The following is a 57,671-nucleotide window of genomic DNA, read 5'->3' on the forward strand; positions in this document are numbered from 1 at the left end:
TTGGAAAAAACGGAAGTTTCCAGCCGAACAGGGGGTTAACCGCCATGTTTCTTAATCGTAAGTATCTCCCGGTTTTTGTCACCTTCGGCTTGCTGGCCGTAATGTTTGCCATAGGCTCTTTCCGGTATACGGGGTTCTTCTCCACACAGGTACTGCTTAATCTTCTCATTGATAACGCCTTTCTGATTATCACAGCGATTGGCATGACTTTTGTGATTGTATCGGGAGGAATCGACCTGTCGGTAGGTTCAGTAATTGCGCTGACGACCATCATTAGCGCAAGTCTGGTCGAGAAGCAAGGGTGGTCGCCTGCGATCGTTATACCTATGGTGCTTGTCATGGGTGCGTTGTTTGGCACAGTCATGGGGGCGATCATCCACTACTTCAAAATCCAGCCTTTCATCGTGACATTGGCAGGCATGTTTTTGGCGCGGGGGCTGTGTTATGTCATCAGTCTCGACACCATTACCATTACGAATCCATTTTACACACAGGTTGCGCAGGCGAAGATTTCCCTGCCAGGGGGCAGCTTTGTCTCCATTAATGTGATTATTGCTCTGGTCATTGTACTACTCGCGATCTACCTGGCACATTACACCCGGTTTGGGCGCAACGTTTACGCCATCGGCGGAAGCGAGCAATCCGCGCTGCTCATGGGGCTGCCGGTTGCACGTACCAAAATTCTGGTGTACACGTTCAGCGGTTTGTGCTCCGCGCTTGCCGGTGTTGTCTTCACCTTCTATATGTTATCCGGTTATGGATTACACGCCATGGGTCTTGAACTCGATACCATCGCGGCTGTTGTGATCGGAGGCACCTTGTTAACAGGTGGCGTAGGGTATGTGGCGGGAACCTTTATTGGTGTATTGATCCAGGGAGCTATCCAAACTATAATTAGCTTCGAAGGCACGCTCAGCTCATGGTGGACCAAGATTGTGATTGGCCTGATGCTGTTTGTATTTATTTTGTTCCAACGACTTCTTAGCGGGCGGCGAGTATCCTCGAAATCACTGCATTAAGTTGATTCAACTAAATGATATTGAATACGGATACCGACACAATGATATAACAATATGCGCTCTGCATTGGTGAATGCTGAGCGTCACATGGAGATGGGGGATGCGTGAGTGAGAAGACATGTGAACGGGTTGTGTTTGTTCATTCTACTGCTGCTTGTCGGTTGCACAACCCCTGAGTCTGAATCTGTTCCTCCTCCCATCTCGTCTAACAACTTAGAAACTCTTCCCTCCGTTGAGGAATGGATGGAATCAGCGGTAGCAAGGGATACCTCTACGAAACCGATTGTCTTGGGTTTTTCACAACTGGGCAGAGAGAGTGCCTGGCGTCTGGCAAACTCCACGTCTATTCGCAATGCTGCGGCTGAATCGGGAATCTCCCTTGTCATAAAAAATGCAGAACAGTCTCAGACGAAACAGTTCGAGGCTGTTCGGTCGTTCATCAGGCAAAAGGTGGATGTCATTGCCATTGCACCTGTCGTGGAATCGGGCTGGGATGGTATTCTTCAGGAGGCCAGGGATGCAGGTATACCTGTTATCATCGTAGACCGGTCAGTTGATGTCAAAGACACTTCACTTTTTGTGACAACGATTGGTTCGGACTTTTATGAGGAAGGTGTGAAGGCCGGGAAGTACATTCAGGATCGGATGCGAAATCACCCGGGTTTGATCCGGATTGCCGAACTGCAAGGCACGAGTGGTTCTACGCCTTCCATCCAGCGTGGCGAGGGATTTAGAAGCATTTTCGAAACCAGAGCAGATATCATCTTCTCCCAAAGTGCTCCTGCCGATTTTACGGAGGACAATGGGAAACAAGTCATGAAAGAATTCCTTCAGGTCCCGGAAGACAAACGGCCGCAGGTTCTTTTTGCCCATAATGATGAAATGGCGTTTGGCGCCATACAAGCGATAGAAGAAGTTGGGCTGAAGCCGGGAGAGGACATTATCATTGTCTCAGTGGACGGCTCCCGCAAAGCACTTGAAATTCTGGCGAGTGGGAAAATCAACGCTGTGGTGGAATGTAACCCGCTGCTTGGTCCTCAGCTTATGCAGGCTACAAAAGAAATTATTGCAGGGCGTACACTCCCGAAGCGCATGGTGCCCCCGGAGGACATCTTTACACAGGAGAGTGCTAAACGGGAGATGTACAACAGGCGTTTCTAGAATTCGTGAAAAATTAGAACATTTTGGATAAAATTCAATTTACTTTAAATAAACTTATCGTTTATACTGAACTCACCTTGAACTAAAAGCTCTTCTTTATGAGAAAGGACGTAGCGGATTACATACTTTTGAAAGCGCTTTTTTTCAAGGGGTGAAATTTTGATAAAGAGAGGGAGTGTAGAAGGTATTATGCTGTGAATATAATATGAGGAGGTAATTTTATGTTCAAAGTTAAGCTGGCAAAGGCGGTAATATCTCTCGCACTTTTCGGTACCTTGTTTTCTATTCCGGCGGTGCCCGATGCTCGTGCTGCAGATGCAAGTTGTCCGAATGGTTATGTAGGTCTGACGTTTGATGATGGCCCATCTGGAAATACAACAAACATGCTTAACGCGTTGAAGCAGGCTGGCTTACGGGCAACGATGTTCAATGTTGGACAAAATGCACAAAATAATAAATCTCTGGTTACTGCACAGGTGGCAGCTGGTATGTGGATTGGCAATCATTCCTATACACATCCAAACATGACTACATTAAACAGCTCTCAGATGTCGTCAGAGATTACTCGGACACAACAGACGATCCAGTCCATTACCGGAAGTTCACCTAAACTGTTCAGACCTCCTTACGGTGCGACAAATGCGACCTTGAAATCCGTTGTGAGCCAAAACGGCCTGAAGGAAGTACTGTGGAATGTAGATTCCCAAGACTGGAATGGTGCCAGCGCAGCCCAGATTGTGGCAGCTGTGAACACGATGAAAAGTGGTGACGTCATTCTAATGCATGATCAGTACCAGACGACACTTCAGGCCATTCCGCAGATTGCACAAAATCTGAAGAATCGTGGCCTTTGCTCCGGCATGATCTCATCAACGACAGGTCGGGCAGTCGCACCCGATAGTAGCACTACGAATCCCCCGAGTAACGGAACCAAAGTGGAAGCTGAGAACATGACCAAAGGTGGACAATACACTGGCAATATCAGTTCTCCTTTCAATGGTGTGGTCCTTTATGCCAACAATGATTTGGTTAAATACACTCAGAATTTTGCAACGAGCACTCATAATTTCTCGCTTCGTGGAGCTTCAAACAATGCCAACATGGCTAGAGTTGATTTGAAGATTGGCGGACAGACGAAGGGAACCTTTTACTTTGGCGGAAGCGCCCCAGCGGTTTATACCCTGAATAATATCAGTCATGGGACGGGAAATCAGGTCATTGAGTTGGTTGTAACAGCCGATGACGGGACATGGGATATATACATCGATTACTTGGAAATACATTAACAAGCTCAAGGTTGATTGAAAAATAATGCACTATGATGAAATCCCGTTGGGTTGACCCAATGGGATTTCATTATGTTTTTTGCCATTTTGTAACACAAAAGTGGAAGGAAAACATTTATAATGGATGAAATTGTATATGAGAAGAATCTGGTTTCTATTGAAAAATTTCATTGAATGGGAGTGAAATCATCAAATGATCATCATGATTAATGGAGCGTTTGGTTCGGGAAAAACTTCTGCAGCAGAAGCACTTCAGCCCTTAATTGCAAACAGCATGATCTACGATCCTGAAGAAATAGGTTATATGCTCAGAAAACTTCTTCCGGAGAATTGTAGAGAGGAAAGGGAACGTACGGATGATTTTCAAGATATCGATCTATGGAAAATTCTAACCGTAAAGACGGCAAAAGAAGTAAAGCAGAAATACAACAAACACTTAATTGTCCCCATGACCATCTATAAAGAGGAAAACTTTAATTACATCTATAACGGGTTGAAAGAGATCGATCAGGATATTCATCATTTTTGCCTAACGGCTACAGAAGAGACAATTTATCATCGTTTGGCTAAACGCGGAGATGAATATGGAGGCTGGCAGTATCAACAAGCACCAAAGTGTGTTGAAGCTTTCAAGGATGAACAATTTCAAACTCGCATTGTTACAGATCATCTGGAGACCAGTGAAGTCATAGAACTCATATTGAAAAAGGTCCTATCCAAATAATTATCATTTGTTTTTAATAGGAGGGTTTTATGATGATTGTACATGTACTCTCAAGAACAGAATGGGAAGACGCGTTGATCAATGGGATTCTAAAATAAAGTCAGAAGTTATATGGGAAGATCTGTATAATGAAGACAGGGAATATTCTCATATTTACGGTGAGTTAAATCTAGACGCGGTATTTCATATATATGATGAAGAAATGAATTGAAGAGGATGGAACCTAATTGACGACTGTGACTTTTGAAGAGGTAACCGAACAGCACCTCCCTGAAATTAGAGAGATTTATAACTATTATGTAACGAATACAACGATTTCGTTTCATACGGAGGAATTAGATCTTGATCAGATTAAATCCTCTGTCATGAACAAAGATACGCGGTATAAAACTTATGTAATTCTTGAAAACAATCAAATGATGGGCTATGTTCTGATCACCCAATATAAGAGTAAACAGGCATATGACATTTGCGGTGAAGTCACCATATATTTAAAGCCCGATATTTTGGGAAAAGGCTTGGGGAAACAAGCACTACGTTTTATTGAGAAGATTGCAAAAGAACAAGGGTTCAATACCTTAATTGCAACGATTTGCATGGAGAATACCAGAAGTAAATCATTATTCGAGAGAAATGGTTATGAACAATGTGCTCTATTTAAAGAGATCGGATATAAATTCGATAGAAAACTGGATATTGGAAGTTTCCAAAAGATATTGTAAGGAGAATACGAAATGAGTAGAAACCTATATATTATATCTGGCCCCCCTGGAGTAGGGAAATCTACAACTTCAAGGCTGCTAGTTCAGACTTTAGATAAAAGTGCTTACATTTCTGGAGATGCGGTTAGTCACTTTCCGGTTAAAGGGCGAGGTAAACCCTGGCTTGATAAGGATACACACAACTTAACTTGGAAAAATATATCTAGTCTGGTGAAAAACTTATTGGATTATAAATACGATGTTGTTCTAGACTATGTGGCCTTTCCGGAAGACGTTGATGGATTAATGACAGAATTGGCAGATTATAATGTTCGCATAATTTATGTTGTACTCATGGTTGATCGTCAAACGATTATTCGTAGAGACCGTCTAAGAGCAGAAGAATATCAAATGAAAGAAAGAAGTATAATTCTGCTGGATGACTTTGAAAATCATCTGGATTTGAGAAGTGATAACAAGCTGTATACTAATCATTTTACAGAAGAACAACTACCTGAAATAGTAAGTGAAATTATAAATAATGAGAAATATCGAGTGAAATAACTGTACTGTTATTATGCTTCGAATCGAAAATGATAAGAGGGTGAGCAGATGAACAGAGGAATACGTTTTGAAATACCAAATGCCTATGGTCGCTTTCTTGGGGAGATTTTAAAACCAATGGAGGTATCTAATTTCGATTGGTTTATTGGGGAGGAGGAGTCCTATTTCGTTGTTGATGATACGTTAGGAAATGATCTTTTTCCGGATATGATTATGGGTATGAATGGAGAAGAATTACAGAAGATTATTGATAACAACGAGTATTATTTAATATTTGCGAATTTAAAAGCATTTTCAAAAGGCACACAAATAACAGATGTTATCACCTATGAAGATTATATGTTGAGTGACTGTCAGATGGTTCTTCTTGTGATCGATAGTACCTACGTCACGGTTTATTGTAAAGATTTAGAGAAAGTCGAGGAATTATATAATCATATAAATAGACAGGGATTTGAATCTCTCGCATATTTAACGGATGAGAATGATACGAGGACAATACTATCGGTCTGGTGATAAAGAAGCTTGGGATTAACTGTTAAGGTTTGATAGAGATCCCATGCTTTCGTTGTTATGCATGAGCATAGCGTTGAGTTTAGTGTTAGGGGTTAAACGCTAACGAACCTGACACGTCTTATTGAGGAATTTGAAACGCCCTCCGAAATCTAAGGAATCTGAGACACGTTATATCAGAAAAAATAGCCTTTTGTAGCGTTTTTATCAGATGATTTTGGGAAATAAGATGTCTCATGTTCCTTACAATTTTAAAAGAGGACGGGAAGGTCGAATAAGATGTCCTGTGTTCCTTAGAAAATCGCCTGAGTTTGAAGACACACTCTAGTCCGTTTCCCCATGATATTTGAATGTTTATGAATACGACGATTACATCTTATGAATGAAGAAGGAGTTGAGAGGAAGATGGAGACAGAACGACTTATATTTCGGAAATATACTAAAAATGATTTCGATTTACTTTTTGAAATGACACGTGAGCCGAATATGATGAAATTTATAAGACATGGCGGACCCTGGACGAAGGAAGAAACCATGCAAAGCCTTGAAAAGTTCATCAACTGGAATAAAGACGATAAGGGGTTGTTCCTCGCATTCAACAAAGAGGATAACAAGTTAATTGGAACCTCTGGACTGATTCCTCAAATCATTGAAGGCACTGATGAGCTTGAAGTTGGTTACTGGGTTGTAGAGCAATACTGGGGAATGGGTTACGGATATGAACAAGCAAAAGCGTGGAAAGAATATGGCATGGATCACTTGAAGCAGAAAAGATTAATATCGTTGATTCAACATGGCAATGTGGGTTCTATGAAAGTCGCGCAAAAGAATGGCATGAAACACGAGAAGGACGTAGACATCATAGGGAAAAAAGTAGCGGTGTACTCGATTGAGGTGAATTGAATATGACTCTATTTCCTGAACTAGAAACCAAAAGATTGCTGTTAAGAGAGATTAAACAGAGTGATACTCAAGACATACTTCATATTTTTTCTTCAGATGAAGTTACAAGGTTCTACGATGTAGAAAGTTTCACGAATACAAAACAAGCAGAAGAACTCATACAAAGATGGACTGAACGATTCGAAAATGGTCAGGTCATCCGCTGGGGAATTGCTTTGAAATCGGACAACAGAATTATTGGAACATGCGGGTTTCATGGTTGGATGAAACAACATCATAAAGCTGCGATGGGATATGAGTTAGCACCGGAGTTCTGGCGGCAGGGTTACATGACCGAGGTAGCTCAGAAAATCGTTGAATATGGATTCAAGAACCTTGAATTAAACAGAATTGAAGCATTTGTCGAGCCAGAGAACGCGGGATCAAGGAAGTTGCTTGAGAAAATTGGGTTCAGTGAAGAAGGCATATTGAAAGAACATTTTATTTGGAAAAATCGATTTGTAGATAATGTCATCTATGCATTTTTGAAGAAAGAATATGTATGAGAATACGAATTATTGGATCTTGCGGTAGTGGGAAATCAACATTAGCCAAGGAATTGTCGGATAAATACGGTATTCCTTCCTATGAATTAGACAATCTCATATGGGACAGAAGCGCCGACGATCTGAGATATCCTGAAAGTGTTAGGGATGAATCCATTCAATCTATTGTCTGTTCAGAGGCTTGGATCATAGAAGGAGTGCAGTGCAAAGATTGGACAATTAAGTCCATCCAGGAAGCGGATTTGATTTTTGTATTAGATCCAAATGTTTTCATTAGAGATTATCGGATTATAAAAAGGTTTGTCTTGTCCAGAATGGGCTTGCAACCGTGGAATTACAAGCAGTCATTCAAGAACTTATGCAAGATGATTGTGAAATGGAACCATCAATATAATATAGAAGAAGTTATATGTACAATTAACCAAAACAGTAAGACTGCAACAATCACGAAGAATAAAAAACAAGTTATTCAGTTGATTGAACATCATTGGGAAGTGGTTGTAAGTGAGAGCGAAAAGAACTTTAGAGGTAATCAAAGATTATCGAAAGAGGAGATACAGTGGTGAATATAAAAATACAACCAGTCACACGAGAAAATTGGGAAGAAGCACTGAAGATCTCTTTGTATGAACACCAAGCGTCATTAGTTCCATCCGTTGTTGAGGGGATCGCTTACGCCTATATAAAACCGTGGGATGAAGCATTTGATCCTTACGTACTTGAGATTGATGGGAAGGTATTTGGTTTCTTTTATCTAAGTTATACGCCAGATAGTACAGATAATTACTGGATTGGTGGTTTTCAAATCGATCAATCCTATCAAGGTAAAGGAATGGGAAAGAGCGCTTTAAGAGTCATTCTAGATTACATTACGAAACAGCATCCGGTATGCAAGGTTATTTCATTAACGGTTGAACGGGATAACGAAATAGCACAGAATTTGTATAAGAGCATGTCCTTCTTTAGTGAGAACAGAACCAATTCAGATGATGAAGTGATCTACAGGTTGGAAATAAAATGATAGACTCAGCATTTCAGAGGGCAATATATCTTTGTTAACCAAAAGCGAGGATTGGTTGCGGTATTCACAACGATTATATCCGATGATAGCTTGTTACCACTTCAATGGTTTGACAATTATATATTGAAAGAATAGTTGTTTATGGGAGAGATAACATGAGCCACTGGTTTGATCTAGATGAATTTGATCCAGAGTTAATCAAATTTGCAGTTATGATCGCGAAATACAATAATAAATTCATCATTGTAAAAAATAGGAAAAGAGGAGGTTGGGAGATTCCAGGAGGCAACAAAGAAATAGGGGAAACACTTTTACACACGGCAAGTCGAGAACTCTATGAAGAGACAGGGGCAGTACGCTTCGAATTGATACCATATGGTGTATATGAATGGAATGGGAGCTTTGGTATGGTTTCTTATGCTGAGGTTAATTTGCTAGAGAGCTTACCGGAGTCTGAAATCGATGAAATAAAGCTTGTGGATGTATTACCTGAAGGGATGAACTTCGGAGATATGTTTTATCGTTTCTCAGACAGATGGGATGGACTTGAGAACCATAAGCTTAAGAAATACACTATCGAAATAAATCATTTGAATGAGTTACCAGTAATTAAAATAAGCTAGTTTTAGATGGAGGAACTCTTTTTGAAGCTAAAGGAGATGAAAAGAACTAGTGAATAAGAATAAGGGACTCATCATGTCACTATTACTTTTATTGCTTTTAATTTTGTTATGGGATTCCTTTCGAACTTCAATTTTTGAAGCAGTTACTGTTCAAAAGATTAGTGAAAATGAAATGACTGTAATTAATTTTAATAATCTTGAAAGAACAATATCCGTTCCAATGGATATGTCAAAACTAATTGAAAAGAACAAGGAATACACTATTTTGTACGATAAAAGGGTCTTTGATAAATACAGACTTCGATCAATAAAGCCATAGGATCTTAGAAATAACATGGGGAAGGAGAGATGGCAACGATCATGATAACGTATAGAACGTTGACACTTGATGATGTGAACCAGCTGCAGGAAATAGATCGCTCGGAACATATTGATCTCATTTATGAAATGAGAGAGAACCGATTGGTTGAGCTTGAACAAAATCATGAATGCTCAAACTGGGATGAGATGCTTTTGAAGGAGATTCAAAATCGATATGTGTACGAATTAGAACAAGGTGGCATGGCATATGGCGCGTTTGCTGACGATCAATTAATCGGATTTGGTGTGCTAGCACATCAATATAGAGGAAAAGAACGAAATCAATTACAAGTTGACTTGATGTATGTCTCATGCGGGTACAGAAGACAAGGTATTGGAAAACGTATTCTAAACGAGTTAGGTGAAGAAGCTAAGAAACGTGGTGCACAGTATCTGTATATTTCCTCCACAGAGACGAAATCAGCGGTATCCTTTTATAAAAGTCAGGGCAGTCAGATTGCAAGCGAGATTGATCAAGAACTTTATGACAAAGAGCCGAAAGATATACATATGATAAAGGAGCTGGGCACATGACAACGGTTGGCATACTCGGAACCATTCATATGTATCGTAGGAGCCGATCACAATTACATCTTCCAAGAAGAGCTAAAGATAGAACCCGTTGAATTGTTGTATCCGTTACGATAAAGGAATCGCTGGTAGAAAAGACAAATGAAACTTATTATTTAAGGAGCATTACATGCGAAAAAAAATACGTAAAACACTCAAATACAGCATATTTAGTATTATTTTAATAGTTATAGTAGCTCTGATATTTCCCACATGGACACCCAAAATTAAAGGTGAAAACAGTATCAGCATGTTAGAGCAGGTCGAAATTAACGGTACAGGACATGAAGTCATGATCAGGGGAGTTGACCGAAGTAATCCTATCCTGATTTTTGTGCATGGCGGGCCGGGATGTTCGGAGATTCCGTACGTAAGGAAGTATCAGAAAGAGCTTGAGCAACACTTCACGGTGGTGCATTACGATCAACGTGGGAGTGGGAAGTCCTATCACTTTTTTGAGGATTACTCGAATCTGACAACAGATGTATTAGTAGATGATTTGTTAGCGTTAAGGGATTATGTATCTAAGGAGTTAGGTCAAGAGAAGGTTATATTAATTGGTCATTCATTTGGTACATACATCGGGATGAAAGCTGCGGCTAAAGCACCCACTCAGTTTCACGCTTATATAGGCATTGGACAGATGGCTAATACACTTCAGAGCGAACTGGAAAGTTTGGAGTACACGTACGAGCAAGCAAAACAAGCCGGCAATGAAGATGATGTTAAAAAACTGGAGCTAATTGGCAGCTCGATCGAGCAAGGAAAGGAACTTACGCCTAGAATTTTGTTGCAAAAGTACGGTGGTGCAGCCAGACTCATCAACGAGAATAGAGATTATATTTCAGGATTCCTTTTAAATCCCGAATATAATGGGCTGGATATGATTCGCTTTTATACAGGGATGTTCAGTTCACAAGACATCTTACTGAATGAAGCATTTGATCAAAATTTACCTGATATTGTTGATCATTTGGAAATTCCTACCTATTTTGTAACGGGTAAATATGATTATATGACCACTGCGAATGCAGCACGTGATTATTTTGACGTATTGGATGCACCGATCAAAGACTTCATTGTATTCAACGAGTCAGCGCATTACCCACAGTTTGAGGAGAAAGAAAAATTCGTGAAATGGTTAAATGAGCTATTTTAAGATGCATTGAGAGGAGCAAGATCATATTGTTAAGTGAAGTCATTGAGCTTGAAGAAGAGAGTGATGAAAGTTACCGGTGTTACACTCTGCAAAATACAGTGCAAATATTCAAACATTGCATACATGATGAGGATTTAAATGACGTTCGAATATATGTGTCCACTAATACATCGTTAGATTCAATTGTTCATAAAATAGAAGACTACATTAAGTGGTTTTCAACTTGTGAGACTGTCTTTCGAGATTATTATGAGAATGAACTTCAGGAAAAAGTACATCAGAATTGGTTTAATGAGATTGAAGTCTATCGCGCGGATATCACATTTAACAGTTTAACCGACTACGGCGCAACAATATCTTGCGGGGATAATCTCCTGCACGATCACATCATGATGATTGATTTTGATCGAGAACAAATTCAAGCAATACACTTAAACGGATAGTTGGATTATTTTGTAGTAAATCGTCAAAAAAGAGAAATAAAGATATCGCTTTATTTTCCATATATGTGTTATTATGTTGGTGCGAGACGGAATTTTCATTTGTTTGATCGACAGGAAAGGAGGCGCGAATTCTCGAATCATTCAATCTGTATCAATAGATTAACTGCACTGCTTGTTAAAAATAATAGAATAAGCGGAGGTATGGTTATGTTCAAAAAGTGGAAAAAATTCAGCATCAGCAGCTTGGCACTGGTATTAGTGGCTGCGGTAGCCTTTACTGGATGGAGCCCCAAAGCATCCGCAGCAGACGCTTCGCAAGTGGTGGCTGAGATGGGTGCAGGATGGAATCTCGGCAATCAGCTGGAAGCAGCGGTGAACGGTACACCGAGTGAGACAGCTTGGGGCAATCCTACGGTGACTCCGGCGCTGATCCAAAAAGTGAAAGCAGCGGGCTTCAAGTCTATTCGTATTCCCATCTCCTATTTGAATAACATTGGAAGCGCTCCCAATTATACGATTAATGCGGCATGGCTGAATCGAATTCAGCAAGTTGTGGACTATGCGTACAATGAAGGTATGTATGTGATCATCAATATTCATGGCGATGGGTACAATTCCGTTCAAGGTGGATGGCTGCTCGTAAATGGTGGCAATCAGACTGCCATTAAGGAAAAATATAAGAAGGTGTGGCAGCAGATTGCGACCAAGTTTAGCAACTACAATGATCGTCTTATTTTTGAATCCATGAACGAAGTGTTCGATGGCAACTATGGCAATCCGAACTCGGCTTATTACGCCAACCTGAATGCCTACAATCAGATCTTTGTGGATACGGTTCGTCAAACTGGAGGCAACAACAATGCCAGATGGTTGCTGATTCCAGGTTGGAATACCAATATTGACTACACTGTTGGTAATTATGGCTTTGCTCTTCCGACAGATAATTACAGATCCTCAGCAATTCCTAGTTCGCAAAAGAGAATCATGATCTCGGCACACTATTACTCTCCTTGGGATTTTGCAGGTGAGGAAAACGGTAATATCACACAGTGGGGTGCAACTTCTACGAACCCTGCCAAGAAGTCTACTTGGGGCCAAGAGGATTATCTTGAATCGCAGTTTAAGTCCATGTACGACAAATTTGTAACTCAGGGCTATCCTGTAGTGATTGGTGAGTTCGGTTCCATTGATAAAACGTCGTACGATTCAACCAACAATGTATACCGCGCTGCTTACGCCAAAGCGGTTACCGCAAAAGCCAAGAAATACAAAATGGTTCCAGTTTATTGGGATAACGGACACAACGGTCAACATGGTTTCGCATTGTTTAACCGCTCGAATAATACCGTGACTCAGCAAAATATCATTAATGCGATCATGCAAGGTATGCAATAATTTACTGTCTATCTGCATCCGTGCAAACGGCGTGTTCCTTTAAAAGGGACATGCCGTTTTTTTTGTGTTACCCGAGGTGAAGTCGTACAACATTTACCAATGCATTTTACATAAGCCACATACAGAATTCATTAAATCCCACAATAGCTTTTATATACTTAATTTGCTTGATATAGCGAACTAAAAGGACTAGGTGGTAGACAGAATGTTAAAAAAACGTGATTTGCAGGAATGCCATTCACTGTACAGCTTAATGATGGACCCCGCAGTTTCTCCTTACGTTCGTTATGCATGCCAATCGTATGAGGAATATCTATTCCTGACCAAACAATTGATGGCTGAAGAAGAACAAAAAACGGTGATTTCCCGAACGATTTTGAATGAAACAGGGCAGCCTATTGGAACTATTGATCTATATCATATCGAGCATCAAACCGGTTTTTTAGCCACATGGATTGGTTCACCGTTTTTTGGAAATGGGTATAGCCAAAGAGCCAAATCAGCCTTCTTTGTTGAATTATTTCTGGAACATGGGATTGAAACGGTATTTATGAAGATACGCAAGCAGAATATAAGATCCAGAAAAGCAGTACAAAAGCTGCCTTATGTGAAGTTAGCCAATGGTGTGTATCCAGATGTATATCAACGGATTAATATGAATGAACAGATGTATGATCTGTATTGTGTTGAACGGTCAGCCTTTTTCGAAAATAGTATGGATCTGCACCAAGTGGTAGCTACGTAACTTATTCAGAGAGCATCAACAGCGGCGTCAGTGATGAAGCCGCTATTTGATATGATGATATAGGAACAGACCGTGAATATAACATGCAGGAATATAGACTAGAGAATCGAAAGACATTAAGTAGATAACCTCATAAAAAGTGGACGGTTAATCAAGGAGGCATGAAATGAATAATATTAACAAGATTTTGGGTGTAGTCCTCATGCTTGGCAGTGTGTTTATCTCAACGATGGAGAGAATTTCAATCCGAGTCTCTGTCGCTATAGTAGAAGCAGGATACGCTTCAGGAGGGACCAACGTACCCCAGTTTGCTCAGATGAACGAGCATCCAACAGGTTTACTTGTATACTTCATGTTTTTTGTTGGATTCATACTATTGGTGGCGGGATTCCCGGGGAGTTATAAGAAAAATCGTAATCATGGGCATAGCAAGGAAGTTTAGCTTGAGGAGGGATGAAAGTGGCCCAACAGGAGGAAGTGTTATCGGGAGGTAATGTGAATCAGGTCGTCAGAATAGGTGAGACGGTTCGCCGGCATGCCAAACCAAATCCATATGTGGTTGAACTGCTTTTACATCTTGAAAAAGTTGGTTATGATCATGCCCCTCGATTTCTGGGAATAGATGAACAGGGGCGAGAAATACTTTCTTACCTCGAAGGCATCGTTCCAGGCAATGACTACCCTGATCTAGAAGAGTATATGTGGTCAGACGAATCTTTGATTGAAGTCGCAAAACTGTTGAGAAGTTACCATGATGCGACCGTTGGATTTACAACAACATCAGTTTCAACGAACAGATATCCAGGCATAACAGAAGATGAAGTTGTATGTCATAACGATTTTGCGCCGTATAATGTGGTGTACAAGGATGGCCGTCCCCAAGGCATTATTGATTTTGATATGGCGGGTCCGGGTCCGCGAATGTGGGATATCGCCTATGTCTTGTATACATCCGTTCCACTCGCAGATTTCTCACCAGAGATGGACGGAAAGAGTGTAATGCCATACGCCAGCCAGGCGCACGGAACTGCTCGAAAAGAACGGATTGCCTTATTCATGGCAACGTACGGGCTGAGTGTTCCAGCAGATTTGAAGGATTGGGTCATATCCCGTATCCGTTTCATGTGTAAAACACTGACTGATCGTGCGGCTGATGGAGATGTCGCTTTTATGAAGATGGTCGAAGAGGGGCACCTGGCCCACTATGAGAAAGAAGTCATTTTTCTTGAAAACCATTGGGATGAATGGGTTTGAAAGGTAATGCTAATGGACCGCGTGATAGCCTACGGGCTGGACAGCGGTTTTTTTGTTTCCATCTTCGAATCCCTATGAATTCCATTCTAAACATTTTCAACAATTGTGATCAACAATACAGCAATATAGTTCAGATTAGATCGAAATAACTGTGATACAATTCATTGTAAAGCGCTATCATTGTAAATTATTAAACTATATTGCTTTTTATATTCTGGGAAGGGAGATCTTACTGATGCTAACCATACACACCCCGACGAATATTGCTTTGCAGGAAAATGAAGTTTATGTGCGATCAGAAGCAGATAATTTTCAGGATGAATGGCCTGTTCATACGCATAATGGGTATGAGATACATTATTTTATTCAAGGAGATGCAACCTTTTTAATCGGTGACCGAATATATAAACCGCTGCCTGGAGATATGTTTATATTCAGAGGCGGTGTGCCCCACCGAATCAATCCTTCAAGAGAAATCGTGTACAAGCGAAGTTTTGTCAATTTCACGGAATTATTGCTTTTGGACATGCTTGCTGTCAGTCAGTTGGAGAATCTGATGTCCATATTCCGTCATCCCAATGGGTTATTGGTGCATTGGCCTCCGGAGGAGCGTGAGTATATCACAGCTATATTTAAGGGAATCAAGGAGGAGATGGGGGCAGGAAATACAGGGTACAAAACAATGGTCAAATTAAGTCTTACCCAATTGCTACTGCGGATTTACCGGAAAACAACCAGTGAGCAATCCGCCAATCCTATCTTATGTTCTTCCCAGAAGCAAACAAGCGTAAGCCGGGTTCTTCATTATTTAAACCAGAACTACACGGAGAATGTTTCATTGGATGAACTGTCCAAAACACTCCATTTGAATAAATACTACATTTGTCACTCTTTCAAAGAGACGACGGGATATACCATAAGCAATTATGTTATACGGAAAAGAGTTGCAGAGGCCAAAAAATTGTTGCTGTCTACGGATGCACCGATTTTGTCCATATCTGAGACGCTAGGTTTTAACACACCTGTATATTTTAGCAGGGCCTTTAAACAATATGTGGGTGTATCACCACAGTTATTCCGTAAAAGTGAATTGCTCAACGAAGCCAAAATTCATTAGAACCTTCCAAGGAGATGTTGATATGACAAGAAGAACAACGTTTAAGCTCATCACTAGCATGGTATTGGTCATGTTACTCATCGTATTGACTGCTTGCGGAAATTCAGGTACCAATGCTAATCCAAAACAAACAACCCTGGATTTCCTGTGGTTCTCTGACGGAAAAGAGGGAGAAGTCATCAAGGAAATCATTAAAGACTATGAGCAGACCAATACCAAGGTTAAAATCAACCTGATTGAAGTTGGCTTCAAGGATATCCAAACCAAATTAAAAACAATGATATCCGGTGGAAAGCCACCTGCCCTGAGCCGGGTCACGGATACCGGATCATTTGCTAATCAAGCGGTTGATCTGACACCTTACGTGGACAATGCGGACCAATTCGAGGATCAATTTATTGACTCACTTAAACCTTATTATGTTATTAATGACAAGCTGGTAGCGGCGCCTATGGATGTTACAGCGAATGGGCTTATTTATAACAAAACCTTATTTGATAAAGCGGGCGTCAAAGTACCGACCTCTCCTGACCAGGTATGGACGTGGGATGAATACACAGCTGCGTTAAAAGAGGTTATGGACAAAGGTGGAGCACGTTATGGCATGGTATGGGATGTCACTCCGCATAGATGGTCCACTCTTTTGTATCAGAATGGCGGAAGCATCTTAACAGAGGATGGCACTGCGGCAGCGATTAACAATGAAGCCGGAATCCGTAGCATGGAGCAGTTCAAGCAGCTTCATCAAGAAGGGATCATGCCCGAATCCGTGTGGCTCGGAGGGGAAAATCCGAACAACCTGTTCCGTTCCGGGACGGTGGCTACCCACTGGGCTGGCAACTGGATGATCAGCAATTACAAGGATATCACTGATTTTGAATGGGGAGTCACCTACATGCCAAAAGGAACACAACGTTCTTCAGTGCCAGGCGGGAAGTTTCTGATGGCATTCAAAGGCAGCGGATATGAGCAGGAGGCGGCAGAATTTATTGAATACTTAACGTCCAAAGAAGTGAATTCAAAATATAACCAGGAATCATTGTTTATGAGTCCACGGAAGGACAGCTCTGTATTAAATTATGAATTCGGCAAGGAGATGTTTGAAATTTTCGCGGATGAACTGAAGAACAGTTCGCCTCTTGCAGCTAATGACTGGTCCAGACAGACCATTATATCCAAAATATCAACGGACCTGAAAAATAATATTGTTGAGGTTTTATCCGATAAGGCAACTCCACAGGAGGCATTGGATCGAACAGCCGAACTGATTAACGAGGCTATTGGCAGTCAATAAACGTAAAGCGCTTTGGTTAATTCGTATACGGGGGCTTACCGATTCCTGTGAAGCCTCCCTTTCGAATAACGCATAAGGAAGGGGCAAACAGATGAGTGAAGGACAACGATTAAACAAAAATACGCTGGCAAAACAGAACAGGAAGCTCGTTATTGCTCCTTATCTGTTTATACTTCCTAACCTCCTGATCTTTGGAACTTTTATCGTATTTCCCTCTTTATTGGGCCTCTATTATTCCTTCCATGTCTATGATGGATTGAACCCAATGAAGTTCAACGGGCTGGATAATTATATCAAAATTATAGGGGATCGGGAATTTTGGTCGACCATCGGACGAACGGGGATTTATGCAGCGATTGTTGTTCCGCTAATATATGCAGCAGCGTTAGGTATTGCTTTGCTGCTTGCACGCGAGATTAGAATGCGCGGGTTCTTCAGGGCCGTATTTTACTGGCCGACCATGATTTCTTACATTATCGTAGGATTGACCTGGAAGTGGATTTTCGGAGATTCATTTGGCATTTTGAATCATCTGTTAACCGTGGTTGGTGTGGAACCTGTTGGTTTTTTAACCTCTTCCTTTTGGGCAAATACGGCTGTAATCATCGCGACAGTATGGTCACGTGCAGGCTTTTTCATGGTCATTTTTATCGCGGGTTTGCAGGCTATACCTACGGATTATTATGAGGCTGCCCGCTTGGACGGGGCAACTGGAATGAAGGTGTTCCGCTATATCACACTTCCGTTGTTGAAGCCCACAAGCTTGCTTGTTGTTATGCTGACTCTGATTGACGCGTTCAAAGCATTCCCACTTATGTTTGCGCTTACAGGTGGTGGTCCGGGCAAAGATACTACCTATATTGTTCAATATATTTATGAGATTGGCTTTAACAGACAGGAGCTCGGTCTGGCCAGTGCCATGTCGGTGATACTGTTTATCCTTATTGGTGGATTCTCGGCTCTGCAATTCCGTCTATCGAAAGGAGGGGCTACGTAATGGTCATGAAGCCTATGGTCAAAATCTTCATCTACAGTCTGTTAAGTGTTGCCGCAGTGGTGTGGCTCCTGCCTGTCCTGTGGGTCGTGATTTCTTCTCTAAAAACGAATAGCGATCTGTACAGCTTCCCTCCCAAGCTATGGCCGCAGCCAATCACCTTTGAGCATTTCAAGGAGGCATTCAGTAAAGGCAATTTTGGCTTGTATTTTATGAATAGTACGATCGTAACTGTAAGCTCAACGCTGCTACTGTTATTGATTAACTCCATGGCAGGTTTTGCACTCGCGAAATATCGCTTCCGCGGAAGCGCGATCATATTAATCGCTTTTGTCTCAACACTCATGATTCCGATTGAGGTAATTATGATCCCCATATTCAAGGTGCTGAGCGCACTGGGGCTGTATAATAGCCTACTCGCGATTATTATCCCGCCAGCAGCAACCCCGACAGGTGTGTTCCTTATGCGGCAGTATTTGTTGTCCGTACCGGACGAGCTGTTGGAAGCTGCCCGGATGGATGGAGCGGGCGAATGGAAAATTTACTGGAGCATTATTCTTCCGATAGCGAAGCCGATTCTTGCGGTGCTCGCAATCTTCTCCTTCATGTGGAGATGGGATGATTTTGTATGGCCGTTAATTGCAATTAGTGATCCATCGAAATATACGATTCAGCTTGCGCTCTCTAATTTTATTGGTGAGTACAACGTGGATTGGGGAAGTTTGCTTGCGATGTCCGTCATCACGATGATTCCGGTACTGATTGTTTTTATGGTTTTCCAGCGGTATTTTGTCAGCGGTATGATTACTTCAGGAATGAAAGGATGAGTTGAATGTCAGATACCACCCGGAGTGGGATGGATACCTTGAATTATAAACCGATGAAATTAGGTCACAATCAGGTCATTAATCATTGGATGATCAGCGGCATATATACGAAGCCTGTTGCCTTTGTTCCAACAACGATGGAGGGAGATATTAATGATTGGCTTATCGATGGTTTTGCCATTCATGAGAATCCATGCAGAAAGGAATTTGTAGAACATAGGAGAACGCAGCCTCTGAACCGATTTTTTGATCAATGGAGCGAGTTTCCTAGCCCGGGAGACGACTTCGTTGGAGAAGAGAACGGAATGCCTTGGGCACTGTATTCTCCTTGGAATAATCCACGGGTGGAGCAATCAGGATTTTGGTTTGTACCGACACATCTCCGCAGTTACGCGGCGACAAGACTCATTTCTCCGACTGCTCATACCGCTTCTTTGCGGATTAAGACCTATGGCAGTCTGACGTTGTGGGTGAATGGGGAAATGGTAACGGATTTTGCGCCACTCATGCGTAACAAGGAGCAGGAAATCGTAATTAAAGCTGAACTTGTAGCTGGAATCAATGAGATCTATGCCTGCTGGGAGGATCTGGCTGAGCGGGATACGATGTATGCTTTTGCGGTGGAATACCTGGGAGACGAGGAATTGGTGATTTCCCTGCCTATTGCTCCTCATTTGGCGGAGTCTGTAAAATCCGCAGAGGAAGCCCTCGAACAGGCTTATTTTCCTTCGGATCTCTTCAGAGGTGAGCAGATTAAGCTCAAGCTGCCACTTCCCTTGCCGGACATCGTTAGAGAGGTTGATATTCAGTATGGCAATTTTTTTGACGGTACCGAAAATAAGACGATACACATCGCCGAAAAGGAAACGGACCTGGTCCTGGGACATACAAATCAACTCGGTCATCATTACGTATATTTCACGCTGGCTATTTCAGTTTCAAATGTTGTACTAACCAAGAAGTTTGGCTGCCAATCCTATGATACGAGCTATGATGAGGCTGCTCAGCAAGCTGCGGATATTGAAGCTCGCAAATCCCTGGCTCTGCGATGTATTGCCGAGAAGGGCAGTCCCAATATTCATAAGGCCATCGCCATGCTCAAAACAGGAGGCAATCTGCAAGAAGCGGAGAACATTTTGCTTGAGGGTGTGGAAGGGATTGAGCAACGGAAGGATTGCAGTGACTTCTATCTGGTGGGGCTGTTCCGTCTTTGGAGAGATGAGCGAAATAGCGGTCTGTTCAGTGAATCGTTCTGGGATCGGGTGAAAGCAAGCATTCTGGGCTATCGGTATTGGATAGATGAACCTGGCGATGATGTAATGTGGTTCTTCAGTGAGAATCATGCCTTGTTGTTCCATACCAATGAACTGTTAGCCGGACAGCTGTTTGGGGATGAAATGTTCAGCAACAGTGGTGAATCCGGTGAAGTACACCGTCAAAAAGCAGAGCAGAGGCTTGCATTATGGTTTGAGCGCTTTTTGGATGAAGGATTGGCAGAATGGAATTCAAGTGCATACATTCCGATTGATGCGGTTGGGTTGTTGCATATCTATGAATTTGCCCATAATGAACAGCTCAGACAGCAAGCCAAAAAGGCAATGGACCTGTTATTCTATTATATTACCGTTCAGATGCATCAAGGCGTCTTGTCCACAACGTTTGGGCGCAGCTATGAGAAGGAACTGCTGGGTGGTTATGCAACGGGAACCACTTCAATGTGCTGGATCGCTTATGGCGTTGGCAATGTAAACAATTATTCAATAAGCAATGTTGCCTTGAGTTTATCGGATTACAGTCCTCCAGCAGCATATCAGGAGCATCTGTTGCTTGGGGAGAAGCAGCAGTTAGTGTTCGCCAATCAGCAGGGCAAGGGAGGTTACGCCAAGCTCTATCACTGTCGGACCAGGGAATACTCCTTATCCTCCATCATTCGCTTTCGTCCAGGCAAGCCAGGTTATCAGGAGCATGTCCAGCATTTATCTCTGTCACCTGAGGCGCTGATCTGGGTGAATCATCCGGCAGAAATATACAAGCATGGGGATGGTCGACCTTGTTTCTGGGCTGGGAATGGAATATTGCCCGATGTTGTTCAGCATGAGGGGATTGCTTTGATGATGTTTGATATTCCTGCGGATAACAACTCTGACTGGACACATGCCTATTTTCCTACTCACTCCTTCACGGAATGGGTAAGGCATGAGAACTGGCATTTTGCTCGTTTGGATAAGGGTTATGCAGCTATATATGCGGCCAACGGGACGAGTATGGAGAGCAGCGGGGTGACAAGAGAACGTGAGCTTATTTCACCTGGCTTGCGTAACGCCTGGATTATAAGAGCAGGAAGCGAACAGCAATTCGGGTCATTTGACGCTTTTATCAACCAAGTTCGTTCTGCAAACCCGCAATTCGATAATCAAGCTTTAACTCTCACTCTAACAGACCCGGTATATGGTCCAATTCAATGGGGAATGAACAAACCTTTTCTTATTAAAGAAGAGGAAATTATACACGAAGGTTATGGAGTGAAGGGACAACTGAAGTTACTGGACATGGAGCGCTGAATCGTGTGCAAGAAACCAAGGGAGTGATAACCAACATGCCGAATCAAATGTTGTTACAGGAGAGAATAAGCAAGGTATCCCAAGCGATGGAGTCTATGAAAAACACAAGCATCAATGAACAGTTTCCCATCGGACTAATCGACATACATCTATGGGAATGGCCGCAAGGTGTTGGTCTGTATGGCTTGCTTCAGCTCCATGAGGCAACGAAAGATCCTAAAGTGCTGGAATTTCTCGAATCATGGTACAATGCAAGGCTGATGGAAGGATTACCGGAAAAAAATGTGAACACCTGTGCTCCGCTCCTTACTTTGATCTCACTATGCGAGCTGACCGGAAACAAGGAGTACGAACAGGTCTGTGAGGAGTGGAGCAGTTGGATCATGGATGGACTGCTGCGAACCGGAGATGGTGCGTTTCAGCATATGATCACGGGAGACGCCAATGATGGTCAAATTCTGATTGATACCCTGTTTATGACGGTGCTATTTTTGGCCAAGGCAGGGGTATACTTCAAGAAACCCGACATGGTGGAAGAAGCCAAACGACAGTTCCTTGTGCATATCAAATATCTATATAACAAGAAAACCGGATTGTTCTATCATGGCTGGGATTTCAATGAAAATCATAACTATGGTGCTGTTCATTGGGGAAGAGGCAATGCATGGTATACGGCGGGAGTTATGGATTTCCTGAATATCATTCCGATCGAAGACGGGCTAAAGGCCTATCTGCTGGATACAGCAACCGCTCAAGTCAGAGCACTGAGCAAGCTTCAGGGTGAGGATGGCATGTGGCACACTGTGCTGGATGATCCAACCTCTTACAAAGAAACCTCGGCAACAGCAGCGATTGGATACGGCATTCTCAAGGGAATCCGGTATGGATACCTAGATGAATCCTATCGCCAGAATGGCTTGAGTGCGCTTGAAGCGGTGTTGAAACAAATTGATGATCACGGAGTTGTACAGCAGGTGTCCTATGGTACACCTGTGGGGCAGGATGCTCAGTTTTATAAAGATATACCGATCAGTCCGATGGGGTATGGACAAGCACTTACGTTGTTTATTCTGATTGAGGGCTTGCGGGTCCCAACCGCCGAATAGAATAAGGCGGACTTGTACGGTGGATAGGGGATACAGTTTCCTGTATCCTCCTTTTTGTTTTAGTAAGCTCGAATCTCAATTAATTCGGCATATCTACTGCCATTTGTGGCATCAATTATGATTCTCAGAGCCTGAGCTGACACAGGGACATCCAGGGAATGAATAACTTTTCTTTTGTGATTTTCTTGCACACTTGCGACTTGTGTCCATTTTCCAGCCGGAGTCAGTACTTCCACGCGATAATCACGCACCAACTCAGGCATCACACGGAATGTTGTGTGATGGTGATGTAAATTAACCAGATCCTCGTTCACATCATCATTAAACGTCAAGTGCAATTCAGCCAAGGTTTGTGGCTCTTCCCATGTCAGTTGTACCCATTCTGGATTGCCAGACTGCATCGGCTGCGACATCCACTGTTGCGGCCCACCGTAAGGGCGATGGTAACCGTTGATTGTGTTGTCCGCTGAATAGGCCGTGGTCTCAGAGAGGGTACGACAGCAGAAGGGCTGACGCGCCAACCCCTGCATGGACCATAATACGACAGGCTGATCCGTGGCATGATCTTCCAGATTTTTGGACACGTGGTTTTCTTCTGTTTTGAAGAAGATCAGCACCCCGCTGTGTGCTTCTGTCGAATGGTAGAGTGAGACGGCTTTATTGGAGCGGATGATTATAAAAGCATTCTGCGGTTCTTCCGGTCGCCATTCGAGCGGCAGCTTCACCCACTGCGCATTTCCTGTTGTAACGTTAACAGTCGCCGTAACTTGTAACGAATGCGGGACGTAGTTCTCCTTACGCCCCGTATCCCACAGCTCTACCGTCAGCGCGGTATCGCTGGATGCATCCAGCAGCAGCTCCAGACCGCTGAGCACTGGATGCACAGGCAGCAGCAGGGCAACATCCGTACCCAGGGGGTACGTCTCGCCAGGCTGCTCAAGGGCGATGCCCGTCAGCGTGCTGGAGGCTGTAGCCTTGGCACGCCGGGCAAGATCCAGCTCATCGTGGCTGCGCACCCCGATGATGGAAGCGTCCTGCCGCAGCAACGTCTGCTGCAGGACCGCCAGATGCCTCGCGTGCAGCTCGCGCGGCGACACCCCCATGGACGCGCAGAGCGCCGCGCCCGTACCCGCGGCTTCGCCGATGACCGCGCATGTTGCCATGACGCGCGTTGTGCCGAAGGCTACATGTGATGCACTGATGTCGCGCCCGGCCATGAGCATATTCCGCACATTTGCGGAATACAGCGAGCGGAACGGCACGTGATATACGCCATCGGCATGCATATGCTTCGAGCCGCTCGCTTCGGCGTACATGCCCTGCGGGGGATGCAGGTCAATGGACCAGCCGCCAAAGGCAACGGCATCCGGGAATTCCCGCTGGCTGATTATATCGTTCTGGGTGAGCACATAGTCACCCGTGAAGCGGCGGTACTCCCTTTTGCCAGGCAGAGAACCAATCCATTCCAGCGTCATATTGTCGGCTTCGAACTTGCCGGAATTCTTGATATAGTCCCAGATCCCGTAGATCACGGACCACAGTTCATCACGGATCAGCTCATTGTCATGAACGGTGTCATGTTCACCGCCCCATTCAATCCACCAGTAATGACAACCGGAATCTCCGCTGCGAATGACCCGGCGAATCGGAATGCTGGTCTGTGTAATATCCTTGGCAAAAGAAGGGGGGATATAACGGACAGGCGCACCAGCATCCTTGGTATAAAAGAGAAGTGTACTGCCCAGCGTGATCTGATCAGCCACCTCTGGTGCCCACTCTTCGCCATATTCGCTGCGGGCTTCCCGGCCGAGTGCAAACTTGGCTCCAGCCAGAAAGCCGACCAATCCATCGCCCGTACAGTCCAGATAGATCTGACTTTCGAATCGGATTTTGCGCTCAGAACCCATCATCCATCCGGTAACGGAGGTGATCATGCGTTCATCTCCATCCCCAGTGGCCTCGACTTCATGCACATCCGTATTTAAATACAAGGTGATATTCGATTCGGCTCGAACGGCTTCCAGAATGATCAAGTCCCAGAGATAAGGATTGCCCTCTGGATTACGATACTGATTCTCTACAAATAGTTCCCCCATAATACCCGTTTCCCGGGCATAACGGTTAATCCCGTGGGCGGTGGCACCGCACACCCAGACCCGAACCTCGCTGCTGGAATTGCCGCCAAGCACGGGGCGGTTCTGCACCAGCGCCACCTGCTGCCCAATGCGGGCAGCGGCTATCGCGGCGCATACACCAGCAAGTCCTCCGCCGATGACGGTGATGTCGTATTGTACATGCTCTTGTTTCATATCTGAGACCTCCTTAACTGAAGTTAGATCCACCTTGACTCCAACTACATATCTATAATTTCATCTTAGATTTATATATTCACTTTTTAAATGCACTATACTATCATCAAACATATACTTTATTTCACAGAAAGGGTGGTCAAGTCATGGAGCTGCTTAACCACATCTACTGGAAGCAAAAAGGGGAATTTGCTCTTACGGAAGATATCTATACGACTTGGGTGGCTTTTGCCGTCGAAGAGGGAATATTCCATTATGAGATTGGGGGTCAGATCGGAGAAGCGAGTTTTGGCGATCTGGTGCTGTGCCCCCCGGCGGTTCCTTTTCGGCGGACAGTCATTACCCCGCTGACATTTCACTATTTACAGTTTAGCAGTAGCCTGGAGGAGGAGGAGCTTCTGCCACCAGCCGGAAAATCGCTGATTAATGACACGAAGCGGTTAGCCTCGACGTACGCTTATTTACGCCAGGACAGTGAGGAGAATAAGGGGGAAGTTGCCCGTTGGAAGACACATTTTATGATGGATTTGTGGCAGTTGTATCAGGTGGAACGCAGACAGAATCGCTTAAAGGAGCGGAGATTTACCGAAGACGCACGAATGGCTGAAGCGGCAGCGCTGCTGGAGGAGCGGGCGGAAGAGGAGATCAGCCTTCAGGAATTGGCACAGCGACTGGCTTTGAGTCCGGTGCAGTTGACAAGGCGTTTCCGGGAAGCTTTTCAGGAGACGCCATCAGGCTATCTCAAACGGGTCCGTCTGAAAAAAGCGCAGAACCTCTTGGCTGACAGCAGCCTGACCCTTAACCAAATTGCCGAGCGATGCGGATATGAGAACGGTTTTTATCTGAGTAGAGTGTTCTCCAAAACGTTGGGCATAAGTCCATCTGAGTATCGCAGGAGACACAGGGTGTAGGCTGAAAGAAGTAAGCAGAAAGCTTTGAAGACTACTTTAAAGACAACTTTTGAAGCCAGCGGAGCACCAGGTATACACCTTCGTTACGGGTTGTAAGATTATGGAGGAGCTGGTATGAATGAGTGCAGAAGCAACGGATACTGCATTTCTAACCGAAATTAGAGGGGGAAGTACATTTCAGTTGTAGATTATACACAATTTATACTATAATTTACCATATGGAGTCCTTATCCGAACGTATGCCCCCCGTATCCGTTTGAATGAGGACTCTGATTTTATAACTAAAACCAAGGAGGTGGATATGGCCTTAGCCTTTGGAATAAGGAATTCATCCTAATATTCGATAAAGGAGAATGGAAGCGATGAGAAAAATGATATTTTTGAAAGCGCTTAAATTTGTTTTGATGATAACGTTGTTAGTTCCTTTGTATTGGGCGGCTCCATCTGTCCATGCGGCAGAAGGGGAAAATACCTTGATTCTGAGTCATGATTTTGAAGATGGGACGGTCCAGAGCTGGAGCGGACGCGGTGAAGTAGAAACGCTTCATGCAAGCGCCGTTGCAGCGCGTACCGGAGATTATGGACTGGAAGTGAGCGGGCGTGCTATGACATGGCATGGGCCAGCGTTGGATGTGACAGAACTTTTGGAGGTGGGACAGACGTATGTGTTCACTGGCTGGGTGAAGCTTCCGGCGGGAGCGTCCAGCACAAACCTTAATATGTCTTTACAGCGTACCCTGCCAGATACAACACATTATGAAAATTTAACATTCGGTACCGCATCCGCAGGCGAATGGACCAAGCTTACTGCACAGTTTAAAATGCTGGAACCAGCGAATCAGTTATCGGTTTATTTTGAAGTGCCAGACCGTGCCACAGCTTCTTTTTATATGGATGATTTCCGATTGGAGAAGCTGCCAGATCTCGGACCCATTGTGATCGAAGAAGACATTCCTTCCCTACAGGATGCTTTTGCGGGCAAGTTTCGAATTGGGACGGCCTTCACGAACAATGAACTGCTGACCGAACCGGACAAGCAGCTGCTTACGAAGCATTTTGATAGTCTGACACCAGGCAATGTTCTGAAATGGGACAGTACCGAGCCGCAAGAGGGTATGTATAATTTCAGCGGGTCGGATGCCGCAGTCGCTTTTGCAGCAGCGAACGGACAAGAGATACGCGGGCATACCCTCGTTTGGCATACACAAACTCCGGATTGGGTATTCCACGATGCCAACGGCAATCTGGTGAGCAAAACGGTGCTGTATGAACGGATGCAGCAGCATATTGAGACGGTAATGGAGCGTTATCAAGGCCAGATCTACGCTTGGGACGTTGTGAATGAAGTCATTGATGCCTCCGAGCCGGATGGCCTGCGGCGCAGTCTGTGGTACCAGATTGCCGGGGAAGAATATATTGAGAAAGCATTTGAATTCGCCCATGCAGCCGACCCGGATGCCAAGTTGTTTATTAATGACTACAATACCCATGAGCCGGCCAAAAGCCAGGCCCTCTACAATCTGATCACTCGCCTTCAAGCCAAGGATGTGCCTATTGACGGAGTCGGCCATCAAACACACATCAGCCTCTTTTATCCAACCCTTTCAGAAATTGAGAGTTCCATTGTCAAATTTAAGGCGCTGGGCCTCGAAACACATATTACTGAGCTTGATGTAAGTGTGTATTCCAATGATTCGCAATCTTATGATATCTTCCCGGAAGAACTGAAGACACAGCAGGCGGCGCTGTACAAGTCCCTGTTCCAGATCTTCCTGAGGCATACGGACACAGTCAAAAATGTTACCTTGTGGGGCAAGGATGATGCCAATACCTGGCTACGAACCTTCCCGGTCGCCCGCAACAACTGGCCGCTGCTTTTCGACGAGCGACTCCAGTCCAAGCCAGCCTATTGGTCCGTATTAGAGACGGTCCAGGTCGAGGCAGTACCAGCCGCTCCGCAGAATCTGACCGCCACTGCGGTTAGCGACAACAGCATCAATCTAAGCTGGAGTGCATCTGCAAGTGCGACCTCCTATACGGTAAACAGGTCGCTGACAGCAGCCGGACCGTATACATCTGTGGCCGCTGTATCGGGAACAAGCTATAAGGATATGGCGGTATCTGCTGGAACCACCTACTACTATGTGGTGAATGCGGTTAACAGCGTTGGGAAGAGTGTGAACTCCGTTCAAGCTTCCGCAAAGGTCCAGGGTGGAGGGCCGCCAGAGCCTGCTGGCAATCTGACTCTAGCCTATCGTGCAGGGGATACAAATCTGCTCGATAACCAAATGAAACCGCAGTTTGTCATTCACAACAACGGTACCTCCACAGTTAGCCTGAATGAACTGACAATTCGTTACTGGTATACAGTGGACGGGGAGAAACAACAATCCTTTTTCTGTGATTATGCACAGCTTGGAGGCAGTCAGATCAGCGGCAGCATAGTGAAACTGCCTGCACCTGTTCCTGGAGCGGACCATTATCTGGAACTGAAGTTCGGTACCGGAGCAGGCGTGATCCCGGTCGGAGGAACCTCTGGGGAGATACATACCCGGTTGCACAAAGCAGACTGGTCCAATTACAGCGAAGGGGATGATTATTCCTTTAACCCGCTGCAGACCTCTTTTGCCGATTGGACCAAGGTAACTCTTTACCGGAACGGCGAGCTTGTCTGGGGAGTGGAGCCTATATCCTAATTTGCTAAGTCGTTATACCCAGCCTAGCCGGAGATCCCAGATCTCCGGTTTTTTTAATGCAATAGAACAAATCTGTGTATCTCTATCCCTTCCCTGGCAACTGGTATCACATATCCATGCGAATGAGCCCGGCCCCGGCCGAAGCGGGGGAACTGATGGTATAATGATCTCAATAATTGCAGGGGGAGCGCTGAGGGGATGACAAAGCCCGACTGGAAGACCTTTTTGCCGCATAAGCTCAGGTATCGGCTGTTTGGTGCGTTTGTGGTGTTGATTCTGCTGCCATTCAGCGTACTTAATGTCTACAACTATGGACAGATCGAATCTCTGGTTGAGCAAAAAATCAGCGAACAGAGCCACGAGCAACTGGTGCAGATGTATGGTTCTCTGGAGGACCAGATGAGTATTGCATTCAAAACCCTGATTTTTCTGGAACAGGATTCAGCCGTAAGAAACGTCCTGACTTCTCCAGACAATCGTTCTCCGCTTGAGAACAAGTCGTTGGTGGAAGAGAAGTTCAAGATGATCAACAACAGCTTTTTTCTATATAATCCTTCCGTGTACTTCACACTGTTAGATTTTCATGATAACGTTTACACTTCGTATTTGCCCAAAAAAGCTCTGGCCTATGGCCCTTATCGGGAACAATTTCGCAAGCATCTTGGAGAAATGACCTTCATCAAGGGCAACACTGATTCAAACTCGTTTCCATCAGAAGAGTTGCTCTACCGCTGGGATGCCCGGGATACCAACCATGTCCTGCGGGAGCTATCCTCCAGCCCGTATCTGTTGTCCCTCTATGCGTATATGAAGGACAGTGGCGGCAAAAGGTACGGAATGGCACGGATCAGCATCGATTATTCGTACTGGTTTCAGTCTATGCTGAAGGATTCGCAGAGCAATCAGGAGTATTTCCTGATTACTGGCAATGGGGAAACGATTGCCCGCTCGTCCGAAAAAGCGGTACTTTCCCCAGACGTGACCCGGGAAATTGCACTTCATCCGGCAGAGGCCTATCTGACGGATAATGATTCAGATACGCTGATTAACTACGTATACATCGAGTCACTGGACTGGTACATGGTAAATCGTATTCCACTAGCTGTGTTGTTTACGGAGATATCGGGGCTTAAGCAGCGCTATTTTTTAACGTTTTTTGGCTTCACAGCAGCATTTGTACTGATGGCCTTTATGATCTCGGCGACATTCACTCGGCCTTTATCACATCTGCAGAACCAGATGAAGGAGGTTGTACGCAAAAACCTCAAGGTCCGTATCCCTGAAGGCCGCAGCCGCGGAGAAGTGCTGGAACTGACCCGTACGTTCAATACCATGCTGGATGATGCGAATCAGATGATCGCCAGACTCAAGGCGGAAGAACGCCAGAAGGAAGCGGTACATTTTCATATGCTCCTCGCCCAGATGAATCCGCACTTTCTCCTGAATACATTGAATACAATGAAATGGAGTGCGATCCGCAGCGGGAATGAAGAAATCTCCGAGATGTGTGTTTCCTTGGGCAAATTACTGGAGGTCAGCCTGAATTCACAGGTCGAATTGGTATACCTGAAGGATGAGATTGAGTTGGTTCAAGCCTACCTTCATATTCAGCGGATTCGTTACCGCGATAGCTTTGAGGTGACTTGTGAATTTGACGATAAACTGGAATATGCGCTCGTGCCCAAACTGAGCTTGCAGCCACTGGTGGAGAATGCCATTCACCACGGTGTCGGGCCACTGGAGCAGCTTGGTCAGATCCGCATCGGAATTTACAGGCAAGACACAGGAAAGCTGATGCTGGAGGTGGCAGACAACGGAATTGGAATGGAGGAATCCCGGCGTCAGCAGATGACCCGCACACGTCCGGGGATTGGTCTGTCTAACCTTAAGGAACGATTGCGATTATTGTTCAAAGGCCAAAGTGAACTTGAAGTGATTGATAATCAACCAGGGACATTAGTGAGGTTCAGCATTCCTTTTTTATTGTCGACGCCTTACTTACAGAAGCGGTCAGACTAGAGGACTGGAGAGGGGAATCTGGAATGTGGAAGGTATTACTTGTGGAAGATGAAGTATTTGTACGTGAGTCGGTACGAGAGATTATTTCCTGGGAAGAGCTGGGTTTCACGGTCATCGGAGAATCCGGTAACGGGACCGAAGCGCTGGCGATGATTATACAGGATACACCGGATCTGGTACTGACCGATATTGTCATGCCAGGTATGGATGGTCTGGAATTACTCAAACAGACCCGTCAGGCCGGGTTAAAAACCAAATTTGTCATGCTCACCTGTATGGGGGAGTTCGAATATGTACGCCGTGCAATGGAATACGGGGCTTCCAATTATATTTTGAAACTGTCCATGAGTGTGAATTCACTGCGTGATACACTCCGTAAAGTAAGTGCAGAACTGGGAGCTTCAACTGAAGCCCGGACAGAGACAGATCATCATGAAGTGCCACCTTCCACACCGGTTCTCACATCAACGCCTGATTTGCCTAATTCTCTCACGGTCTCTTCTGCGCCCCCGTCTGATACGGATCTTCCATTTACACCTGTTCGTGAGCCGATTGTGAAACATCCGGAGATTAACAAAATAATTCAATACATCGGACAGCATTACGACCAGGACATCACCGTCAAATCCATGTCACGATATGTGATGATGGGTGAGAATTATGTGAGTGCTTTGTTCAAAAAGAAAACCGGCCATACCCTGATTCACTACCTGCATGGGGTACGGATGGAGAAAGCGGCTGAATACTTGCGCGAGACGGATCTTCCTGTACAGGAGATTGGTTACCGGGTAGGGTTCGGAAGTGATAATTATTTCATTAAAATATTCAAGCGTTGGACCGGTTGCACGCCCAGCCAGTATCGCCATCGTTCGTGACTCACAGGATGAGTAGAAGGAATATGTGTACCGAGTGCTCAGGCAAGCACAAGTAAATCCGTATTTTTGTTCAATCCGAATCATGGATATGTATCTTATGAACCCAGCAAGGTCCCTGCTACGATGTAACGGAAGGTACACTTCAATTCAGGGAGGTCATGTGACCAGATGAGAATCAAAAAAGGATTAACCGGGTTAATCGTAGGTGCGCTGATGCTGGGCTTGCTTGCCGGCTGTGTTGGTAAAAATGAAACGAACGGTGGAGATAACGGAGGTGGAGCGGCAGGGGGAAAAGTGAAGCTCACCATGTGGGGCGCGGTGCCGCCCGAGAATGGTCCACAGGAAGTGGTGGATACCTGGAATGCGGAGCATCCTGATATTCAGGTGGAATATGTGCGGTTTGTGAATGACGATGATGGCAACCTGAAGCTGGATACGGCGCTGTCCACCGGGCAGAACGTTGACCTGTACGTCAACTATACGCTTACAAATCTGGATAAACGCATCAAGGGCGGTACAGCACTGGATCTGGGCGAGTTCACCGACTACAACATTGATGAGAAAATGGGTGAAGATGCGGCTTCCTGGAAAGTGGACGGCAAATATTATGGAATGCCAACTAAGAAAAACGCTGCCTTCTTCGCTTTAAATATGAAAGCGCTTGATCAGGCAGGACTGAGTGTACCGAAAGCCTGGACATGGGAAGAAGCCCGTGAATATGCACTCAAACTGAAGACAGCTGGCTTCAAGTACGGATTGGTGCAGCATACCGCTTCCTATGTAGACCCGCTCGATTCCGTTCTGGTGAAGAACGGGTATGTTAAGGCAGACGGTACTTCCAACCTCGATGATCCACTCGTTACCAAATGGCTGGAGACGTTGAACGGAATGATGAAAGAGGATGCAACCACGCCACCACTTGGCGAACAGCTGACTTCCAAAATGCCGGTGGAAAACATGTTCCTTGGCGGTGAGTCTGCCATGATTAATATCGGCGAATGGCTGATCCGCACATCAAACAACATGACCGAGTTCCCTCGGGATTGGAAAATCGCCTTTGCCCCTGTACCAAGACTGGCTGCACAAGAAGCAGATATGGTGAAGAGTGGAGGACTTGGTGACTTTATTGCGATCAATTCCAAGTCGAAAAATAAAGAAGCCGCATGGGAGTTCCTGAAATGGTACGCCGATGGAGGAATGATGCCGATGGCTGCGGGTGGACGTTTGCCTTCCTCCAATGCGGTTGATCAACAGACTGCGATCGATCATCTGCTGGGCGATTATGCCGATTCTTATGATAAAGAGTCTCTGGAATTTGTGTTGTACGGTGACGAGACACCTACGTTTGTCCGCAGCATTGCGCAGGAAGTCGTCGATCTGCGTGCACAGGAGTATGAAAAGTTCTTCCTCGGTAACCAGACTGCCGAAGTTACGGTACAGAACATGGTCAAACGCCATAATGACTGGCTGAAGCAGAATCAATAGATTGCAAAAGCAATGAGTCCAAAGGCCGTCCCAATGGGGCGGTTTTTTCTATATAAGCAATAGAACAATTCCATGTTATTTCTCTCCCGAAAGTCACTGCCGAAATACATATATCTGTGATATCAGGTACAGGGTTATGTTCCTTAAATGTTAGAGGACATCTTGTTATGCTTAATTCCAGAACAGATGTTAAGGAGTGGGGGAGCATATGCATAAATCCTGGATGAAACGGCAGAGCAGACTCGGGTATCTGTTTATTGGGCCCAATATGATTGGCGTGCTGTTGTTTTTTATTATACCGGCTGTCTATTCGTTCTATCTCATGTTCACTGATTACAAATTCATGAGCCCGGAGACGAATTTCGTCGGGCTGGACAATATCCGCCGGATGTTGAATGATGATCTGTTTGGCGTGGCGCTGCGAAATACATTTGTATTTCTGTTAGCGGTTCCGGTATCGATGGGGTTGGCATTTATCGTGGCGGTGGCGCTGAACAAGTCGGTGTATTGGCAAAAAACGCTGCGTGCTCTCTATTTTATGCCCTATATCACCAGCGGCGTTGCCATCGCCTTTGTCTGGATGCTGCTGTTCCAGCCAACGTCGGGACCGATTAATGGCTTCTTGCGCGGAATCGGTATTACGAACCCTCCCGGCTGGTTATCAACAACCGAATGGTCCATGTATGCGATTGATATCATCTGGATCTGGTTCATGCTGGGTTACAACATGATTATTTATCTGGCAGCTTTGCAGGAAATCCCGGAGGAATTGGTTGAGGCAGCACGGATTGATGGAGCCCGTCCTTGGCAGACGATACGCCAAGTGATTTGGCCGCTTGTGAGCCCAACGACCTTTTTGCTGCTGATTACAGGACTGATTATGACGATCAAGAACTTTGGTATCATTCAAGCGATTACACAGGGTGGGCCGGGGAACAGTACAACCGTCCTGTCGCTGTTTATCTATCAGAATGCCTTCCGCTACTACGAGATGGGATACGCTGCTGCCATTAGCTGGGCGCTCTTTGCCATCATCATGATCTTCACTGTATTGCAGTGGCTTGGTCAGAAACGTTGGGTTCACTACTAGGAGAGGAGGGATCGTTATGGAGAAACAAATTTCCGCGAATGCGAAGCCCACAGCCCCACATTCACCTAAAGTTAAAGTCCGCATGGAGTCCTTGACGCAGATTCGGAGAATCATATTGACAATTCTGATGTCCGGGTTTGCCCTGCTGATGATTATGCCGTTTATCTGGATGATCAGCACATCGTTCAAATCTCCTGCGGACGTATTTACCTACCCCATCCAGTGGATACCCTCCAGCCTGAACTGGGAGCATCATATCAAGGTCTGGAGCGGAGTGGATACCTTTGCAACCTATTATCTGAACTCGTTGAAAATATCACTTATTAGCACGATCGGAGCTGTATTTCTCTCGGCGTTTGCAGCCTATGGCTTCGCACGGATTCAATTCAAAGGTCGGGAGACATTGTTCCTAATCTATCTCTCGATGATGATGGTGCCACCGCAGGTACTCTTTGTACCGAAGTTCCTGATGTTTGAATGGGTCGGCATATATAATACGCACTGGGCATTGATCCTGCCTGGAATGTTCACGATTTTTGGCGTGTTTATGCTGCGACAATTCTTCCTGTCGGTGCCTTCAGAGATTTCGGAAGCAGCATTCATCGACGGTGCCGGTCACCTGCGCATATTCTTCAGGCTGATTCTGCCCTTGGCAAAGCCTGCGCTGGCTACCCTGGCGATCATCGATTTCTCCTGGCACTGGAATGATTATGAGAATGCGCTCGTGTTCCTGATCGACAAAGACCTGTACACTGTGCCGCTCGGACTGCAGAACTTTATTCTGGAGAATAATGTGGACTACAACGGTATGATGGCCGCTGCCACGGCAGGCATTATTCCGATGATCATCGTTTTTCTGGTGGGACAGCATTATATTATCCAGGGCGTGGCCGGAAGTGCCGTGAAGGGCTGAAGCTGCTGTCACTGTGATCCCATATAATAACCCTTTTGCTGAACGAAGAGATTTTCGCGGCAGAAGGGTTTTCTGTTGAAAGGGAGAATTAATCCATGATCTGAGTTTATCAATTGGAGGAGATTCTCATGGAAATGAAAGTGATCACATTGCCCGCTTTTTGCGTTGTAGGATATTCAATCGTAGCTACGGTAGAAGAGTTTGAATCAGGTTTGGGCAAGAGCCACTATCATAAGCTTGTTGTGAGAAAAGATGAATTTCAACATTTAAAAAATGACAACGTCATGTTGATGCAGATTTACCCGGTGAACGAGGATTTTAATGCAAAGGTTGATAAGTTCACACATCTAATAGGATATGAAGTAACTAGTTTGGAGAACGTCCCATCAGAGATGATAAGTCTTGACGTCCCTGACAGCCAGTATGTGACGTGTACGCATCGAGGAATTGAGTCAGAGATTGGTAATACATATGATTATATATATGGACAGTGGCTGGGTGAGACGGGACATGAACCCAAAGATTATGATTTTGAAATTTGGGATGAGCGTTATCAACCGGAAAGTTCCAATAATGAGATTGATATATATATAGCATTGCAGTGATTTTATCGGGAGTCATGGGACACATTTTAATTGAAGGAAGAGGATGTTGTTGAAGCTGAGTATAATCATATTTATTGTTTTTATATTGGTTGGTGTTTCTTCGTTCTTTTTAACCTTTTTCCCTAGTTGGATCTTTTTAAATTTGATTGGAGTTATCATGGGAGTATTTACACTCGGTATGGGGTTGTTTCATGGCATGAAGCAAATAGAAAACATCGTAAAACGAATATCTTTCAAGTGCTGTTGCATCATTTTCGGTATTGGCTTGATATTATTATTTGCTCCTAAGACAGTGTCGGGTATCCAGGATATAGGTCCTTATCTCTCTCAAGATTACGAAACAATAACAGGTAAACCGAACTACATAGGATCCATGGGCAAGAAATGGAGAGAACAAACCATCGAAATAAATCAAATGGAATTGATTAACACTCGGGATATCGCCTGGGAAAATCGAGATAAAACGCTGGAAATAAAGTATCTGCCCAGAACCAAATATGTTATGAGTATTAGAACAGTTGAGTAATCGATATATTTTCAAATATCTCTGAGTCTAATCTGAACGATCAATATCTTCTCCGATACAATAGTTCAAACTTCGTATATAATTAACAATGACATATGATGCTGTATGACTACATAACTATCGCGAGGTGCACTAGACTTATGCCAACCATCTACGACTTTACCGTAACCAGAACCAGTGGAGAGCGTTTCCCGCTCTATCAATATGAAGGAAAACCTGTGCTCATCGTAAACACGGCAAGTAAATGTAAATATACGCACCAGTTTGATGACATGCAGAAGCTGTATGACCAGTACAAGGATCAAGGGCTTCAGATTATTGGTTTCCCGTGTAACCAGTTTGCAGAGCAAGAGCCTGGAAGTAGTTCGGAAGCGGAATCGTTTTGTCAGATTAACTATGGTGTGAAATTTCCGATGTTCTCCAAACTGGATGTGAATGGAGAAGCGGCGCACCCGCTCTACGATTTTTTGAAAAGATCAGGGCCTTTTGCTGGCTTTGATGAAACAGATATACAGGCCAAATTATTGAAATTAATGGTGGCTGAGAAGGCACCGGAATGGTTACACGGCGATGCAATCAAATGGAATTTCACGAAATTCCTGATTGATGCAGAGGGTCGTGTGGTCAGACGCTTCGAACCTATCGACTCCATCGACGAGATTCAAGAGAGTATTAAACAGCTTCTATAATTTCACTTTCATATATCCTACAGGGGCATGACACAAATCGTTTCCCTCTTCCGAACAGGAGGTGCATGAATGTGCCAAGCATGATGCAATTTAGTGCTTCACTGGAGTATAGTTACCGATCCACCAGCACGTTTAACCCAGGCAAGTCAGATGGATTCCATTCACATCCACATTATGAGATTTATTATTTTCATGATGGAGAATGTACCTATATCATAGGAGACCGGGTATATAACCTGGAGCCGGGTGATCTGGTGTTAATGCATGGCTTGACCCTTCATCGACCACATCCGAAGCCAGGCAGTGCTTACGAGCGAAGCACACTGCATTTTGATCCGTCTGCAATCCGCAGCAGCCTGCATCCGGACCGTATGGCTGAGGTCCTGAGACCATTTGAAGAACTCAGAAATTGCCGGGTCAATCTGAAGGGAGATAACCGCTCTGAATTCGAAGCTCTATTACATGATCTTCATCGTCTGTCTCAAAGTCAGAGCAATTTCAGGCAAGAGCGAATGAATGTCAGACTGTGTGATCTGTTGTATTTTGTAGCAGAGATCTGCCAGGGTGATGTCCAGGAACAACTTCCCTCATCGGAGAGGGAGCGGCATGTCCAACACATTATTCGTTATGTGGATACCCATTATATGAAGGACATTGGTCTGGATGATCTGGCACTGGAATTACATCTGTCCAAGCCATATCTGGCAGGTATGTTCAAGGAAATGACAGGTTTGACGATATTTAAATACCTGTATGACCGTCGCATCAATCAGGCGAAGCTTTTGTTTCAGTTTCAACCTGAGATCACCGTGACAGAAGCAAGTCGATTGTCCGGTTTCAAACGCCTTTCGCATTTTAGTCGGATGTTCAAACAAAGTGTGGGATGTTCGCCTGATCTGTACCGTACCCAATTGCATCGCCAATCATAGAAGTCGTCTTTGAGCTGACCAGCTTGTATGGTTGGCTTTTTTTGTTGATTTTTGTTTGAGGAATGCATACCACTGTGTTTAGAGGACACGTAGAAAAGGTAAAGAAAGGTAATGAACCCAGAGGAGGCGAATATGAATGAAACAGCGCACACCGGATCAGAATAACAACGATACCCATCAGGAACAATCCCATGACAATCCTGAACAATATAAGACAGAGCACGAAAGTCTGCTTGACCGACATGAAGAAGAACAGACTGTAGATCCAATTCCGATGGAAGATCTGAATATGGAGGCTCAGGAAGAGAAGAATAAAGATCAGACAAAAAGCAACTCGTCTACGGAAGAGAAATACCGGGCGGATTATCGCAAAAAGACGGGCGAAGGATAATTCCAATTGTTGTTTTGGGCAAACTTGTTGAAATATTTTCGGTGAATGTATATTTAGTGAAAATAAATTAGTTTGTTGACTAATGTAGGTTACTATATTATAGTTACTATGTTGGCAATTGAAAAAAAATTTGGGAGGCGAATAAGAATGACAACTTTTTTTGATGCGTTGAAAAACAGAAGATCTTATTATGGAATCAGCAAGGAATCTACAATTTCGGATGCTAAAATCCAGGAAATCGTAGAAGAAGCGGTGAAATATACACCAACTTCCTTTAACTCACAAACTTCCCGTGCCGTTGTATTGCTCGGTGAACAACATGATAAATTGTGGAATCACACAGAAGAAATTTTGCGTGAAGTAGTAGGCAATGAAGAAGCCTTCAAATCCACAGCAGAAAAAATGACTGGATTCCGCAGCGGATATGGTACGGTTCTCTTCTTCGAAGATAACAATGCGATCGCACAGCTTCAACAAAACTTTGCAGCTTATGCAGATAACTTCCCAATCTGGGCTAACCAATCCAACGGTATGTTGCAACTGGTAATCTGGACTGCTCTGGAGCAAGAAGGTCTGGGTGCATCTTTGCAGCACTACAACCCGTTGATTGACGAGAAAGTGAAGCAAGAATGGAACATTCCTGAGAACTGGAGACTGATCGCTCAGATGCCATTTGGTAAACCAACGGCAGCACCGGGTGAGAAAGAATTCCAACCCATTGAAGAGCGCGTAAAAGTACACAAGTAAGCTTCGCATTTCCCAACATTTAACCACATACGGCCTCGCTTCAATTTGATACGATGATAGTTGATCGTAATCCAATGAAGCGAGGCTTTTTGATGTGAATAATAGATTAAAAGACATAACGAACCAACGGATATGGAAAATGGCTTTATGCGGGTTATTAACACTTGGATCGCTGGCTGGATACAGCTCTACCGTCCAGGCCGCAACCGTGCAGCAACAGTTTCAGGATACGCGTACCAGTTATGCCAAGGATGCCATTACACATCTGGTGGCCAAAGGCATTGCTGCCGGTACGTCAGAGACTACGTTTGAACCGAAGAAAGCCGTTACTCGTGCAGAATTTGCGACGTTTGCGGTGAGATTACTAGGTTTGAAGTCCGTTAAAAATAATATTAATCCCTATCAGGATATAAGCATGAATGCTTGGTATTACGGGAACGTTGCCGCCATGACGAATCTTTTTATTTTGGAGGGAAAGGGTCAGGGAACGTTCCAGCCTAATGCTTCCATTACGCGCGAAGAAGCGGCTGCCCTCCTTGTGCGAATGTTGAAACAACAACCCGTAGAGACCTCGCTCTTATCTTCAACGTATTTCGACGCAGCAGATATCTCGGACTGGGCACGTCCTTATGTTCAGACGGTATATCAACTTGGACTAATGCGGGGAAGTGGAGGCGTGTTCCGACCACATGACCAGGTAACGCGAGAAGAAGCAGCCGTAATGCTCGATGCCATTTTACAAAAGAAAACATGGTCTGAGCAGTTACAACGTGGGGATGAACTTGGCGTTCAGCTGGGCTGGCAATATAACTCCACTACAGCTGAATTCAAGAAACAAGTGGAACAATCTGAGGTCAATACGCTCGTCCCACGCTGGTTTTTCCTGAATAGCAGTATGAAAGTAACAGATCACGCGGACCCTGCATTGATCTCTTGGGCATCCGCCACCGACAGGCAGCTATGGCCATTGCTCGGTAATCGTTCGGATTCGGCACTTACCCATCAGATGTTATCCAGTTCGGCCAACCGAGCGGCAGTGATCTCACAGGTAGCCGCTTATGTCAAAACCTATAAACTGGACGGTATTAATGTGGACTTCGAGAATGTTGATCCTGCGGATCGTGAAGGGCTGACGGCATTTGTGACCTCTTTGACGGCTACGTTGCACGCACTCGGTGCTGTAGTGTCCGTGGACGTTTCGCCAGACCTGGGTACTGATTGGACGGATGCATTTGATTATGCCAAACTGGGCGCTGTATCCGATTATATGGTGCTGATGGGATACGAGGAACACTGGAACGGTGATCCGAAAGCAGGATCAGTAGCGTCTCTTCCATGGGTGGAAAAGGCTTTGGATACCATGCTTTCCGAGGTGGTACGTGCCAAAACAATTTTGGCACTTCCGCTGTATACACGGGACTGGTCTTCCCTGAATCCAGCAACCAGCTCTTGGGACATTACATTGGCAGACCAAGGAATGCGTGCGCACGCTACGGGATCTGTAAGACGATGGGATGCAAGTCTGGTTCAATATATTATCGGGTACAACAGTAATGGTATGCCAAGATATATATGGGCAGAGGACAGTCGTTCTTTATCGGCCAAAGTGTTAATGAGTGAGCAACGGCAAATCGCTGGACTGGCTTACTGGTATATGGGCGGCGAAACAGCGGATGTATGGAACGCCATCTCGAATGCTTCGCGATTTGAATCGTATAACTTCTAAATATTCATGAATCTGATAGACTCAAGCGAACCGGGATGTTGCCGGATGGTTTGGGTCTGTTCGTTTTGGTATAAGATAAGCAATATGAGGACGCGTTAAGTTTGGCTGAACGGTTTAATGTATATAAGGACAAAATATATATAGATTGAGCTAAACATTTACACAAACCGGAGAGGACAGAAAGAGCCTGAAGAAGCGAAGTGTTCGCCTAAAAGCTTTCTGAAAGAAAGCTGCATCGAAAGCATACGCTTATCCCCGGATTTACCCTTTGTAAAAGGTATTAAAAAATCTGGGGATAACAGCGATCGGAAGGTTGTTCTGTCATCGGAGTGACCAGTGTAAATATTTGTTAGTTCAATGTATATAGTTCAGGAGGAGAAGGAGCATGCGAGAGGTTGATTGCATAATAGTAGGTGGAGGGCTCGCAGGGCTTCAGGCAGCCATTCAGCTTGGACGTTATTCAGCTCATGAGGTGTTGGTAATTGACGCGGGAGAAGGCAGATCGACGTTGTGCCGGACTTATCATAATATCCTCGGTTTCCCCGATGGGGTATCCGGTGAGGAGCTCAGAGCCCGAGGCAGGATGCAGGCAGAGCGGACTGGTGTATCTTTTGAGAAAGACCGTATCATTAAAGCGGAACGTAAGGGAGAACATATTCAATTATTCGGTACTTCCGGATCTGAATATGGGAGCAAAACCGTGTTATTGGCAACGGGGCTCACGGATAGAGTTCCGGATATTCCGGGTCTAACCCCTACGCTGGGCCGAACGGTGTATGTCTGCCCTGATTGCGATGGTTATGAGATTCAGGATCAACGTACGGTACTATTGGGATCTGGCGAACCAGGTGCCAATATGGCGATGATTTTAATTCAGCGTACGAATGATCTGTTATATATTAATCATGAGCATGCTCCCATATCTGCAGAGCTTCATCGCAGCATGAAAGAGGCGGGAGTTCGTTATCTGGAAGCGGCTGTTCAGGAAGTACAACAGATTGAGGATGGCCATATCACCGGTGTTCTGACCGAAGATGGACAGATTTTTGAGTCTGAGCGTGGGTTTATCGCATTTGGAGGCAATCGAGTGCACTATGAATTGGCGGAGCAGCTTGGAGCTGTAATCGCAGATAATAAACATGTAGAAGCTGATTCACGGACCTTACAGGCAGCGACGAATGTGTGGATAGCCGGGGATCTGGGACTTCACGCAGAACAAGCAACTGTTGCGATGGGTGAAGGTTCCATTGCCGCCATCTGGATTCATAAAGCATTACAGCAGATGACAAAAGATTCACGTTGAATTGCACCTCCAGATATGAGGTTGATTGTTCCATTATTCATTACCAAAAAGTCCTCCCAAGCCATACATGTGGCAGGAGGACTTTTTGAGCTGTCTTTTGCTAGGGAGAAAAGGAATTACGCTTATTTGTCTGATGAATCCGTTGACTTGGAAGAAGACGTCTTGTCCTTCGAGTCATGGGAGAAGTCTTTGCGAATGTTGTCCACGATATCACCAACCACGCCTTCGATCATATCGGTTGGTCCGGGATTATTCTTGTCTGGATGGATAACGGTATTCACTCCTGGTTCAAGCTCATCGTTTGTCTTCTCATGTTTGGTTTTATCACGCATGGGAAATCCCTCCTGGTTCGATATTGTATAAGGTGTAAGGTGTTCATTAACATATCCAAACACCGTTACGTATATGTAAACGATTAACCGTTGTAGTTCTTTTGAAACGTGTACTTGCTCATATATAGAAGATATATACAGAATTAAACGTACTGATTAAACTTCAGCAATACGTTTATATTATAGATAACCAATGAGTATTAAGTTTAGAGTTCAAAACCAATAAACAACTATAATGCAGGAGGTTATTCAAATGAATGAAGAAAATCATGTAATCCATAAAGATGGCCAAGTTTCAACTGACAAGGTGGACAATGCAATCGAGAAGATTGCGCCGGAAGAAAGAGAACAGATTTTACAGAACTTTGATGCGTTCAAAGAATACCTGGGTAAGCGAATTGCCATGGGAGAATCGATTGGACTAAGTGAGGAGCAGATGGCCAAAATTGCCGAGAAAGTTGCTGACCATCTGGCTGCTAACGAAGAACCCCGTAACCGTGAAGAAAAATTGCTTCAGGAGCTGTGGAATGTCGGCAAGGAAGATGAACGTCACATGCTGGCTCATATGCTCGTTCGTTTGGCGCAAAGCTCCACACCTAATCATTAAGATCAGCATGTATGCGTAAGCATAAATACTTTGGGCTGGTCTTCAAACCTGCCAAAAACCTGCCAAAAGCTGGAGCGTAACTCTTGAACATGTCTGGAGCAGGGCATAGAGCAGGGAGCGCTAACGAACCTGTGACGTCTTATTCAGGGGTTTGAAAGTCCCGCAGCAATCTAAGGAATCGGACACACGCTATATTGGTATAAACAGCCGTTGACAGCGTAATTTTAAGAAATTTTGGCAAATAACGTGTCTCATGTTCCTTACAAAATAAAAGAAGCGCCAGAAGGCCAAATAAGACGTCCTCGATTCCTTAGTTGTCTGGACCATTCGTCAGGACTAGGCAGCTTGGACTTCAAGATGTTTGGGACACAGACATCCTTCAACGTATCACTTGCCTGAGTTAAAAGAAGACACACCTTAGTAAATAACCACTGAATGGCGATGCCTTCAGTGGTTATTGCTGTTTACGGAGACTACAGACAGGAGTGATGACGCACATTGTAACTATTTTTAATCTGGCTGATACTTTTATAATCCCTGTTCGAAGTATGATAGGAAAAGAAAGAACGTTGGAATCGATAGTTCACATGAGCGTTTGAGAAGCAAGACTTCCGGTTAAGGAATAGTAACGTTCATATTAAGGAGAGATGTTACCTATGAAGAACGCGACAAAACAATGGAAACTAGGAATGATCGGTGCAGTTGTTGCTTTACTTGGCATGATTGTGCTGACTACATATTTACTTACCCCTGCGAATGCTCAAGGTAGTACGGACGCTCAACAACCTTCTGCGAAAGAAGCTCAAGTTGCAAACTCCGAGATGTTTACAGCCTATGTTGAAGGTATGCATATAGAAGACGGCAAATTGTTTATGACAGTGGACAAGATTGGCTGGTATCAGGGTGAAGAAGCCGATGCGATTTTTGCACAGCGCAATCCGGAAGCTGGTATAGACGGTGCTCCAGATGGTTACTATATTGTCAATGACAGCAAAGAGCAGGAGCAGGTTGAGGTTAGTGCCAATGCTGAAGTGTTGATGCAGTTGTATGATCGGGATGGTACGATGCAGGGCGCAGACATTCAGTGGAATGAACCCGTGACATTATCCAAGTTCGAATCGTTGTATGAGAATACCCGTATTCTTGATCTGTCCGTATTCCCGTATCATCTGACGGTGCAGGACGGAAAAGTTACTAAAATTGTGCAACAATACATCCCATAAAATAAGATGAAATTCATTATTCAAGCATTCCTCCTGTTCATTGAACGGTGAGGGATGCTTTTTGGTTATGACAAATTCATGAAAGCGATTGTAATTAATGGTAGGTACATGTATCATTATTGGAATGGCGTTTTTACATAGTTCAGGAGGAGCCTCATGCTTAAAGACATGATTGCATTAACTAAGCCCGGACTTCTAAGGTTAAATGTGTTTGCGGTGGCGGTAGGATTCTGGGTAGCTTCAAAATGGGATATCAACTGGTTATCTCTGCTCATGGTCGTGATTGGATCAACCTTGGTTATTGCTTCAGCTTGTGTAATCAACAATTATTGGGATCGTGAATTGGACCAAAAGATGGAGCGCACCAAAAAAAGGATGGATTACATTAACCATCTGAAGCCAGGGTTTGTACTTGGCTATGGCATTATCCTTGGTATTGTGGGACTAGCAGTACTGTATCTCCTGGTGAATCCGTTATCAGGCTGGATGGCACTGCTTGGATGGTTCGCTTACATCGTGATTTACACGATGTGGTTGAAACGCAGTTCAACGTGGAGCACGTCGCTGGGTGGAATTGCAGGAGCGATGCCGCCTGTCATCGGTTATACGGCTGTAACGAATGAAATTGATGCAGGTGCCTGGTTGCTATTTGCACTATTATTCTTATGGCAACCACCACACTTCTGGTCATTGGGTATTCGCCGGGTAGAGGAGTATCGTGCTGCCGGTTTTCCGTTGTTGCCAGTGGTTAAAGGGGTGAAACGCACAAAGTTTCAGATGATTCCTTACGTTTTTCTGCTGCTTCCTGCTGTATTTCTGTTGTATTATTACGACTACGTAGGTCTGGTATTTCTGATTGTATCTCTGGTCGGTGGACTGATCTGGTTCGTGCATACACTTAGCGGACTGAAGACACAGGATGATGAGAAATGGGCAAAAGTGAACTTTCTGATCTCGGTGAATTATCTCATGCTCGTATTTATTGTTATGGTCGCGAACACGACATGGTCTTAATTAGACGATGAACAGATCGTTTTCAGAGAGATTTCAGCTTAATCTGTATAAATTGAACTAAACATTTACACAAAACGGAGAGGACAGAAAAAACCTGAAGAAGCGAAAGCGTTCGCCTAAAAGCTTTCTGAAAGAAAGCTGCATCGAAAGCATACGCTTATCCCCGGATTTTCACCTTTGTTAAAATGATTCGAAAAATCCGGGGATAACAGCGATCGGAAGGTTGTTCTGTCATTGAAGGGTCCAGTGGAAATATGCTTTAGTCCATTTTTTATAACAAGCTGCATCGAATGAAAAAGCACACGATGGAATAGCGTTTTGACAACCTTGAGTTGTTACAACATATTCTCTAGGGTGCTTTTTTGGTATAATAAAACAATTGAATCATATAAGTGGAAATTATAATGCAAGATGGGAAGTGACAGCATGAGTGATTTGGAACAGGCCGTACGATGGAGACAAGAAGGCAAGGTACAGGAAGCGATTGAACTTTTGCAAGAGATTACAGTCCAGGAACCCGAGAATGCGAATGTCTGGTACCAACTGGCTTGGGCACATGATTCGCTTGGATTGGAGCGGGAAGCTGTTCCGCATTATGAGAAGGCACTGAGTCTTGGTCTTTCTGGTGAGGACAGAGCAGGGGCGATACTCGGGCTGGGCAGCACATATCGAACGCTTGGACAGTATGAGCAGGCAAAGGTTTGGTTTGAAAAAGGGTTGAAAGAATTCCCGGCGTACCGGGAATTTGAGGTTTTCTATGCCATGGTGCTCTACAATCTGGGTGAACATGCAGAAGCGATGCAAAGACTGCTCGTGCAACTTGCGGACACATCAAGTGACAAGAGAATCAATGACTATAACAGAGCAATCCGTTACTACGCAGATCAGCTCGATCGGGTGTGGGAATAGATCGAATACACAGAAAAGGGAGATGGATGAATGAACTCCAATCAAGATCTGAAACAGGTAAATGAAAGGTTGGATCAAATTGAGCGGAAATTGGATAACCTGGGAGGAAGCCATCAGAACAAACGCTCACCTGCCGTGCGCTTCCTGATTGGTTTTGGCATCACGATTGCGATTATATCTGTACTGCTGCTGACCCTTGGTGTTATCCAATTTGTGAGTATCGGTTAGGAGAAATCGATCTTAACGACAGAGGTAGTGAGTTCTCCAAATTTACATTACCTGGCTGAGCCACTGTTGTACCTCTTCAATGAAACGCCGCGTAGCTGGCGATAGATTGCCCAAAGATGGGCAGGCCATGCCAATCGTACGATAAGGATCTCCAGAGAGTGGCACGAGCGCGAGTGAATCGGTATGATTTTGAAGTACCATTTCCGGCAGCAAACTGATTCCGAGACCATTACGGACCATCGCCATAATGGCTTGATCCTCGGCTACTTCATAGACGACATTGAGCTTGGCCGCATGCTGCCGGATCAGTCGTTCTATCTCGTTATCTCCGCCCCACTTGGGCAGAATAAAGGGTTGCTCCAGCAGAATGTCAAATGAAACAGACTTCTCTGAGGCGAGAGGATGATCCAGTGGCAGGATGCACATCATTCTGTCTTTTTGTAATGGGATCGTCTCAAAAGGTGATGAATCGCCGAGGGATAGAAATCCGAGATCGATGGCGCCTCCAGCCAGCCAGCCCTCAATCTCAGCATAATCGCCCTCCCACAGCTTGATCTCAATTCCTGGATGACGCAGGCGAAATTGTTTCAGGATACCCGGCAACCATTGTGTGGAGACACTTGCGAAGGTACCAATACGCACCGTACCAATCTCCGCGCCGCGAATGAGGGAAATTTCCTGGTTCATGAGTTCCGTCCAGCGCAGAATCTCACGTGTGTATCCCAGAATGCGTTCCCCTTCAGCGGTAACCCGCACACCGGAGCGGTTGCGATGGAGCAGGGAAAAACCACATTCTGTCTCCAGACTGGCGATGGCATGGCTGACTGCGGATTGGGTGATGTTCAACGCTTCTGCCGCTTTGGTGAGACTGCCATATTCCACAACGGTATTTAATATTTCGTATTTGATCAGTGACATGAACGGTTCCGTTCCTTCCCTCATTTAATGTATAAGTTTATTTCATATAATACATTATAAATATTCATTTTTATAATGCAAAGAGATCGTTTATACTTGCCAAGGCGAGTTAGTTTGACGCATGATCACACAGCTCAGAATACATAGAATGAAGGTTGAAGCAAGATGAATGGTGTACATGTTAATCAAGGTCAGGCAACAAGAAGAGCGGACATACAGATGCTGCTCGCAACGGTTATATGGGGATCATCCTATTTGTTTATGAAATCAGGTCTTGAGTCCATGCAAGAATTGAATCTGGTCGCATTTCGTTTTGGAATTGCCTTTATTGCCGCAGGACTTCTTTTTCATCGGCGGTTGTTTAACATGGATCGCAGAACACTTGTGGCAGGAGCGATTATGGGGACAGCTTTATTTGCTGCATTTGTATTCATCACCTATGGTGTGCAACGAACCACGACATCCCAAGCGGGATTCTTGATAAGTTTGGCCGTTATTTTTGTACCGATCCTGACGACCATCCAGCATCGTCGTATGCCGGACAAACGATTGACGCTCAGTATTCTGGTTGCAGTTACCGGGCTTGGCTTGCTGACGCTTCAGCATCAGCTTAGTCTGCACACGGGAGATATTCTCTGCATACTAGCAGCACTTGTGTATGCCATCTATATAATGATTGCTGGCAAGTTCACACCGAAGCATGATCCGTTAACATTAGGGACAGTTCAATTGGGTGTTGCAGCGATGTGGGGAATTGCAGCTACATTTATGCTGGAAACGCCACGTATGCCCGATACGGCTGAATCCTGGGCAGCGATTCTCGGCTTAGGTGTTTTGTGTAGCGGCTTGGGGTATATTCTGCAGACACTCGCGCAGCGTCATGCCTCTCCCACAAGAACAAGTCTGATTTTTTCACTCGAACCACTGTTTGCAGCGGCCTTTGCATTTACCTTTCAAGGGGAATCGCTGACGTTGCAAGGATATGCAGGAGCAGCGCTGATGTTGGTCGGTGTTCTGATCACAGAGATCAAACTTCCACAGCCTATCTTCTTGCGCAGAAAACGCCCGGTTTTACAGTCGGAACTCAGCGATCAGGGAGCACCAGGCGTATAATTAGGGAAAAGGGTTCTTTCGTCATCTTCTATGGAAGGTGGGGAAAGGGCCTTTTTTGGTTATGTCGAATACCTTGTGAAACAGATAATCAACTACCTAACAAAAACAAAATAACATAACCTTGTTTTGTTGATTTTTGTTTTTTATGCTACACTGAATGGAAAATTAGGAAAAACGGGTGAGTAGGATGGCCAAAAGAGTAACAATGCAGCAAATTGCGGATGCTGCGGGGGTGTCCAAATTCGCAGTCTCCCGTGCGCTGACGGGCAAGCCTGGTGTGAGTGAGCATACACGCGAGATGATTGTCAGAACGGCGGGGCAGCTTGGGTATTTCAGAACCGAACCGAAGCGTTATCCTGGCGAGACACAGATATCAGCAGAGATGAAGCCAGAAGCGGAGCGTCAAGGCACGATATTGATTTTGTTTCCCAACATTCGTTCTCAGAATCGATCCTCCTTATACTGGGGTCCTGTGTTTGACGGCATTTCGGAGAGGTTGAATGAGAAGGGAATGGATATTTTAACGCTGACAGAACCCTCTTCAGATCGGATGTTCTCGGTTCTTAATCCGGAAGCAATCAGTGGAGTCATTACCGTGGGCACCATCTCGACATCGGTATTGCTGGAGATTTACAGGCTGCGTATTCCGCTTGTTATGGTGGATCATGAAGACCCTGCGATATACGCAGACTCGGTTTTTACGGACAATATGAAATGTATGAAAGAACTGGTTCTCATGCTCGTTGGAAAAGGGTACAGAAGATTCCAGTTTGCCGGGCAACTGCCCGATGCGGCAAGTTTTAGAGAACGCTGGCTTGGATATCGTACGGTGCTGGAAGAGAAGCAGTTGGAGGCAGAACAGCAAGAAGACTTGCTGGGACCAGAGTATGATCAGATTCGGAGATCCATTGCTGAAATGAAGCTGGAGGACATCCCGGAAGTCTTCGTATGTGCGAATGATCATACGGCTGTCATCGTCCTTCAGGAACTCCGAAGCCGAGGCGTTCAGGTACCTGAACGCTGTGCTGTAACCGGGTTTGACAATACGCAGACGGATGAAACCATTCTTGCTTCAGTGCATATTAACAAAGAGAATCTGGGTACGAGAGCGGTGGATCAGCTGTTGTGGCGGATCAAACATCTGGATGAACCATATGAACGCAAGCTGATCTATTCGGAATTAATTATTCGCGATGAATATAACGCCAGTATACAGTAATGGGATATGAACTTAAGGGTCATTTTAACAATGATCATACGGGTAAATGAAATCAGGTGAAAGACATGGAGAGGTTAGAGCTTCATGTCTTTTTGGTATGCAGAAACCATTTAACAAATTAAATTACAAAACAGATTGACTATAAGAAGCATATCGTGGTAATTTTGTTTTGTAAGTTATTTATTTTTATACTAACAAAACCTAACAAATTGATATTTACCAACTCTAACAACAATGGAGGCTGTCATGAGCACAATACAATCACAGGTTTTTCAGAATTGGACGTTCAAGGCTTGCGAAGATCAAGAGTGGATGCCGGCTCAGGTGCCCGGCTGTGTGCATACAGATTTGCTGAAGCTGGGCAAGATTCCAGATCCTTTTTATGGAACAAACGAGAAGGAAGTACAATGGATTGATAAGATAGATTGGGAATATCAGACGGAATTTGACGTTGCCGAAGGGTTGTTCTCCCAAGAACATCTGGAACTGGTGTTTGATGGTCTGGATACATATGCGGATGTGTATGTGAATGATGTGCATGTGTTATCAGCAGATAATATGTTCCGGGTGTGGAAGGCGGATGTGAAGGCTGTATTAAAGGGGAACGGCAATATTCTCCGAATACGTTTTCGGTCTCCGATTCAGGAAGATCTGCCTAAGCTGGAGAAGCTCGGATATGCATTACCTGCATCGAATGATCAGTCCGATGTTGGCGGACTTGGCGACAAAAGAGTAAGTATTTTTGCCCGTAAAGCCCCGTATCACTATGGTTGGGACTGGGGTCCGCGTTTTGTAACCAGTGGGATCTGGCGTGAAGCACGTCTTGAAGGTTGGACACAGGTACGAATCAATGATGTGTATATCCAGCAAAATGAAGTAAGCGCTATCTCAGCTTCATTAACTGCTGTTGTGGAAGTCGAGACATCACAAGCGGTAGATACGATTATTCGTATCGGCGCAGATGGACAGAGATGGGAAAGATCCGTATCACTACAACCCGGAACTCAGACTGTGGAGATTCCAATCTCTATTGATGAACCAAAACTGTGGTGGAGCCGTGGGCTTGGTAATCCGCATATGTACACCTTCCTTACCGAAGTGCTTCAAGGTGAACGAGCTGTGGCTGAATCTACAGTGAAGACTGGGCTTCGTTCCATTCGCTTGGTACGTGACAAAGATGAAGCAGGAGCATCCTTTTATTTTGAATTAAACGGGGTTGCGGTCTTTGCCAAAGGGGCCAACCACATTCCAAATGATAGCTTCATCACTGAAATTACTCATGAACGTTATCGTCATGAGATCGTATCCGCAGCCGAGTCCAATATGAATATGCTGCGTGTATGGGGTGGCGGAATCTATGAGCAGGATGTGTTCTACGAACTGTGTGATGAATACGGAATCCTCGTATGGCAAGACTTCATGTTTGCTTGCAGCATGTATCCAGGAGATGAAGCGTTCCTGAACAGTGTGAGACATGAAGCCATCGATAATGTGAAACGTCTGCGCAACCATCCAAGTATTGCACTCTGGTGTGGGAACAACGAGATTGATTCGGCTTGGGCTCACTATGTTGAGAATGGTGGCTGGGGTTGGAAAAAGGAATTTACTGCCGAGCAGCGTGAAAGCATCTGGGCCGATTACGAAGCCATCTTCCATGATCTGCTGCCAGAAGTGGTTGAAGCGTATGCGCCAGGTGTGGATTACTGGCCTTCCTCACCACTGGTATCACTGACAGGGGATGAGACGCAACATGCGCACCCATCCACAGCTGAAGGGGATATCCACTACTGGGGCGTGTGGCACAATGTAGAACCATTCGAGAACTACAACGTGCATGTGGGTCGTTTCATGAGTGAATACGGATTCCAGTCTTTCCCGGAGTACAAGTCAGTACGCACTTACGCAGAAGAAGAGGATCTGGCTCTGGAGTCGGAAGTCATGTTGGCTCATCAAAAGAATGGGGCAGGTAATCGTCTGATCAAACAGTACATGGATATGTACATGCATGAATCGAAGGACTTCCCATCGTTCCTGTATATGAGCCAGGTGCTTCAGGCGGAAGCGATGAAGACGGCCATTGAAGCGCACCGTCGCCGCAAACCATTCTGCATGGGCACACTTTACTGGCAAATGAATGACTGCTGGCCGGTGGCTTCATGGGCAGGTATGGACTACCTTGGTCGTTGGAAAGCATTGCAATATTATGCGAAACGCAGCTTCAGCGATGTGTTGGTATCGGTAGATGGCACAAAAGAAGATACAACAGATATATATATCATCTCGGATCAATTACAACCTGTAAAAGGGCAGTTACAGATTCGTTTGCTCGGGTTCGATGGAACGGTACATCGTGATGAAACACATGACGTGACTTTGGCACCTAATACCGGTGATCGAGTGCTGTCATTACGTAACGCGGAATGGCTTGAAGGTCATGATACAGCTAACACGCTGCTGCGCCTGGATCTGAAACAGGAAGGTGCGGCGAATATCGTACAGGAACACTATTTTGTACCGTCCAAAGACCTTGCTCTGCAGCCTGCAAACATCAATGTAAGCGGGGGAGCGGATGAGAACGGCGTTCATCTGGTACTGGAAAGTGATGTGCTTGCTAAACAGGTATGGCTATCTTCGGATGTGGAGGGTGTCTTCTCAGATAACTTCTTCGACTTGATTCCTGGCATTCCGGTGAAGGTGCAGTTCACTTCCAGAGAGGGATTGCAGTCTAATGATGTGATATCAAATCCGGGACCGATCGAGGTTCGATCCATGATTGATTTTATTCGTTTGACCTAGAAGACACGGTTGGAGTCTCTCGTAAGAGAGATTTCAACCGTTTTTTTTATTGAAACCTGACCTCATTTATATATCGTAATGGTTTCGTAATACTTCGCTTAGAGAATCGTAAGCAATCTTGCTTATTGTAATCCATGTAAGTAATAAACGAATGGAGAGTGATAAGAATGATGAAAACAAATAAGAGCAAAAAAGCGATGGTAGCAGCGGTATTGATGATGTCTATGGCTTTTTCTGGATTGGCAAGTGCTGCAGATATAAAAACAATTAAAAAGGATGGCATGGAACTTGTTCAATTGAGACAGGCGGCGAAAATGTATGATTACAGCATTATGTGGGACAGCAAGGATAAATCTGTAACTTTGATGTATATGGGCAAAATGGACGACAAGATGATGAAAGACGACAACATGATGGAAGAAGACATGATGATGAAAGATGACATTAAGATAAAAGATGACATGATGATGGAAGAAACGATGATGCCTGCGGGGAAAACGATTAAATTGTGGATTGGATCGAAAAAAATCACGGTAGACGGTATGCAAGTTAACTTGAAATCGATGCCTGTCATCCATGAAGGGAATTCGTATGCGGCTGAGTCTGTAATTGAACAATACATGATGCGAGCCATGGGAATGAAGTAATTTAAGGGCTAAGCATCGCCATCACCCTATGATATGATTGGCTCAAATGTATTTTCTGGAATATGGGGTGGGTTCGTTTGAATGAATGTGTACTTGTTGCTGATGATGATACAAATATTACGGACGTTTGTCGCAGGTATCTGGAACGGGAAGGTTATCTTGTCGTGACGGCCAAGGACGGTTTGGAGGCTATAGAGCTGTGGCACAGCCAAGCGCCAAGCTTGATTGTGCTCGACCTGATGATGCCACATAAGAATGGTTGGGAAGTATGCAACGAGATTCGGCAAACTGAGGATGTGCCCATTGTAATGCTGACGGCCCGGGGTGAGGAACAGGACCGTCTGATGGGACTGACGATGGGGGCGGATGATTATCTGACCAAACCATTCAGTCCGAGAGAACTAGTCTTACGTGTGAAGGCAATCCTGCGGAGAATGCGAATTGCGCAGGCATCACCTGTTACAACATCTGAATATACGATCAATTATGAAGGGCTTACCATTGATTTTACCAAGCGTGAAGTGCACATCAGTGGGCAGGCCATTGAATTGACCGTTACAGAGTTTGAGATGTTGTATTTACTGGCAAGTCACCCGGGCCAGGTGTTCTCCCGTAACCAGATGTTAAGCAAGATTTGGGATTTTAGCTATGAGGGAGATACAACAACGGTGACTGTACATGTTCGGAGATTACGAGAGAAGATCGAACAGAATCCTTCTTATCCAAAATATATTAAAACAGTTTGGGGTATAGGCTACAAGTTTGCGGGTGGCAGTTCATGAAACTTCGCACATACTTGGTGTTGTCCAGTCTCACAGGCATTGGCGTATTATTAATTTGTTTGTTCATCAGTTATTCCAAAATGCTGCTTACGATCGAACAATTGTATTGGTTATCGGCTATAACAGCAGGGGTAGGCTTACTTTCGTTTATTCTTCAATATTTGCTGACTAAGCCATTAGAAAAATCAATTGCGCGAATTACACAGCAGACGATACGAATTGCCGAAGGGGATTTCCATACGGAAGTCCCTCTCATCGGTACGCAGGAATTTAAGCTCCTGGCACAGCAATTTAATGAAATGAGTTCCAAGCTGAAGGAAAGTTTTGATCATCTGCATCACTCAGAAACTGCGAGACGAGAGTTGATCGCCAATGTTTCCCATGATTTACGGACTCCATTGGCATCCATTCAGTCATTCGTCGAAGCGTTGGAGGATGATGTCATTCAGGATAAAGAAACCTTTCAACGTTACCTGAACACGATACGACTTGAAACGAAGCGTTTGGGAGGGCTTATTCAAGATTTGTTCGAATTATCCAGCCTGGAAGCGCAAGGGGAGGTATTTGAGCCTCAGCCTTGTCACGTCGATGAGTTGTTGCTCAGTACGTTGGAGAGTTTTTCGTTTCATCTGGCGGAGAAAACGCTGAACGTTGAAATCGATTTGCCCGATAAATTACCAGCCGCGGTCATGATGCCTGCACAAATGAAGCGGGTCCTTTCCAATTTACTGCAAAATGCCATTCGATACTCTCCTGTTGAAGGAAAAATCATTCTGGCTGCCGAAGAAAAGGGGCCGTTTATACGAATTTCAGTTACGGATGAAGGGGAAGGCATTGAAGCGGAGGAAACTTCGCGTATATTTGAACGTTTTTATCGAATTGACAAATCACGTAGCAAGAGCAATGGGGGGGCCGGGCTTGGCCTTGCTATCGCTCAATCGATTGTGGAACTCCATGGTGGCGAGATCGGGGTTCAGAGTACAAAAGGAGAAGGAAGCTGCTTCTGGTTCACGCTTCCGATCTACGTCAGTCGTTAACCTTGGTTAATCAAACGCAGTATTTATTCAGGTGGTGAATGACTTGACCAGTGATTTAGTATTCCTTTTCGGCGTTTTTGGTGCAGGATTGTTATCGTTTTTTGCGCCATGTATTCTGCCGCTGATCCCGGTATATGTGTCTTATCTATCCGGAAGCATGGTCAACGCTACGAATCAGCAGCAGCCTGACACCAATTCGGTTCGGTTGCGGTCCACACTTGTTTTGCGGACATTTTTATTTGTTCTTGGGCTGTCCCTGGTATTTGTTTTACTCGGTTTTGGTTCCGGCATCGTTGGTAATTTGATCTCAAGTCCTGTGTTTATTGCCATCTGCGGAGCCATCGTGGTGCTTTTTGGGATTTATCAAACCGGGTTGATCCGACTATCCTGGCTGGAACGGGAGAGAAAGCTGTCAAACGATCATGCCAGACGAGGAGGATATGTCGGAGCGTTCCTGCTGGGTCTGACGTTTAGTTTTGGCTGGACGCCTTGTATCGGGCCTGTGTTGGCGGCCATTCTTGGTATCGCCGCAGGAGAAGGCTCTCCACTGTATGGCGGGTTTCTCATGTTCCTGTACACCCTTGGGTTGGCGATTCCTTTCCTGATTCTGTCCGTTTTTTCGGAATATGTTATGAAGCGGATACGTCGTTTATACAGGTACATGGGCGTCATCAAAATAACTTCCGGCTGTATTCTTATTGTCATGGGACTATTGTTAATGACAGACCGGCTAAACAGCTTGGTGACCTGGTTTCAATAATCATTGGAGGAATTTGGTATGAAGACGGCACGGAAATGGATGGTATCTGTAATCGTATTCACTGGAGTACTGTTGATCTTAAGCGCATGTGGAACACAGCAAGCTGAATCAAACCAAACTGAATCAAAACAAACGGGGTCATCATCAGCCCCAGCATCCGATATGAGTTCGTCAACCATGATGAACAAGGGAGAGACGGCTCCTGAATTTTCATTGCTTGATCTGAAAGGAAACACGGTTGGACTTTCTGATGTTCAAGGCAAGAAAGTGTATGTGAAATACTGGGCTTCCTGGTGTTCCATCTGCCTTGCGGGTTTGGAAGACCTGAACAATCTGGCTGGTCAAAACAATGATTTTCAAGTCATTACGATTGTGACGCCAGACTACAAAGGAGAGAAATCCTCCCAAGCGTTTACCGAATGGTTTGACCAACAGCCATATGATAACATTACTGTTCTTTTGGATGAGAAAGGTGTATGGGCCAAGGAATTTGGTGTAAGAGCGTATCCTAGTTCCTTTTATATTGGTTCTGATGGTATTTTAGCGAAATCGCAGCCAGGGCATGCATCCAATGAACAGATCATGGAATCATTACAAGAGATTTTGTGAGAAGGGAGGAAGTGTCATGAAAAGGACGCTGCTGGGCCTGTGCCTCCTTGTTATAGCGATAGTTGTGTCTGCTTGTGGAAACAGGGCTGAGAGCCATTCAGCTGCATCTTCATCTTCGTTATCCACTCAACCTGTCAAGGCATCGAGTGTCTCCGAGGAAAACCTGAGTAACCTGTACTTGGCAGGAGGCTGTTTCTGGGGTGTGGAGGCATATATGGCTCGTATTCCGGGGGTTCAGGATGTGACTTCCGGTTATGCCAACGGGGAAGGAGAGAATCCAACCTATGAGGATGTTATTCGCGGGGACCAGGGGTTTGCGGAGACTGTTCATGTAAAATATGATCCGCAGCAAGTATCTTTGCAGAAATTGCTTGAATCTTATTTTCGAGTTATTGATCCTACCAGCTTAAATAAGCAGGGCAATGATCGTGGCATTCAGTATCGGACAGGAATCTATTATACGTTGGCTGAAGATGCCAAAATTATTGAACAGGCTGTAGAGGCAGAGCAAGAAAAATATGACCAACCCATCGTAACGGAGGTAATGCCTCTGCAGAATTATTATTTGGCGGAGGAGTACCATCAGGATTATTTGGAAAAAAATCCGAATGGATATTGTCACATTGATATGACTGTCCTGGAGGACTTGGAGATTGGGATTGATCCCGCTCAATATCCACGTCCAACAGATGAACAATTAAAAGAACGATTAACAGACGAACAGTATGCGGTTACGGTAAACAATGATACGGAGCATGCATTCAGTAACGAATACTGGGATAATGAGGAGCCCGGTCTGTACGTGGATATTGCCACGGGAGAGCCGTTATTCACCAGCCGGGATAAGTATGATTCTGGTTGCGGGTGGCCGAGTTTTACAAAACCGATTGTACCTGAGGTTGTTACCTATACAAATGACATGAGCTTTGGTATGGATCGCACGGAGGTACGAAGCCGGGCAGGAGACATCCACCTTGGGCATGTGTTCGATGATGGTCCCGAAGATCGCGGCGGCAAACGTTACTGTATTAACAGTGCATCGATCCGGTTTATTCCGTTAGACAAGATGGAGGAAGAACGATACGGATATTTATTGTCTTTTGTCGAGTAGAGAAGGGCAGCTGACTTTATTAAAAGATAATAAGGCCATAATTTAGAACGGTTGAGATCTCTCTATGAGGGATTTCGACCGTTTTTTATTTTGCGGCATCTAACAAAAAACAGAGGTAGTCTTCAAAGATGGTTGCATCATTGTTATAATTGATAATCATTATCAATTATAGGTAGGTTTTTAGTCACAATGCCAAGGTATTGTGTGTGTTTGATCGCTTAGGAGAGGGAGTTTATATGGGAATTCAGAATGACATCAAGCTGTGGG

The 57,671-nt window shown here is 44.8% G+C and carries 60 protein-coding genes (2 of these 60 running past the window's edge); 57 read left to right on the plus strand and 3 right to left on the minus strand.

Annotated elements, in window-relative coordinates; genetic code table 11:
• From MHI12_RS12015 to MHI12_RS12145, 27 genes are all read left to right on the plus strand, one after another.
• A protein-coding gene (locus MHI12_RS12015; RefSeq protein ID WP_405172461.1) for an ABC transporter permease crosses the window boundary here: on the plus strand, nucleotides 1–55 show its final stretch. 989 nt of this gene lie to the left of the window's left edge; only the last 55 of its 1,044 coding nucleotides appear in the window; the start codon falls outside the window, past its left edge; it ends in the stop codon at nucleotides 53–55.
• Nucleotides 45–1,019: a galactofuranose ABC transporter, permease protein YjfF gene (gene yjfF, locus MHI12_RS12020; protein WP_017689006.1), complete on the plus strand. Its 975-nt coding sequence runs from the start codon at nucleotides 45–47 to the stop codon at nucleotides 1,017–1,019. Before MHI12_RS12015 ends, yjfF begins: the two co-directional genes overlap by 11 nt.
• 108 nt (nucleotides 1,020–1,127) lie before the next feature.
• Nucleotides 1,128–2,180, plus strand: a complete 1,053-nt coding sequence (locus tag MHI12_RS12025) for an ABC transporter substrate-binding protein (protein WP_405172462.1) — start codon at nucleotides 1,128–1,130, stop codon at nucleotides 2,178–2,180.
• Nucleotides 2,181–2,401: 221 nt separating this feature from the next.
• Nucleotides 2,402–3,466, plus strand: a complete 1,065-nt coding sequence (locus tag MHI12_RS12030; protein ID WP_405172463.1) for a polysaccharide deacetylase family protein — start codon at nucleotides 2,402–2,404, stop codon at nucleotides 3,464–3,466.
• Between the two features lie 193 nt (nucleotides 3,467–3,659).
• Entirely contained in the window at nucleotides 3,660–4,190 is a 531-nt protein-coding gene (locus MHI12_RS12035) for an AAA family ATPase (protein WP_405172464.1), read from the plus strand.
• Nucleotides 4,191–4,251: 61 nt separating this feature from the next.
• Complete coding sequence (locus tag MHI12_RS12040) at nucleotides 4,252–4,401, plus strand: DUF952 domain-containing protein (RefSeq protein ID WP_405172465.1); 150 nt, start codon at nucleotides 4,252–4,254, stop codon at nucleotides 4,399–4,401.
• Between the two features lie 25 nt (nucleotides 4,402–4,426).
• Nucleotides 4,427–4,912 (plus strand): GNAT family N-acetyltransferase, encoded by a 486-nt coding sequence (locus MHI12_RS12045; RefSeq protein WP_405172975.1) that lies wholly within the window; start codon nucleotides 4,427–4,429, stop codon nucleotides 4,910–4,912.
• Nucleotides 4,913–4,924: 12 nt separating this feature from the next.
• The gene (locus MHI12_RS12050) at nucleotides 4,925–5,455 is read left to right on the plus strand and encodes an AAA family ATPase (protein ID WP_405172466.1); all 531 of its coding nucleotides are present in this window, start codon (nucleotides 4,925–4,927) and stop codon (nucleotides 5,453–5,455) included.
• A 48-nt stretch (nucleotides 5,456–5,503) separates the two neighbouring features.
• A complete protein-coding gene (locus MHI12_RS12055) occupies nucleotides 5,504–5,971 on the plus strand; it encodes a DUF2691 family protein (RefSeq protein ID WP_405172467.1) in 468 nt (155 codons plus the stop codon).
• A gap of 402 nt (nucleotides 5,972–6,373) precedes the next feature.
• The gene (locus MHI12_RS12060; protein WP_405172468.1) at nucleotides 6,374–6,871 is read left to right on the plus strand and encodes a GNAT family N-acetyltransferase; all 498 of its coding nucleotides are present in this window, start codon (nucleotides 6,374–6,376) and stop codon (nucleotides 6,869–6,871) included.
• Nucleotides 6,872–6,873: 2 nt separating this feature from the next.
• Nucleotides 6,874–7,416 carry a GNAT family N-acetyltransferase gene (locus MHI12_RS12065; protein ID WP_405172469.1) on the plus strand — a complete coding sequence of 181 codons (543 nt, stop codon included), beginning with the start codon at nucleotides 6,874–6,876 and terminating at the stop codon, nucleotides 7,414–7,416.
• Entirely contained in the window at nucleotides 7,413–7,982 is a 570-nt protein-coding gene (locus tag MHI12_RS12070; protein ID WP_341007015.1) for a hypothetical protein, read from the plus strand. Before MHI12_RS12065 ends, MHI12_RS12070 begins: the two co-directional genes overlap by 4 nt.
• Nucleotides 7,979–8,437: a GNAT family N-acetyltransferase gene (locus tag MHI12_RS12075; protein ID WP_341007016.1), complete on the plus strand. Its 459-nt coding sequence runs from the start codon at nucleotides 7,979–7,981 to the stop codon at nucleotides 8,435–8,437. The genes MHI12_RS12070 and MHI12_RS12075 overlap by 4 nt, the downstream gene beginning before the upstream one ends.
• 155 nt (nucleotides 8,438–8,592) lie before the next feature.
• The gene (locus tag MHI12_RS12080) at nucleotides 8,593–9,060 is read left to right on the plus strand and encodes an NUDIX domain-containing protein (protein ID WP_405172470.1); all 468 of its coding nucleotides are present in this window, start codon (nucleotides 8,593–8,595) and stop codon (nucleotides 9,058–9,060) included.
• A 348-nt stretch (nucleotides 9,061–9,408) separates the two neighbouring features.
• Nucleotides 9,409–9,954: a GNAT family N-acetyltransferase gene (locus MHI12_RS12085; protein WP_405172471.1), complete on the plus strand. Its 546-nt coding sequence runs from the start codon at nucleotides 9,409–9,411 to the stop codon at nucleotides 9,952–9,954.
• A 166-nt stretch (nucleotides 9,955–10,120) separates the two neighbouring features.
• On the plus strand, nucleotides 10,121–11,149 hold the full coding sequence (locus tag MHI12_RS12090) for an alpha/beta fold hydrolase (protein ID WP_405172472.1): 1,029 nt from the start codon (nucleotides 10,121–10,123) through the stop codon (nucleotides 11,147–11,149).
• 26 nt (nucleotides 11,150–11,175) lie between these two features.
• Nucleotides 11,176–11,592 carry a hypothetical protein gene (locus MHI12_RS12095; RefSeq protein WP_405172473.1) on the plus strand — a complete coding sequence of 139 codons (417 nt, stop codon included), beginning with the start codon at nucleotides 11,176–11,178 and terminating at the stop codon, nucleotides 11,590–11,592.
• A gap of 207 nt (nucleotides 11,593–11,799) precedes the next feature.
• A complete protein-coding gene (locus tag MHI12_RS12100) occupies nucleotides 11,800–12,987 on the plus strand; it encodes a glycoside hydrolase family 5 protein (RefSeq protein ID WP_405172474.1) in 1,188 nt (395 codons plus the stop codon).
• A 205-nt stretch (nucleotides 12,988–13,192) separates the two neighbouring features.
• Nucleotides 13,193–13,732: a GNAT family N-acetyltransferase gene (locus tag MHI12_RS12105; RefSeq protein ID WP_405172475.1), complete on the plus strand. Its 540-nt coding sequence runs from the start codon at nucleotides 13,193–13,195 to the stop codon at nucleotides 13,730–13,732.
• A gap of 166 nt (nucleotides 13,733–13,898) precedes the next feature.
• On the plus strand, nucleotides 13,899–14,174 hold the full coding sequence (locus tag MHI12_RS12110; RefSeq protein ID WP_017688984.1) for a hypothetical protein: 276 nt from the start codon (nucleotides 13,899–13,901) through the stop codon (nucleotides 14,172–14,174).
• Between the two features lie 11 nt (nucleotides 14,175–14,185).
• The gene (locus MHI12_RS12115; protein WP_405172476.1) at nucleotides 14,186–14,986 is read left to right on the plus strand and encodes a phosphotransferase; all 801 of its coding nucleotides are present in this window, start codon (nucleotides 14,186–14,188) and stop codon (nucleotides 14,984–14,986) included.
• A gap of 235 nt (nucleotides 14,987–15,221) precedes the next feature.
• The gene (locus MHI12_RS12120) at nucleotides 15,222–16,103 is read left to right on the plus strand and encodes an AraC family transcriptional regulator (protein ID WP_210107860.1); all 882 of its coding nucleotides are present in this window, start codon (nucleotides 15,222–15,224) and stop codon (nucleotides 16,101–16,103) included.
• 22 nt (nucleotides 16,104–16,125) lie between these two features.
• On the plus strand, nucleotides 16,126–17,397 hold the full coding sequence (locus MHI12_RS12125) for an ABC transporter substrate-binding protein (protein WP_405172477.1): 1,272 nt from the start codon (nucleotides 16,126–16,128) through the stop codon (nucleotides 17,395–17,397).
• Between the two features lie 91 nt (nucleotides 17,398–17,488).
• Nucleotides 17,489–18,394, plus strand: a complete 906-nt coding sequence (locus tag MHI12_RS12130; RefSeq protein WP_036609058.1) for a carbohydrate ABC transporter permease — start codon at nucleotides 17,489–17,491, stop codon at nucleotides 18,392–18,394.
• Nucleotides 18,395–18,399: 5 nt separating this feature from the next.
• Complete coding sequence (locus MHI12_RS12135) at nucleotides 18,400–19,218, plus strand: carbohydrate ABC transporter permease (protein ID WP_405172976.1); 819 nt, start codon at nucleotides 18,400–18,402, stop codon at nucleotides 19,216–19,218.
• 5 nt (nucleotides 19,219–19,223) lie between these two features.
• On the plus strand, nucleotides 19,224–21,779 hold the full coding sequence (locus MHI12_RS12140) for a hypothetical protein (RefSeq protein ID WP_405172478.1): 2,556 nt from the start codon (nucleotides 19,224–19,226) through the stop codon (nucleotides 21,777–21,779).
• A 35-nt stretch (nucleotides 21,780–21,814) separates the two neighbouring features.
• The gene (locus tag MHI12_RS12145) at nucleotides 21,815–22,885 is read left to right on the plus strand and encodes a glycoside hydrolase family 105 protein (RefSeq protein WP_405172479.1); all 1,071 of its coding nucleotides are present in this window, start codon (nucleotides 21,815–21,817) and stop codon (nucleotides 22,883–22,885) included.
• A gap of 59 nt (nucleotides 22,886–22,944) precedes the next feature.
• Here the strand turns inward: MHI12_RS12145 and MHI12_RS12150 are convergent, their stop codons facing one another.
• A complete protein-coding gene (locus MHI12_RS12150) occupies nucleotides 22,945–25,194 on the minus strand; it encodes an FAD-dependent oxidoreductase (RefSeq protein ID WP_405172480.1) in 2,250 nt (749 codons plus the stop codon).
• A 146-nt stretch (nucleotides 25,195–25,340) separates the two neighbouring features.
• Between MHI12_RS12150 and MHI12_RS12155 the strand changes: the two genes are divergently transcribed.
• The 15 genes from MHI12_RS12155 (at nucleotide 25,341) to MHI12_RS12225 (ending at nucleotide 42,099) form a co-directional block, all read left to right on the plus strand.
• Complete coding sequence (locus MHI12_RS12155; protein WP_405172481.1) at nucleotides 25,341–26,105, plus strand: helix-turn-helix domain-containing protein; 765 nt, start codon at nucleotides 25,341–25,343, stop codon at nucleotides 26,103–26,105.
• A gap of 362 nt (nucleotides 26,106–26,467) precedes the next feature.
• A complete protein-coding gene (locus tag MHI12_RS12160) occupies nucleotides 26,468–28,801 on the plus strand; it encodes an endo-1,4-beta-xylanase (RefSeq protein WP_405172482.1) in 2,334 nt (777 codons plus the stop codon).
• A 198-nt stretch (nucleotides 28,802–28,999) separates the two neighbouring features.
• The gene (locus tag MHI12_RS12165) at nucleotides 29,000–30,820 is read left to right on the plus strand and encodes a sensor histidine kinase (RefSeq protein WP_405172483.1); all 1,821 of its coding nucleotides are present in this window, start codon (nucleotides 29,000–29,002) and stop codon (nucleotides 30,818–30,820) included.
• Nucleotides 30,821–30,843: 23 nt separating this feature from the next.
• Complete coding sequence (locus tag MHI12_RS12170) at nucleotides 30,844–31,695, plus strand: helix-turn-helix domain-containing protein (RefSeq protein ID WP_405172484.1); 852 nt, start codon at nucleotides 30,844–30,846, stop codon at nucleotides 31,693–31,695.
• A gap of 168 nt (nucleotides 31,696–31,863) precedes the next feature.
• Nucleotides 31,864–33,180, plus strand: coding sequence for an ABC transporter substrate-binding protein (locus tag MHI12_RS12175; protein ID WP_341007038.1), 1,317 nt, complete (start codon nucleotides 31,864–31,866; stop codon nucleotides 33,178–33,180).
• Nucleotides 33,181–33,388: 208 nt separating this feature from the next.
• Entirely contained in the window at nucleotides 33,389–34,270 is an 882-nt protein-coding gene (locus MHI12_RS12180) for a carbohydrate ABC transporter permease (protein WP_036670532.1), read from the plus strand.
• A gap of 82 nt (nucleotides 34,271–34,352) precedes the next feature.
• A complete protein-coding gene (locus MHI12_RS12185; RefSeq protein WP_405172977.1) occupies nucleotides 34,353–35,183 on the plus strand; it encodes a carbohydrate ABC transporter permease in 831 nt (276 codons plus the stop codon).
• A gap of 128 nt (nucleotides 35,184–35,311) precedes the next feature.
• Entirely contained in the window at nucleotides 35,312–35,788 is a 477-nt protein-coding gene (locus MHI12_RS12190) for a GyrI-like domain-containing protein (protein ID WP_405172485.1), read from the plus strand.
• Between the two features lie 49 nt (nucleotides 35,789–35,837).
• Complete coding sequence (locus tag MHI12_RS12195) at nucleotides 35,838–36,314, plus strand: hypothetical protein (protein ID WP_405172486.1); 477 nt, start codon at nucleotides 35,838–35,840, stop codon at nucleotides 36,312–36,314.
• A gap of 140 nt (nucleotides 36,315–36,454) precedes the next feature.
• Nucleotides 36,455–37,003 (plus strand): glutathione peroxidase, encoded by a 549-nt coding sequence (locus MHI12_RS12200; RefSeq protein WP_076216217.1) that lies wholly within the window; start codon nucleotides 36,455–36,457, stop codon nucleotides 37,001–37,003.
• 65 nt (nucleotides 37,004–37,068) lie between these two features.
• Nucleotides 37,069–37,932: an AraC family transcriptional regulator gene (locus MHI12_RS12205; protein WP_036609035.1), complete on the plus strand. Its 864-nt coding sequence runs from the start codon at nucleotides 37,069–37,071 to the stop codon at nucleotides 37,930–37,932.
• Nucleotides 37,933–38,068: 136 nt separating this feature from the next.
• Nucleotides 38,069–38,323 carry a hypothetical protein gene (locus tag MHI12_RS12210; protein ID WP_211081408.1) on the plus strand — a complete coding sequence of 85 codons (255 nt, stop codon included), beginning with the start codon at nucleotides 38,069–38,071 and terminating at the stop codon, nucleotides 38,321–38,323.
• A 147-nt stretch (nucleotides 38,324–38,470) separates the two neighbouring features.
• Nucleotides 38,471–39,070 carry a nitroreductase family protein gene (locus MHI12_RS12215; RefSeq protein ID WP_036670536.1) on the plus strand — a complete coding sequence of 200 codons (600 nt, stop codon included), beginning with the start codon at nucleotides 38,471–38,473 and terminating at the stop codon, nucleotides 39,068–39,070.
• A gap of 94 nt (nucleotides 39,071–39,164) precedes the next feature.
• Nucleotides 39,165–40,796 (plus strand): S-layer homology domain-containing protein, encoded by a 1,632-nt coding sequence (locus tag MHI12_RS12220; protein ID WP_405172487.1) that lies wholly within the window; start codon nucleotides 39,165–39,167, stop codon nucleotides 40,794–40,796.
• A 385-nt stretch (nucleotides 40,797–41,181) separates the two neighbouring features.
• On the plus strand, nucleotides 41,182–42,099 hold the full coding sequence (locus MHI12_RS12225) for an NAD(P)/FAD-dependent oxidoreductase (protein ID WP_405172488.1): 918 nt from the start codon (nucleotides 41,182–41,184) through the stop codon (nucleotides 42,097–42,099).
• 122 nt (nucleotides 42,100–42,221) lie between these two features.
• Here MHI12_RS12225 and MHI12_RS12230 read toward each other — a convergent pair whose 3' ends face one another.
• Entirely contained in the window at nucleotides 42,222–42,431 is a 210-nt protein-coding gene (locus MHI12_RS12230; protein ID WP_405172489.1) for a hypothetical protein, read from the minus strand.
• A 253-nt stretch (nucleotides 42,432–42,684) separates the two neighbouring features.
• Here MHI12_RS12230 and MHI12_RS12235 point away from each other — a divergent pair, with 253 nt between their 5' ends.
• From MHI12_RS12235 to MHI12_RS12255, 5 genes are all read left to right on the plus strand, one after another.
• Complete coding sequence (locus MHI12_RS12235) at nucleotides 42,685–43,038, plus strand: DUF3243 domain-containing protein (RefSeq protein WP_091031537.1); 354 nt, start codon at nucleotides 42,685–42,687, stop codon at nucleotides 43,036–43,038.
• A gap of 656 nt (nucleotides 43,039–43,694) precedes the next feature.
• On the plus strand, nucleotides 43,695–44,261 hold the full coding sequence (locus MHI12_RS12240; RefSeq protein ID WP_036609022.1) for a hypothetical protein: 567 nt from the start codon (nucleotides 43,695–43,697) through the stop codon (nucleotides 44,259–44,261).
• Between the two features lie 156 nt (nucleotides 44,262–44,417).
• Complete coding sequence (cyoE, locus tag MHI12_RS12245) at nucleotides 44,418–45,275, plus strand: heme o synthase (protein WP_405172490.1); 858 nt, start codon at nucleotides 44,418–44,420, stop codon at nucleotides 45,273–45,275.
• A gap of 426 nt (nucleotides 45,276–45,701) precedes the next feature.
• Nucleotides 45,702–46,184: a tetratricopeptide repeat protein gene (locus MHI12_RS12250; RefSeq protein WP_405172491.1), complete on the plus strand. Its 483-nt coding sequence runs from the start codon at nucleotides 45,702–45,704 to the stop codon at nucleotides 46,182–46,184.
• A 30-nt stretch (nucleotides 46,185–46,214) separates the two neighbouring features.
• Nucleotides 46,215–46,412, plus strand: coding sequence for a hypothetical protein (locus MHI12_RS12255; protein ID WP_405172492.1), 198 nt, complete (start codon nucleotides 46,215–46,217; stop codon nucleotides 46,410–46,412).
• 42 nt (nucleotides 46,413–46,454) lie between these two features.
• Here the strand turns inward: MHI12_RS12255 and MHI12_RS12260 are convergent, their stop codons facing one another.
• Nucleotides 46,455–47,330, minus strand: coding sequence for a LysR family transcriptional regulator (locus tag MHI12_RS12260; RefSeq protein ID WP_405172493.1), 876 nt, complete (start codon nucleotides 47,328–47,330; stop codon nucleotides 46,455–46,457).
• A 165-nt stretch (nucleotides 47,331–47,495) separates the two neighbouring features.
• On the opposite strand from MHI12_RS12260, the gene MHI12_RS12265 reads away from it, so the two are divergent.
• From MHI12_RS12265 to MHI12_RS12310, 10 genes are all read left to right on the plus strand, one after another.
• Nucleotides 47,496–48,443 (plus strand): DMT family transporter, encoded by a 948-nt coding sequence (locus tag MHI12_RS12265; RefSeq protein ID WP_405172494.1) that lies wholly within the window; start codon nucleotides 47,496–47,498, stop codon nucleotides 48,441–48,443.
• A 187-nt stretch (nucleotides 48,444–48,630) separates the two neighbouring features.
• Nucleotides 48,631–49,662, plus strand: a complete 1,032-nt coding sequence (locus tag MHI12_RS12270) for a LacI family DNA-binding transcriptional regulator (RefSeq protein ID WP_405172495.1) — start codon at nucleotides 48,631–48,633, stop codon at nucleotides 49,660–49,662.
• Nucleotides 49,663–49,908: 246 nt separating this feature from the next.
• On the plus strand, nucleotides 49,909–52,458 hold the full coding sequence (locus tag MHI12_RS12275; protein ID WP_405172496.1) for a glycosyl hydrolase 2 galactose-binding domain-containing protein: 2,550 nt from the start codon (nucleotides 49,909–49,911) through the stop codon (nucleotides 52,456–52,458).
• 167 nt (nucleotides 52,459–52,625) lie between these two features.
• The gene (locus MHI12_RS12280) at nucleotides 52,626–53,105 is read left to right on the plus strand and encodes a hypothetical protein (protein WP_405172497.1); all 480 of its coding nucleotides are present in this window, start codon (nucleotides 52,626–52,628) and stop codon (nucleotides 53,103–53,105) included.
• 77 nt (nucleotides 53,106–53,182) lie between these two features.
• Nucleotides 53,183–53,887 (plus strand): response regulator transcription factor, encoded by a 705-nt coding sequence (locus tag MHI12_RS12285; protein WP_405172498.1) that lies wholly within the window; start codon nucleotides 53,183–53,185, stop codon nucleotides 53,885–53,887.
• The gene (locus MHI12_RS12290) at nucleotides 53,884–54,924 is read left to right on the plus strand and encodes a sensor histidine kinase (RefSeq protein WP_405172499.1); all 1,041 of its coding nucleotides are present in this window, start codon (nucleotides 53,884–53,886) and stop codon (nucleotides 54,922–54,924) included. Before MHI12_RS12285 ends, MHI12_RS12290 begins: the two co-directional genes overlap by 4 nt.
• 34 nt (nucleotides 54,925–54,958) lie before the next feature.
• Nucleotides 54,959–55,684, plus strand: coding sequence for a cytochrome c biogenesis CcdA family protein (locus MHI12_RS12295; RefSeq protein ID WP_405172978.1), 726 nt, complete (start codon nucleotides 54,959–54,961; stop codon nucleotides 55,682–55,684).
• 18 nt (nucleotides 55,685–55,702) lie between these two features.
• Nucleotides 55,703–56,293 (plus strand): redoxin family protein, encoded by a 591-nt coding sequence (locus tag MHI12_RS12300; protein WP_405172500.1) that lies wholly within the window; start codon nucleotides 55,703–55,705, stop codon nucleotides 56,291–56,293.
• Nucleotides 56,294–56,309: 16 nt separating this feature from the next.
• Nucleotides 56,310–57,404, plus strand: a complete 1,095-nt coding sequence (gene msrB, locus MHI12_RS12305; protein ID WP_405172501.1) for a peptide-methionine (R)-S-oxide reductase MsrB — start codon at nucleotides 56,310–56,312, stop codon at nucleotides 57,402–57,404.
• 236 nt (nucleotides 57,405–57,640) lie between these two features.
• Nucleotides 57,641–57,671: the beginning of an AraC family transcriptional regulator gene (locus tag MHI12_RS12310; RefSeq protein WP_405172502.1), read on the plus strand. 1,880 nt of this gene lie beyond the right edge of the window; only the first 31 of its 1,911 coding nucleotides appear in the window; it begins with the start codon at nucleotides 57,641–57,643; the stop codon falls past the right edge of the window.

The sequence above is a fragment of the Paenibacillus sp. FSL H8-0280 genome (assembly GCF_045040665.1).
GTDB classification, from domain to species: domain Bacteria; phylum Bacillota; class Bacilli; order Paenibacillales; family Paenibacillaceae; genus Paenibacillus; species Paenibacillus xylanexedens_A.

What these genes read in the sequence shown, in the direction of transcription:
- MHI12_RS12080 (WP_405172470.1), top strand. Translation starts at nt 8,593, where the DNA reads ATGAGCCACTGGTTTGATCTAGATGAATTTGATCCAGAGTTAATCAAA.
- MHI12_RS12040 (WP_405172465.1), top strand. Translation starts at nt 4,252, where the DNA reads ATGGGAAGACGCGTTGATCAATGGGATTCTAAAATAAAGTCAGAAGTT.
- MHI12_RS12250 (WP_405172491.1), top strand. Translation starts at nt 45,702, where the DNA reads ATGAGTGATTTGGAACAGGCCGTACGATGGAGACAAGAAGGCAAGGTA.
- MHI12_RS12190 (WP_405172485.1), top strand. Translation starts at nt 35,312, where the DNA reads ATGGAAATGAAAGTGATCACATTGCCCGCTTTTTGCGTTGTAGGATAT.
- MHI12_RS12240 (WP_036609022.1), top strand. Translation starts at nt 43,695, where the DNA reads ATGAAGAACGCGACAAAACAATGGAAACTAGGAATGATCGGTGCAGTT.
- MHI12_RS12200 (WP_076216217.1), top strand. Translation starts at nt 36,455, where the DNA reads ATGCCAACCATCTACGACTTTACCGTAACCAGAACCAGTGGAGAGCGT.
- MHI12_RS12135 (WP_405172976.1), top strand. Translation starts at nt 18,400, where the DNA reads ATGAAGCCTATGGTCAAAATCTTCATCTACAGTCTGTTAAGTGTTGCC.
- MHI12_RS12030 (WP_405172463.1), top strand. Translation starts at nt 2,402, where the DNA reads ATGTTCAAAGTTAAGCTGGCAAAGGCGGTAATATCTCTCGCACTTTTC.
- MHI12_RS12065 (WP_405172469.1), top strand. Translation starts at nt 6,874, where the DNA reads ATGACTCTATTTCCTGAACTAGAAACCAAAAGATTGCTGTTAAGAGAG.
- MHI12_RS12165 (WP_405172483.1), top strand. Translation starts at nt 29,000, where the DNA reads ATGACAAAGCCCGACTGGAAGACCTTTTTGCCGCATAAGCTCAGGTAT.
- MHI12_RS12300 (WP_405172500.1), top strand. Translation starts at nt 55,703, where the DNA reads ATGAAGACGGCACGGAAATGGATGGTATCTGTAATCGTATTCACTGGA.
- yjfF (WP_017689006.1), top strand. Translation starts at nt 45, where the DNA reads ATGTTTCTTAATCGTAAGTATCTCCCGGTTTTTGTCACCTTCGGCTTG.
- MHI12_RS12070 (WP_341007015.1), top strand. Translation starts at nt 7,413, where the DNA reads ATGAGAATACGAATTATTGGATCTTGCGGTAGTGGGAAATCAACATTA.
- MHI12_RS12210 (WP_211081408.1), top strand. Translation starts at nt 38,069, where the DNA reads ATGAAACAGCGCACACCGGATCAGAATAACAACGATACCCATCAGGAA.
- MHI12_RS12175 (WP_341007038.1), top strand. Translation starts at nt 31,864, where the DNA reads ATGAGAATCAAAAAAGGATTAACCGGGTTAATCGTAGGTGCGCTGATG.
- MHI12_RS12205 (WP_036609035.1), top strand. Translation starts at nt 37,069, where the DNA reads ATGAATGTGCCAAGCATGATGCAATTTAGTGCTTCACTGGAGTATAGT.
- MHI12_RS12100 (WP_405172474.1), top strand. Translation starts at nt 11,800, where the DNA reads ATGTTCAAAAAGTGGAAAAAATTCAGCATCAGCAGCTTGGCACTGGTA.
- MHI12_RS12085 (WP_405172471.1), top strand. Translation starts at nt 9,409, where the DNA reads ATGGCAACGATCATGATAACGTATAGAACGTTGACACTTGATGATGTG.
- MHI12_RS12290 (WP_405172499.1), top strand. Translation starts at nt 53,884, where the DNA reads ATGAAACTTCGCACATACTTGGTGTTGTCCAGTCTCACAGGCATTGGC.
- MHI12_RS12185 (WP_405172977.1), top strand. Translation starts at nt 34,353, where the DNA reads ATGGAGTCCTTGACGCAGATTCGGAGAATCATATTGACAATTCTGATG.
- MHI12_RS12235 (WP_091031537.1), top strand. Translation starts at nt 42,685, where the DNA reads ATGAATGAAGAAAATCATGTAATCCATAAAGATGGCCAAGTTTCAACT.
- MHI12_RS12105 (WP_405172475.1), top strand. Translation starts at nt 13,193, where the DNA reads ATGTTAAAAAAACGTGATTTGCAGGAATGCCATTCACTGTACAGCTTA.
- MHI12_RS12260 (WP_405172493.1), bottom strand. Translation starts at nt 47,330, where the DNA reads ATGTCACTGATCAAATACGAAATATTAAATACCGTTGTGGAATATGGC.
- MHI12_RS12225 (WP_405172488.1), top strand. Translation starts at nt 41,182, where the DNA reads ATGCGAGAGGTTGATTGCATAATAGTAGGTGGAGGGCTCGCAGGGCTT.
- cyoE (WP_405172490.1), top strand. Translation starts at nt 44,418, where the DNA reads ATGCTTAAAGACATGATTGCATTAACTAAGCCCGGACTTCTAAGGTTA.
- MHI12_RS12060 (WP_405172468.1), top strand. Translation starts at nt 6,374, where the DNA reads ATGGAGACAGAACGACTTATATTTCGGAAATATACTAAAAATGATTTC.
- MHI12_RS12050 (WP_405172466.1), top strand. Translation starts at nt 4,925, where the DNA reads ATGAGTAGAAACCTATATATTATATCTGGCCCCCCTGGAGTAGGGAAA.
- MHI12_RS12230 (WP_405172489.1), bottom strand. Translation starts at nt 42,431, where the DNA reads ATGCGTGATAAAACCAAACATGAGAAGACAAACGATGAGCTTGAACCA.
- MHI12_RS12275 (WP_405172496.1), top strand. Translation starts at nt 49,909, where the DNA reads ATGAGCACAATACAATCACAGGTTTTTCAGAATTGGACGTTCAAGGCT.
- MHI12_RS12150 (WP_405172480.1), bottom strand. Translation starts at nt 25,194, where the DNA reads ATGAAACAAGAGCATGTACAATACGACATCACCGTCATCGGCGGAGGA.
- MHI12_RS12120 (WP_210107860.1), top strand. Translation starts at nt 15,222, where the DNA reads ATGCTAACCATACACACCCCGACGAATATTGCTTTGCAGGAAAATGAA.
- MHI12_RS12255 (WP_405172492.1), top strand. Translation starts at nt 46,215, where the DNA reads ATGAACTCCAATCAAGATCTGAAACAGGTAAATGAAAGGTTGGATCAA.
- MHI12_RS12170 (WP_405172484.1), top strand. Translation starts at nt 30,844, where the DNA reads ATGTGGAAGGTATTACTTGTGGAAGATGAAGTATTTGTACGTGAGTCG.
- MHI12_RS12035 (WP_405172464.1), top strand. Translation starts at nt 3,660, where the DNA reads ATGATCATCATGATTAATGGAGCGTTTGGTTCGGGAAAAACTTCTGCA.
- MHI12_RS12265 (WP_405172494.1), top strand. Translation starts at nt 47,496, where the DNA reads ATGAATGGTGTACATGTTAATCAAGGTCAGGCAACAAGAAGAGCGGAC.
- MHI12_RS12270 (WP_405172495.1), top strand. Translation starts at nt 48,631, where the DNA reads ATGGCCAAAAGAGTAACAATGCAGCAAATTGCGGATGCTGCGGGGGTG.
- MHI12_RS12145 (WP_405172479.1), top strand. Translation starts at nt 21,815, where the DNA reads ATGCCGAATCAAATGTTGTTACAGGAGAGAATAAGCAAGGTATCCCAA.
- MHI12_RS12160 (WP_405172482.1), top strand. Translation starts at nt 26,468, where the DNA reads ATGAGAAAAATGATATTTTTGAAAGCGCTTAAATTTGTTTTGATGATA.
- MHI12_RS12125 (WP_405172477.1), top strand. Translation starts at nt 16,126, where the DNA reads ATGACAAGAAGAACAACGTTTAAGCTCATCACTAGCATGGTATTGGTC.
- msrB (WP_405172501.1), top strand. Translation starts at nt 56,310, where the DNA reads ATGAAAAGGACGCTGCTGGGCCTGTGCCTCCTTGTTATAGCGATAGTT.
- MHI12_RS12280 (WP_405172497.1), top strand. Translation starts at nt 52,626, where the DNA reads ATGATGAAAACAAATAAGAGCAAAAAAGCGATGGTAGCAGCGGTATTG.
- MHI12_RS12115 (WP_405172476.1), top strand. Translation starts at nt 14,186, where the DNA reads ATGAAAGTGGCCCAACAGGAGGAAGTGTTATCGGGAGGTAATGTGAAT.
- MHI12_RS12140 (WP_405172478.1), top strand. Translation starts at nt 19,224, where the DNA reads ATGTCAGATACCACCCGGAGTGGGATGGATACCTTGAATTATAAACCG.
- MHI12_RS12215 (WP_036670536.1), top strand. Translation starts at nt 38,471, where the DNA reads ATGACAACTTTTTTTGATGCGTTGAAAAACAGAAGATCTTATTATGGA.
- MHI12_RS12090 (WP_405172472.1), top strand. Translation starts at nt 10,121, where the DNA reads ATGCGAAAAAAAATACGTAAAACACTCAAATACAGCATATTTAGTATT.
- MHI12_RS12180 (WP_036670532.1), top strand. Translation starts at nt 33,389, where the DNA reads ATGCATAAATCCTGGATGAAACGGCAGAGCAGACTCGGGTATCTGTTT.
- MHI12_RS12055 (WP_405172467.1), top strand. Translation starts at nt 5,504, where the DNA reads ATGAACAGAGGAATACGTTTTGAAATACCAAATGCCTATGGTCGCTTT.
- MHI12_RS12155 (WP_405172481.1), top strand. Translation starts at nt 25,341, where the DNA reads ATGGAGCTGCTTAACCACATCTACTGGAAGCAAAAAGGGGAATTTGCT.
- MHI12_RS12130 (WP_036609058.1), top strand. Translation starts at nt 17,489, where the DNA reads ATGAGTGAAGGACAACGATTAAACAAAAATACGCTGGCAAAACAGAAC.
- MHI12_RS12110 (WP_017688984.1), top strand. Translation starts at nt 13,899, where the DNA reads ATGAATAATATTAACAAGATTTTGGGTGTAGTCCTCATGCTTGGCAGT.